At 37.6% G+C, this 48,190-nt stretch carries 33 protein-coding genes and 1 pseudogene; 30 read left to right on the forward strand and 4 right to left on the reverse strand.

Annotated features, from left to right (window positions below):
* Nucleotides 1-304: 304 nt before the first annotated feature.
* From PE36_RS16905 to PE36_RS16920, 4 genes are all read left to right on the forward strand, one after another.
* Nucleotides 305-847, forward strand: a complete 543-nt coding sequence (locus PE36_RS16905) for a hypothetical protein (RefSeq protein WP_006033277.1) — start codon at nucleotides 305-307, stop codon at nucleotides 845-847.
* 38 nt (nucleotides 848-885) lie between these two features.
* Complete coding sequence (locus tag PE36_RS16910) at nucleotides 886-1,416, forward strand: hypothetical protein (protein WP_006033278.1); 531 nt, start codon at nucleotides 886-888, stop codon at nucleotides 1,414-1,416.
* A gap of 120 nt (nucleotides 1,417-1,536) precedes the next feature.
* Nucleotides 1,537-2,034, forward strand: coding sequence for a hypothetical protein (locus PE36_RS16915; protein WP_006033279.1), 498 nt, complete (start codon nucleotides 1,537-1,539; stop codon nucleotides 2,032-2,034).
* 627 nt (nucleotides 2,035-2,661) lie between these two features.
* Entirely contained in the window at nucleotides 2,662-3,495 is an 834-nt protein-coding gene (locus PE36_RS16920; protein WP_006033280.1) for a hypothetical protein, read from the forward strand.
* Nucleotides 3,496-3,939: 444 nt separating this feature from the next.
* Here PE36_RS16920 and PE36_RS16925 read toward each other — a convergent pair whose 3' ends face one another.
* Complete coding sequence (locus PE36_RS16925; RefSeq protein WP_006033281.1) at nucleotides 3,940-4,161, reverse strand: hypothetical protein; 222 nt, start codon at nucleotides 4,159-4,161, stop codon at nucleotides 3,940-3,942.
* A gap of 79 nt (nucleotides 4,162-4,240) precedes the next feature.
* Here PE36_RS16925 and PE36_RS16930 point away from each other — a divergent pair, with 79 nt between their 5' ends.
* The gene (locus PE36_RS16930) at nucleotides 4,241-5,188 is read left to right on the forward strand and encodes a tetratricopeptide repeat protein (RefSeq protein WP_006033282.1); all 948 of its coding nucleotides are present in this window, start codon (nucleotides 4,241-4,243) and stop codon (nucleotides 5,186-5,188) included.
* Between the two features lie 337 nt (nucleotides 5,189-5,525).
* On the opposite strand, the gene PE36_RS16935 is transcribed toward PE36_RS16930, so the two are convergent.
* Both PE36_RS16935 and PE36_RS16940 read right to left on the reverse strand, forming a co-directional pair.
* On the reverse strand, nucleotides 5,526-6,311 hold the full coding sequence (locus PE36_RS16935) for a hypothetical protein (protein WP_157517805.1): 786 nt from the start codon (nucleotides 6,309-6,311) through the stop codon (nucleotides 5,526-5,528).
* Nucleotides 6,312-6,734: 423 nt separating this feature from the next.
* The gene (locus PE36_RS16940) at nucleotides 6,735-7,322 is read right to left on the reverse strand and encodes a hypothetical protein (RefSeq protein WP_006033284.1); all 588 of its coding nucleotides are present in this window, start codon (nucleotides 7,320-7,322) and stop codon (nucleotides 6,735-6,737) included.
* Between the two features lie 649 nt (nucleotides 7,323-7,971).
* On the opposite strand from PE36_RS16940, the gene PE36_RS16945 reads away from it, so the two are divergent.
* From PE36_RS16945 to PE36_RS16980, 7 genes are all read left to right on the forward strand, one after another.
* Nucleotides 7,972-9,207 carry a TniQ family protein gene (locus tag PE36_RS16945; protein WP_006033285.1) on the forward strand — a complete coding sequence of 412 codons (1,236 nt, stop codon included), beginning with the start codon at nucleotides 7,972-7,974 and terminating at the stop codon, nucleotides 9,205-9,207.
* An 8-nt stretch (nucleotides 9,208-9,215) separates the two neighbouring features.
* Nucleotides 9,216-11,312, forward strand: coding sequence for a type I-F CRISPR-associated protein Csy2 (locus PE36_RS16950; RefSeq protein ID WP_043994687.1), 2,097 nt, complete (start codon nucleotides 9,216-9,218; stop codon nucleotides 11,310-11,312).
* 1 nt (nucleotide 11,313) lies between these two features.
* Nucleotides 11,314-12,342, forward strand: coding sequence for a type I-F CRISPR-associated protein Csy3 (gene csy3, locus PE36_RS16955; protein WP_157517806.1), 1,029 nt, complete (start codon nucleotides 11,314-11,316; stop codon nucleotides 12,340-12,342).
* A gap of 2 nt (nucleotides 12,343-12,344) precedes the next feature.
* The gene (gene cas6f / locus PE36_RS16960) at nucleotides 12,345-12,968 is read left to right on the forward strand and encodes a type I-F CRISPR-associated endoribonuclease Cas6/Csy4 (protein ID WP_052298105.1); all 624 of its coding nucleotides are present in this window, start codon (nucleotides 12,345-12,347) and stop codon (nucleotides 12,966-12,968) included.
* A 1,248-nt stretch (nucleotides 12,969-14,216) separates the two neighbouring features.
* Nucleotides 14,217-16,568, forward strand: coding sequence for a DEAD/DEAH box helicase family protein (locus tag PE36_RS16970; RefSeq protein WP_006033290.1), 2,352 nt, complete (start codon nucleotides 14,217-14,219; stop codon nucleotides 16,566-16,568).
* 446 nt (nucleotides 16,569-17,014) lie between these two features.
* Nucleotides 17,015-18,007: a hypothetical protein gene (locus PE36_RS16975; RefSeq protein WP_006033291.1), complete on the forward strand. Its 993-nt coding sequence runs from the start codon at nucleotides 17,015-17,017 to the stop codon at nucleotides 18,005-18,007.
* Nucleotides 18,008-18,524: 517 nt separating this feature from the next.
* A complete protein-coding gene (locus PE36_RS16980; RefSeq protein WP_043994688.1) occupies nucleotides 18,525-19,376 on the forward strand; it encodes a DUF2971 domain-containing protein in 852 nt (283 codons plus the stop codon).
* A 598-nt stretch (nucleotides 19,377-19,974) separates the two neighbouring features.
* Here PE36_RS16980 and PE36_RS16985 read toward each other — a convergent pair.
* Entirely contained in the window at nucleotides 19,975-21,048 is a 1,074-nt protein-coding gene (locus tag PE36_RS16985; protein ID WP_198138629.1) for a hypothetical protein, read from the reverse strand.
* Between the two features lie 1,046 nt (nucleotides 21,049-22,094).
* Here PE36_RS16985 and PE36_RS16990 point away from each other — a divergent pair.
* The 18 genes and pseudogenes from PE36_RS16990 to PE36_RS17080 all read left to right on the forward strand — a co-directional run.
* Nucleotides 22,095-22,829: a hypothetical protein gene (locus PE36_RS16990; RefSeq protein WP_006033294.1), complete on the forward strand. Its 735-nt coding sequence runs from the start codon at nucleotides 22,095-22,097 to the stop codon at nucleotides 22,827-22,829.
* A gap of 142 nt (nucleotides 22,830-22,971) precedes the next feature.
* Entirely contained in the window at nucleotides 22,972-23,889 is a 918-nt protein-coding gene (locus tag PE36_RS16995) for a lipase family protein (RefSeq protein WP_006033295.1), read from the forward strand.
* A gap of 109 nt (nucleotides 23,890-23,998) precedes the next feature.
* On the forward strand, nucleotides 23,999-24,649 hold the full coding sequence (locus tag PE36_RS17000; protein WP_006033296.1) for a hypothetical protein: 651 nt from the start codon (nucleotides 23,999-24,001) through the stop codon (nucleotides 24,647-24,649).
* A 519-nt stretch (nucleotides 24,650-25,168) separates the two neighbouring features.
* Entirely contained in the window at nucleotides 25,169-26,791 is a 1,623-nt protein-coding gene (locus tag PE36_RS17005; protein WP_043994689.1) for an outer membrane beta-barrel protein, read from the forward strand.
* Between the two features lie 707 nt (nucleotides 26,792-27,498).
* Entirely contained in the window at nucleotides 27,499-28,125 is a 627-nt protein-coding gene (locus PE36_RS17010) for a hypothetical protein (RefSeq protein ID WP_006033298.1), read from the forward strand.
* 108 nt (nucleotides 28,126-28,233) lie between these two features.
* Nucleotides 28,234-29,058 carry a hypothetical protein gene (locus tag PE36_RS17015; protein WP_157517808.1) on the forward strand — a complete coding sequence of 275 codons (825 nt, stop codon included), beginning with the start codon at nucleotides 28,234-28,236 and terminating at the stop codon, nucleotides 29,056-29,058.
* 47 nt (nucleotides 29,059-29,105) lie between these two features.
* Nucleotides 29,106-29,651 (forward strand): GIY-YIG nuclease family protein, encoded by a 546-nt coding sequence (locus tag PE36_RS17020; RefSeq protein ID WP_043994691.1) that lies wholly within the window; start codon nucleotides 29,106-29,108, stop codon nucleotides 29,649-29,651.
* A gap of 599 nt (nucleotides 29,652-30,250) precedes the next feature.
* Nucleotides 30,251-30,967: a hypothetical protein gene (locus PE36_RS17025; RefSeq protein ID WP_006033301.1), complete on the forward strand. Its 717-nt coding sequence runs from the start codon at nucleotides 30,251-30,253 to the stop codon at nucleotides 30,965-30,967.
* Between the two features lie 605 nt (nucleotides 30,968-31,572).
* Nucleotides 31,573-32,130 (forward strand): hypothetical protein, encoded by a 558-nt coding sequence (locus PE36_RS17030; RefSeq protein ID WP_006033302.1) that lies wholly within the window; start codon nucleotides 31,573-31,575, stop codon nucleotides 32,128-32,130.
* A 71-nt stretch (nucleotides 32,131-32,201) separates the two neighbouring features.
* The gene (locus tag PE36_RS17035; RefSeq protein WP_006033303.1) at nucleotides 32,202-33,191 is read left to right on the forward strand and encodes a DUF4238 domain-containing protein; all 990 of its coding nucleotides are present in this window, start codon (nucleotides 32,202-32,204) and stop codon (nucleotides 33,189-33,191) included.
* Between the two features lie 301 nt (nucleotides 33,192-33,492).
* Nucleotides 33,493-34,521, forward strand: coding sequence for a type I-F CRISPR-associated protein Cas7f/Csy3 (locus tag PE36_RS17040; protein ID WP_255348865.1), 1,029 nt, complete (start codon nucleotides 33,493-33,495; stop codon nucleotides 34,519-34,521).
* Nucleotides 34,522-35,136 (forward strand): type I-F CRISPR-associated endoribonuclease Cas6/Csy4, encoded by a 615-nt coding sequence (gene cas6f, locus PE36_RS17045; protein WP_006033305.1) that lies wholly within the window; start codon nucleotides 34,522-34,524, stop codon nucleotides 35,134-35,136.
* Nucleotides 35,137-36,028: 892 nt separating this feature from the next.
* Nucleotides 36,029-36,841 carry a tetratricopeptide repeat protein gene (locus PE36_RS17055; RefSeq protein WP_043994692.1) on the forward strand — a complete coding sequence of 271 codons (813 nt, stop codon included), beginning with the start codon at nucleotides 36,029-36,031 and terminating at the stop codon, nucleotides 36,839-36,841.
* 11 nt (nucleotides 36,842-36,852) lie between these two features.
* Nucleotides 36,853-41,700 (forward strand): calcium-binding protein, encoded by a 4,848-nt coding sequence (locus PE36_RS17065; RefSeq protein WP_006033308.1) that lies wholly within the window; start codon nucleotides 36,853-36,855, stop codon nucleotides 41,698-41,700.
* A 90-nt stretch (nucleotides 41,701-41,790) separates the two neighbouring features.
* A complete protein-coding gene (locus PE36_RS17070; RefSeq protein WP_006033309.1) occupies nucleotides 41,791-43,887 on the forward strand; it encodes a type I secretion system permease/ATPase in 2,097 nt (698 codons plus the stop codon).
* Nucleotides 43,884-45,263, forward strand: coding sequence for an HlyD family type I secretion periplasmic adaptor subunit (locus PE36_RS17075; RefSeq protein WP_006033310.1), 1,380 nt, complete (start codon nucleotides 43,884-43,886; stop codon nucleotides 45,261-45,263). Before PE36_RS17070 ends, PE36_RS17075 begins: the two co-directional genes overlap by 4 nt.
* Nucleotides 45,260-45,997, forward strand: coding sequence for a cysteine peptidase family C39 domain-containing protein (locus PE36_RS24620; RefSeq protein ID WP_006033311.1), 738 nt, complete (start codon nucleotides 45,260-45,262; stop codon nucleotides 45,995-45,997). The genes PE36_RS17075 and PE36_RS24620 overlap by 4 nt, the downstream gene beginning before the upstream one ends.
* A 56-nt stretch (nucleotides 45,998-46,053) precedes the next feature.
* A pseudogene (locus PE36_RS17080) lies at nucleotides 46,054-47,451 on the forward strand (type I secretion system permease/ATPase); the annotation flags it as partial.
* Between the last annotated feature and the right edge of the window lie 739 nt (nucleotides 47,452-48,190).

A 48,190-nucleotide genomic window follows, 5' to 3' on the forward strand; every position in this document is an offset into this window, starting at 1 on the left:
ATTATTTGCTTTTCCTGAAATTCAATCACGCTTTGTCGATCTTGGACGCACACTTTCTCTTGTGGTAAGTATAATTGTTCTTTAAACTCAGCAAGATAAGAGTTTCGGTACGGAAATAACCGGAACACAAACTCGATATAACAGGCGCGCACGCTTTCTCAAATTGGTTTATTTACACATTTGAAATAAAGTATTATTATTCAATGCCTTAATTACATTTAGACACACTAGTCTAATGAGGTAAACGAGCGCGCCTATTATACAAACCTTATGTGTCAGTTCAATTCTAAATGTAGAGGCAAGTGTGCTAAAAAAAATCGAGATAAACATTGATTTATTGATGGGAAAGTACGAACAACTGGATATTTTTTTCCGCTCTGCAATAGAAGAACTATTTGCTGAACAGAACGATATTAGTGTATCGGAACTGATTAAGGATGATGGTGATAATGACTTGACATTGATTGACTGTTTAAAGGATAAAGTCGGGGTGTATTTGTTTATCGGTGTAGATAATGAAATTAAGTATATTGGTAAAGGGGGAACATCTCGTCAAAATAAGAAAGGTACTAAAGGCTTACGTTATCGTATTTCGCAAGAATTATGTGAATATAAAAAAAATCCTCAAAACACATTATCAAAAAATATCATAGATATTGATTCCATTTTATTAAACAAAACGGTTACGAGTAACGAGAGTATTGAATCGATCAAGAAAATGAAATTAAGAGTCTTTTGTGCCGGTGAGCGAGTGAAAAATGATGAAGTAAATATTAGTTTAATTGAAAAGGTTGAGTCTTTAGAAATGATATTAATTTCACTTTTACCTTCTAAATATAATAAATAGACACATAAAAAGCTGTTATGAGGTAAAGGGGGAGTATCTTGCCTGAGAATATTGAAGTGTCAGCAATTGGGGTAAGTGATTGGATTGCATTGGTTTCTGTTTCTATTGCATTATTAGCGTTTGCATTAACCATTTGGCAAGGTTTTTTAACTCGGAAACATAATCGTCTTTCAGTTAAACCTTTTTTAGATTTTTCGTGGGTAAATAAGCCCGGTGAAGGTCTTCGATGTGAAGTCCTAAATTTGGGAACTGGACCAGCCTTTCTGAATGAAATTAAGTTTTTTGTTGGTGATGATGTCTTCCGTATTACTCATCGTGAAGATTATAAAGCTATGTTTGAAACGCTAAATCTAAATGAAGTTATTAGAAAAATTGAGGTGTTCCATGTTAACCCTAATTCTGCATTTTCTGTCGGTCACTTAGAGAGCTTACTTGTCTTTTGTGACGCCACTGAATCAGAAGATAATCATAAATTAATAGCAAGTAAATTAGATCGTTTTTTTGTACAAGTAGAATATAAATGTATTTATGGTATCAGCTATCAATCTCAGAAGGCTAGTTTGCTGTAAAGCCTCATAACAAGGCATTGAAAACGGAACTAAAACAGTTGGCTATGTTTCGTACCTCAACAAGTTTGGCCAACAATTTTAGTCCGCTTAATGCGGCGTATGCATCAATAGGGATCGTTCATGAGCCAGTTTGAAACCATTACAGTTCTTATTTCCCTTGCCGTATTAGTTGTTAGTGTGTGGCATTTCAAGAGAATATCTGACTTAGATAGGAAGGAAGAATATAAGAGTAAAGGTTCTCTATTTCACGATGCATATTCGGAAACAATGTCATTGATTGAGAAGACTGAAAATAGAACAAATTTCGTTAACGAAAAAAGGCTATCTCTATCCTCAATAAAATCACCTTATGTGAGTTCCTTTGGATGCTCTCAAGGGCACAGTGCAATTCTGGTAGAAATCAGGAAAACTAACCCAATTAAAGAAAAGTTAGTAAATCTTTGCTCTGAACTCGAAGGGATAACTAAAAAAGAAGACAAGGAAGCCTTTGATCGCTGCATGGAAATCAAGGTAGAAGTAAAAAACATAAGTTTGGAGCTTAATAAAATTCTAAGCAAAGCTGAGTTTACTATCAATGATATGCATAGTATGGCTCATGCACAAAAAGAACATGCATAACAAGGCAAAGCAGCATCAGTCGCGCTGCTCCTTGGACAGACTTGTCGTCGCTGTTTGCGGCGTTAATCTCAATTTTAGTATAGTTTCTGTAATGCGAGCTATACCATTTAAAGTTTCAACTCTAAGCCATTCCTGTCCAGCTCTGGCTTAGTGCTATAACGCTAAGCCATATAACGCTAAGCCATGTGAATCACGCTAAGCCAAATTTGCCCCAAAGTGTGTTAGAGCAGTTACTCACTCACAGTATGTTCATGTCGATTTTCCATACATTTTCTCATGTGAGGAATGGGAGTTATTTGTCATATCACAGCTGATCACGCGAACCCTATTACGAACGCAATTAGGATCCCGTCTAAACTAGGTTAGGTATAATGCTAAGGCGCTTTCGCCCCCATCGCGCCTCAGCATCATTAATCTAAAACTGCACCAAACACCATCAGTTTTACAATCACTCTAACTCTGCCCCATTCCATTTATTGGCTATCGGGGTTCGCCAATATTCGCCAGTGTATGAGTGTTAGTGAGACTTAACACTTCATAAGTTTAAGCATTTTGTTTGTGTTAAAAAGAGTTCATAATGCACCTAAGCCGATAGATTGTATGGATATTGATTATATTGGGTAAAGTATGGCTAAGTCTAAGAAACGAAAATTTAAAAACAATAAACAACCTGTTTCACCATCGCGTGAATTACAAATATTAATCGATGAACAAAAAACACTCCAAAAATTAGCAGAAAATATAGAAATGGGGAATTGTTCACATATACAACCTGCAATCTTTTCAAAGTTAAGAGCTCTTGTGTGCACTGGTTCTTGGACTATGAATCCATTGTTACAGAGGGTATTGAGCAGCCAAGGGGTTAAACCTAAGTTTTTTACAAGCATCCGCTCTAATTCTGTGGAAACTCTAGATAAAGTTATTCTTTCTAAGCTATGGATATCTAAACAAACTGATAGCTGTCAGCATGAGGTTGATTTGGATGATTATCTTCAGCAGTCCATATATTACAATCAGTACGAAGATCGTTTCTTAACTAGAAATGACTTAATTCGTCTTATTGCTGATACTGAAGGCTCTCATTTTGATGTTGAAGAAGATCTTTATGCCGCATCATTATCTAATAATAAAGTAACACTTGGAGAGTTAGTTCTTTCTTATAAAGAATTATTCATGTGGGATATGTATATGCTTATTGATTGGCACATAAATTTGATATTTTTAAATATTCGATTTAATGAAGAAGTGAAAAAACATGGGCTCATTCCTAGACTGATTTCAGCTATGCAATCAGAAGTTGAAAAAGTGAATAGTCATTACGATCCTCTGTTGAGAAGTACGTTGTTATCATTTTCAATGCAAGGTGTAAGATTATGTTCCAGTTGTAAGGAAGGAGAATATGTAAAACTTGATGACTATACATTCAAGTGTCAATTCTGTGACCACTTGTACGAACTTTAAGTTTTAAACTATATTAATTTAACTGCATTAAGGTGGTTAAATCATCATACATTAAAGCTAGTACTCTAAGGCATAATGTGCCCAAACGTGGCTTAGAGCAGTTACTCACTCATAATACGTTCATGTCGATTTACCATACATGTTCTCATGTGAGGGATTGGAGTGATTTGTCATATTACAACTGCACACGCGATTCCCCAGAACATTGCAAAATTATTTATCCGAAATGCTAGGTTTAAATCGGTTTTAAAGGGTCAAAACAAACATTAGAGAGGATATTTTGTCTAAGTGGTGAAATGACTGTTAAGGCAAGTTTAAAATGTCACATCGGTTATTTATTTAGAAATGTCACATTGTTGATATCTTTAATCCCAAGATCAAAAAAACCTCCAACGAGGAGGCTAAATTTACTATATCGCGATAATTAAGCATAAGACTCGTCAATCAAATAGAGTTAATTCCGTGGTCATCATACACATTAGAGGACTTAGTCTCATTCCAAGCTTTCTCTAAGTCAGTAACACAATAAGTACCATCATCAAAAAGAGATACTCCCTCGAGCTGTCTTATAAAACGATCGGTTCTCTTATTATAATACGAAGTACCTGAAAGTTTTTTGTTCTGAATTTCTATAAAATCAGCAATGAGCATATTATTATCCCGCATATAACCCCCTTAAAACTAAAATAATATATATCACGTGGCTATGTAATATGGTATTTTTTTTGTTTGCTTGGGCTTACTGATGTTAAAAAAGATTATTGAAAAACAAGAATTTTCATCCCAACTGTTATTTGAGGTTTGCTCTAAGCAATTAGAGAGCACTCCAGACTGTCACTATACACACTACTTACTAGGTCGTCATTTTCAAGATTTGGAGGAATGGCGAGGTGCCATTAAACATTTTAAGCAATCTTTATTACTAGACCATTCAGAACTAGGGGTATGGCAAGGATTACATAACTCATTAATTTCGTATGGCGGTGTTGCTAAAGGGCTCGAAGAATTTTCAAGCTTTATTAATCGAGAGTTGTACAGCAAACTTGATATAGAAGAGCTTGATGGTGATATGCTCCTTTTCCGTGTTGTGGAAACTAAGCATGTCGAAAGTTTTACAGTCGAAGAACAAGGTAGATTTAGTCCGACTAAAAATTATAGAAAACCCAAAGAAGATGGACCTTGGTGTGATTTACATGAAAATAGACCTCACCAAGCAGTAAAAGTTGAGAATGTAAAACTGTCAGGCTTAGATCTAAAGCTAATGGAACTATCGATTGGAGGTTTGTACCACGTTCTATGTTTTACGCGCGTTAGTAAAGCTAACGTCGAGAGTTTTAGGAAGTTATATAACATCAATAAATTCCAAGAAGATAGCTCCAAAGAATATAGTGTAATTGTTATTAATGACTCAAAGGAATTCCTTCGTCGTGTTGTAGGGCTTCACCCTCGTATGGAGTTTGGAGGCGTTTGGTATTTACCAACTGATGTAGTTGAACGTTCTAACGGAGTTTTATTCCCGTTTATTAAAGGCAAAAAGTATGCAAAAGAGTTCGAGTTTCGGCTTGCAACACAACATGTTAAAAGTCTTACATTAGGTGAATCGGTATATTTAAATATGGGTCGGCTGGACGATATCTCTGAAGTAGTTAAGCCTTCAGAGATACTTGAGTATGTTGAAAATCGATTTAAGTAGCGTAAAGTTGTTGGCAAGCGCATAACGCATGTTATGTAAGATCAGAATCTAGTTATGGTTCACTACGTTAAATCTAGCGAACTAACTCCCACCAAAAATCATTTCAGGCTCGTAGCTGCAATACTTGATTTAGTTATCCACCGTTTTTGTGAGTAACCGGTGCACAAAAAATATGCTCGATATATTCTGTTTTAATAGCAACATTTCGTTCTGCGCATAATAGAGATGTGATTATGTTAAACATTTACCTGTCTGCGATACTGGAACAGGCAGGCAGGCAGGCAGGCAGGCCACAACGTGGTATTTACACATAATCCGCATTATGCGAAGTAACACGCTATTTATTTTTAATCGCACTGCCGATTTGACCAAATGATACATTTACATAGCTCAAACTAGTATTCATTGGAATTATCACGCCGTTTATTTTATTATTTCTAGTATCAATGTGAGAGATAATATTATCACCTATGATAGTCGATTCAGAACCATCAAAAGCTCCTCTGATAGTTGTTATAAACTCTGTGTCAAATGTACGAACAGCTAATACTTTTAACTTCCAATCTTTAAAATGGCGATGGAAATCAAACTCTTCCCCATATTCTTTGAAGTATATAGTATACATTACAGCAATTTCGTTAAACAATAAATCAGCCTCTGTATCATCGACATCTGGATTGTGTTTAATATAATTATTTATTGTGAATGAGTTATTATCGTTGAAACAAGCTTCATGTAGATCCACTGTATTTTGAGCTGATTTTCGACAATTACTTATTATTTTAGAGTTGACCAAATTTATCTTTTTGGAGAATTCCATTAGCCTTTCTAAGTCTTCTTTACGTTGATGATATTCAAAATCTACGCTACCACTTCCAATCGCTTTTACTTTTTCTAAATCTAATATTTCATCTAGCCGTTCCATTTGAACGTCAAATTTAGCCAAAGCTAATTTTTTTTCAATTTCTTCTAACTTGTCTAGCTTTTCTAATTTAGCATCAATGGTCCCATATGTTCTAAATTTCCATTTCCAATAAAATGAATAAATAGTAAGTATTGCTATGGCAACAACCATAACCTCGGGCATTAATATAAAATTAATTATCAACATTAAATATTCCAATTTATCGTCCTTTCAAATATAGGTATTTGTATCAAGAGCACACTATCTTTAATAGTGTACTCTTGTCTAATATTTAGAATTTATACAGTTTTTCATGTTTTTATACAGGAATATCAAAAGCCTGTATTTACCCATCAAATTTAATTTGGTTTATTTATAACATGTTTTTCGAATGACATTTCTAACGGTGACAAACCTGACATCTCTATCGGGGACCTACAATAGCACTGCGCATAACGCATGTTATGTAAGATAACATCTGATGATTGTTCGCCAAGAAAAATCATCATTTGCTATTTCGGGGTTGCAGCACCCTCTGCCCCTAGCGGGGAAAGGGAAAAACAATCAATACATTAACTGACAGAAAAAGAAAAGTGATGGCGACAAGATGGCGACACACATTCTTATTTATAGTTGTAACTATTAACGAACAAAGCGGGTAAGTAAGCAATCGATTGTATCTTGAGGCAAGTTCAAACCAGCCAAATTAAAAGTTGCTGCTGTCATTTCTTTAAAAGAAGGTTCTATATTTCGTAGCTTTTTAATAGCATCAGTATCAATACTAATTAACTCTCGCACTTTTTGTGCAGCATCAATGTAGGACAGCCTGCCAGTTAAGTTAGTCGTATTGAATTCACGTTGTACAAAATCTTCGGAATAAACCGTAGCTAAACCCTCCTCAATAACTGGAGCTCCGTTTTGCCCATCAGGAGCAAGCAAATGAATAGCTTCATGTGCAAGTTGATAGCAAGCTATCGTATCATCATTAAGAGCATTCAGATTTAATTGAATAATTACATTCTTGCAATTTCTTGGAAACCAATTTTGAGGACCATTTGATGAGAATTCAACACCAATAAATGTGTATTCTTTATCTCTTTGTCCATATAACGATTCAATTTCTATAAGCATTCTTCCCAAACGTGTCGCGAGAGTCAAAGAATAGCTACAACTATTTTCATCTGCACACGGCAAAGGTTGAGCAATATAATGTGTTTGTAAGATCATCATTTATTCCATACGTTATAGTATTTTAATAGTAGGGCGACTAGTGCCTTCCAATTTATTCACCCTAGCCAATTATGACTAATCAAATGATAAAATAAGATTAAACACCAAGTGCCGCTAATTATTAACAAGTAAAGATATTCGACTGATTTTATTACTATTTTCATTCACAGCAAGAAGAATAGATCGCAGTCTGACGATTTATCACAAAATTGAGAATAATCAAAGATTCAGGTTAAAAAAACGGCGACAGAATGGCGGCTGTGTTTCGGGATAATAGGTAGGTAATTAGTTAAGAATGTACAAAATAAAAATAACAACTGTATATAACAAAAGCACCTAACCGCGTTTCAACTCCCCCCGACCCAATTGCGCATAACGCATGTTATGCACAATTGGGTGAGGGTGTCAGCTAGATTCCTTCACTACCCCTACAAAATCTAATGTGTATTACTATCGGCTAGAACAATAACTCTATCAAGGTTTTGTCCAGCTACTGCTTAGGGCAATAACGCTAAGTCGTTTTTCTCCAAAGTGTGTTAGGTCCAGAAGGCTCGATCTAGAAAATAAACGTCGAAGTATGAATATTAGGGTTGCCAAATAATTATCACCGACTAGATTACTAAGTATTACTTAGTTTTGTTGGGGGTTTATGAAATTACTTGAACCGATTACACCATATAATGATGAATCATTAGAAAGTTACCTGTTACGGATAGCTGAAGAAAACGGTTATCAAGGCTTTCGTGAGCTTGGGCATATACTTTGGTGTGTATTATACGAGAACGATAATGAAGCCGCAGGTGCATTTCCAAAGTCGCTAGATCAACTTAATATTTATCATACGAACACAAATTCAAGTTTTAGAGTGAGGGCAATACAGTTTATTGAAGAACTCACTGTAACAGGACGCCTTCCTTTACTGAATTTATCAATAATGAACAATGATACAACCTTTTTAAAAGGGCTAAAATCGGTCAGTTATCAAGGGGTATTAATCCCGCGATGCTTTATAAAGCATGATGGTATTCCAATATGCTCCGATTGCTTAAGAGAAAGCCCTTATATCCGCCAGTACTGGCAATTAGTCCCATACTTAGCCTGTCATATTCATCAATGCGAAATGCTCTCCAAGTGCCCTGAGTGCGATGAAGTTATTAATTACCAGCTTACCGAAAGTATTACGTATTGTTGCTGCGGTTATGACTTACGAACTTATCGTGCATTGAAATCTGATCCGATAAACGTTGAATTGTCTAAACTTGTAACTAATGCAAAGGCTGATAAAAATAATGACTCGATACTTTATCAAGTCGACTTGTCGCATAGATACGGAGCACTACTTTGGTTTTACCTACAGCATAATGACGATACTAGCAATTTACAATCAAGCTACGTCTCGTTCGGGCGGGCTATTTCATACTTTTCAGACTGGCCAAATGATTTGTATTCCACATTTGAAGCTATGGTAAATAAAGCTGAAATAACTCAGGTTGTTGCATTTAATAAAATGCCATTTTCAGATGTGTTCGGTTCTCTATTGCTAGATGCGAGCAAACTGCCGTCTAGGAATGTTACACATAATTTTATCTTGCGTGATATCACCAGTTATCTTATTAATTTAGTTAGAACGCATGCTAAATCTAAGCATCCCAACATCGCAGATACCTTGTTAACAATACTTGAAGTAGCTGCACTGCTATCGACATCACATGAGCAAATCTACCGCCTATATGAAACGGGGCATTTAATCATTGCTGTGAGATTAAAACAGTTTCATCGATTATCAGTAAATATTCCGGCATTTCATTTACGCCATGTGATTGAATTACGAAACTCACGTATCCCAATAAGCTCAGATTACTCAACATACTTGCCAGCATGGTGATTCAACTGATGACCTTTAAAGAGTTACTTAAAATAGAAGACCGGGATGAACGACAAAGGTCAATAAAACGTGCGTTTGCAAGTTATTCTGAGTATATAGAAATATATGACTCTGAGCTTAAAGCGTTAATTGTGTTATTGAATTTGACGTACGTAGCAAAAGAGAACGTGTATCTATTAAGCCGAGTTTCAGCTAGACATATATTGCAAAAATACAACAAGGCACATACTAAAACATTATTGAATCTTAGAACTGATGAAGTATCTTGGTTACATACTCATAATTTGAAATATCCAAATTCGCAGGTATCAAAGCAAAATGTATATGCACCTCAGATAGATAAAGTAAGTTCAGCGTTAAACAGTGCTAATTTACCACTTATGACTGGTTGGTCCCACAATGGCCCTGATGTAAATAAAGCGAAACTCTTTTGTTCAAATTTTTTATACCAAGGCCGCATAACAAATTTGGCATTTGAATTAAGAGATCATCCCGAAAATTGGCAAGTATTTTTTATTGAATTAGGCTTAACTAAAACACGATTTCTTGATATGTGTAATCAAGTTGAACAAATATTCAGTGATAAAGCGTTACCGACTAATGTTGATATCCATAGTAAGCAAGTTCGCTTTCCATATAAAGAATCATATTGCTCAATCACGCCTGTTGTATCACACGCAGTGCAATATCAAATTCAACAATATACAAATATAAAAAGTATAAGAACCAAAGACGTGATGCATTCAAAATCATATAACGTGGGCAGTTTAGCTTCATCACTTGGAGGGCATGTTAGTGCTTTATTTTATCCACCACCTGTTTGGCGTAAACCGGTTAAATTTTTACAAACCATAAAGAATAGTAATTATGGCTATTTTAATATTAATGCTTTAGCTGATAAGGACTTTATTAAATCACTTGATATTGTGATGAAACGTACAGGCACAACAAATAAACTGCGACGTAAGTTAAAGGTAGGGGCTTTACGTAAGATCAGGGAATGCTTAGTTAATTGGATTTTACCAATCATGGATATCAGAGATGGTTTAGATGAGTTAAGTCTGGAATATATTGAGCCGGGGTCAATTTTTGATGCTCTTGTCAATTTACCTATCGATGAGCTTAACTCTTTGATAACCCCGTTAAGCAATGAATTGAATACTCAATTGCAGCTATCAAGAAAACTATCTGCTTATTCTTTCCATCCTGCACTACTTGAGCCACTACGTTCCCAGTTAAAGTGGATGTTATCTTATTTAGCAAGTGATCAACATGATGTTCAAGATAGCTGTGATTATTGTTACATTTATTTGAACTCAATTAGAGTTGAAAGTGCTCAAGCATTATCTTGTCCTTATCTTATCGGCACACCATCGTTAACCGCTCTTGGTGGCTTCTCACATAAACTTCAACGTAATTTACAAGAAAGATTATCAGCCGACGTCGAAGTTGAATGTAGTGCATGGTTTATCCGTCAATATGAATTATCTAAGTACAAACCATCACCACAGATTAACCGTTTTGATAGGAAGAAAGAGGTGTTAATACGTGATGGTATTATCGATGATTACTTGTGTAACATGACGATGGATATCGTTATTAAGCTAAATATGAAAAAAGATAAGTTTAAAGATATCCATGGACCTAATTTTATCAATAAGTTAAAAGGCATAATACCAAAGCGCTTTGCTGGCGGCTCTATATACCAGCCCTTTTACGACACTAAAATTAATTGGCTACAAGTATATTCAAGTGAATCAGCATTGTTTTCCGTTTTATCTCGATTACCTAAATCTGGTTGTTGGGTTGCACCTTCATCGGAACCATTAACATCTTTTAACGATATGTTTGAAAAGATAAAAATAAATTCAAAATTGAAACCTGTATTGATTGGATATCAGGCCGTGGAGGAACCTTCCTCAAGACTATATTCGCTAGAAAAATATCACTGCTACGCTGAATCTTTAATCGGTGTCGCACAGTTTTTAAATCCAATTACAGTTAGGTTGAATGGACAAAAGCGTTTATTTGAAGACATATTTTGGCAGCATTATTTTGAAAGTAAAACTATGCTAATGGTTAAATATCAACGAAAGGATGATTAAAGTGATTCCATATAGTCAGTTAAGCTATTCTCGAACGTTATCACCTAGCCAAGGTGTTTTTTATTATGAATCAGAAGATAATGAATTCAATGCTTTAATTATTGAGAGTCATAAGACAACACCGAGTAAGTCAGGGTTTGGCGATGCTTATAATACCGATGGTTCAATTAAAAATATTACACCACAAAGTCTTGTTTATGCCAATATTCATGAACTTGAAATGTGCTATGTTCCAATAGGTGTTAAGGAAGTCAAATGCCGATTTTCTCTTGGGATTGAAGCTAATTCACTTTCACCAACTGTTTGTGATAATCCCCAAATATTAACCTTATTGGAAGAACTTGCCGAAGAATATAAAGCAAGAGGTGGTTATTTAGAGCTCGCAACTCGTATCTGCAAGAACATATTTGAAGGTAATTGGCTATGGCGAAATCAAAATGCTGGTCCAACGTCTATTTCGTTTATCACTGAAAATGGTAGCCAATTCATAATTGGAAATACGCGAGATTTAGCAAATAAATTACCTGAGGAGTGGCCTGATGAAGATCAAGGCATGTTAGAAGGAATTGCTAAAGAGCTTGCTAATGCTATGTCAGATAAGAGTATATTTTGGTCCGCGGAAATAACTGCAACGTTAAAAGCAAGATCGACACTGGATATACATCCTAGCCAATTATTTACAGACCAAAAATCAAGCCGTACACTCTTGAAAACTCAATTACCAAACGGTGATAAAACAACGAGTTTTAGCGGATTTAAAATTGGAGCTGCATTACAGTCAATTGATAACTGGTGGTCTGAAAATGCTGATTATTACATTCGAGTTAATGAGTATGGTGCGGATAGAAAGCGTATCATTTCATTAAGAAATCCTACAAATAAAAATGATTTTTATACTTACCTGAATCAAAAACTGGAAACGTATAAATCTGACTTAGAAGACAAATCGAAACCAATCAAACCAGAGATACACTATTTTATGTCTGTTTTGCTTAAAGGTGGGCTATTTCAACCAACTAAGGAGCACTAATCGTGAATCAGCGTTATTATTTTTCAATTAGATACAATCATCAACATATGGATGTTTTCCTATTATCTGGCCGTTGTGCTAAGGCATTGCATAATTTTGAATTCAAAAAACGAAAGCATAATATTGGTATTGCTTTACCTTGTTGGTCTGAAAATAGCGTAGGGGATATGATTGCTTTCGTATCTGAAGATAAAAATCAATTATTAAAATTTCATCAAGATAGTTATTTCCAAATGATGGCAAGTGATGAAATATTTATCATTAGCGATATCACTGCTGTGAATTCAGAGTTACCTGAAGTTCAATTTTGTCGTAATAATACTATCTCTAAAATGTTTATAAAAGATACTCAGAAACGGCTTAGACGAACTCAAAAAAGAGCTGAAGCGCGTGGTGACGCATTTAAACCTGCCTTACATGAAAATAGTAAAAAAAGAGTATTTGAAAACTTTCATAGTTTACCTATTGATAGTTATGGCACGGAGGAAGATTTCATGTTGCATATTCAGAAGCACAATGATGTAGCTTTAAGTGATTGCTATACGTCTTATGGTTTTGCAACGAATAATGATAACCGAGGAACAGTACCTGATATGTCGATTTTATTTAATCAAATGACCAAGTAATTCAACGTGTATTTTAAATGATTAACTATCAATCTGTTACGGTAAGGCTGTTTTTCATTGGTTATTTTTTAATACGAGTATTAATTAGTTGTCTTATAAGGTAATTGTTTACTATATTTATAGTGAACAGCCAGATAGGCAGCTAAGTAAAGCTTCCATAATCTTCGTATGGCCTTCTTCGCATGAACAGCCGGATAGGCAGCTAAGTAAATTTCCGTTATTCTAATAGCACGATCAATTTTGTGAACAGCCGGATAGGCAGCTAAGTAAATTTCAAGCAGGATGAGAGGCTTGGCGTCGGCGTGAACAGCCGGATAGGCAGCTAAGTAAACCACCTACAGTTAGAGCCAAAAACAGTCGGTGTGAACAGCCGGATAGGCAGCTAAGTAAAGCACAAAATCAAACAGGTTAACCCCATTATCGTGAACAGCCGGATAGGCAGCTAAGTAAATCAAAGGCGGTATTTTATTATGAAACCGAAGATGACCGCCGAGCAGGCAGTTGAGTTCAGGACTGGCAGTGAGCAATCACATCAGATTACGTGTAACAGCCGAAAAGGCAGAGTAATTAAAGTGTTATCCTTTTGGATTTTTAGGGCATAAAGTGAACTTTATGTTTTAAGTAAATGTGAAATCCTTCAAGGGTACATTTTAAGTATAAATCAGGTGGCTATAAAAAGCACTTTTACGCGGTTTGAATAGTGTAGCTGCTTACCATCAATATGGCATGTATCGAATATAAACATATAGATGGTGAGCAACACTGAGCATAGGATGCTGGATATGTTAAATGTCCTATTCGTTATAAATCTGTTAGCTACGGGATTAGATCTCAAGCGTGTTTGGTCTTCTTTACTCACTTCACAAGTTACCTCATCGTTCTGTCCAATTTCAATATGTTCAGAGTTTAGATAATTGCAGCTATTTACACGCTATTAAACATAAATACTATAATGCGCAGCGCCAAAAACCAACTCGATTAAAATGCCCCGCTAACAGCCTATTTCTCACAGACTAACCCTTCTAATAAGCCAAATATAGGTAAGATGATTTTGCACCATTTTGGTGAAGTTAGGTTTCAGGCTAAATGTAACGTGAATATCCATTTTTATATGAAATACGATTAAGTTAATAAGGTATTACCTAAATTGCTAGCGCTTAGGTTTTTTTATAGCTAAAGCCAAGCGGGCGACTACAGACTTTATTTATTATCTTAGACTTAGGTTATGATTTTATTGAGGTACTTCATTTGTCAGTTATCACGGTTCAAGCTCATCTGTTGACTGAGTTAAAAGCTATAGATACTCGTCTTCAACAAATTGAAGTTGAAAAACAGAAACTTTTAGCCAATAGAACAATATTACTAACGCAACAGAATCAGTCATCACCCCATAGCTCAATAACTACTGAACAAAAGGTTGAAATATTTTCAGGCCTATTTAAAGGGCGAAATGATATTTATGCCACAAGATGGGAAAACGCAAAGGGTAGAAATGGTTACGGTTTAGCTTGTGATAACGAATGGAAGAGTGGGGTATGCGCAAAGCCCAAAGTTAAATGTGGTGAATGCCCAAATCAACAATTTAAACCGCTCACTAAGCAAACCATTTATGACCATCTTTCAGGTAAAATAGTCGTCGGGCTTTACCCACTCTGTAAAGATAGTAGCTCCCATCTGCTTGCTATCGATTTTGATAAATCGGATTGGCGAGAATCGATTCAAGCTATATCCAAAGCATGTTCGGTTCATGATATTCCGCACGCAATTGAAATTTCACGCTCAGGCAATGGCGCGCATTTATGGGTGTTTTTTTCTGAGTCTATATCAGCCAAAATTATCCGGCAGCTTGGTTTTTTCATATTGGATAAAGCCATGGACATTCAACCCTCACTTTCTTTTGAGTCTTACGACCGATTGTTTCCCAACCAAGATACGATGCCTAATGGCGGATTCGGCAATCTGATTGCGCTCCCTCTACAACTGAAATCAAGAAATAACGGTTTTAGCTTATTTGTGGATGAACAATTAATGCCATATCCCGACCAATGGAACTTCTTGGCGAATATAAAACGTTTCTCACTAAATCAAGTACTCAAACTTATTGGTTCTTACCAACCAGCAACTACAAAAGAAGCATTTGAACTCACAGACCCGTGGGATACAACAAGTAAACCAAACCCCAATAGTGTAATACCTCAATGTCCTGCGGCCATAGAGTTAACATTAGCGAACCATATTTATATACCAATTGAGTCATTGCCAAGTGCTTTGCTGACCAATTTAAAACGTATTGCTAGCTTTTCCAATCCCATATTTTTTAAAACCCAGGCGATGCGCTTTTCTACGCATGGGATCCCACGGTATATTAGCTGTGCACATATTGAAAATGGCTATTTATCCCTTCCAAGAGGTTGCCTTGATGATGTAGTCTCACTTTTAACGAATCAAAAAATTAGCGTCACTTTCTGTGAAAAAAGAACCAATGGAAAACCGTTAAATCAAATCAAATTCCTTGGTATATTGAGAGCTGAACAGCAGAATGCTGTCGATGTTATGGCTGCACATGATACGGGTATTTTGCACGCGCCAACTGCTTTTGGAAAAACAGTTGCTGCTATAGGCTTAATCGCCAAGCGAAAAGTGAATACACTTATCTTAACTCACAGCAGACAATTGTTAGACCAGTGGAAAGAGCGGATCCTGTCATTTACTTCAGGTATTGATGTTGGTGTGTATGGTGGTGGGAAGAAAAATCCGACAGGGCAGGTAGACATCGCAACTTATCAAAGTCTCATTGATAAACGCGACAACTCAATATCAGAATTAACCCGAGAATATGGCCAAGTTATTATTGATGAATGCCACCATATTTCAGCACCTAGATATGAGATGGTGATCAATGAAATAAACGCTAAATATGTGCATGGACTAACAGCTACACCAGATCGACAAGACGGACATCAAAAAATAATGTTCATGATAGCTGGCCCTGTAAGGCATAAAGTAATTTCAGACCATGGCAAAAACTTTACTCAGACGGTCCATATAAAACAAGTAGACAGTCTGCCACCGCCAGAGCTTACTGACACAGATAAAAAACCGCATATCGCTTCTGTCTATCAATGGATCATGGGAAATGATGAAAGAAACCAACAAATTATTAGTGACGTAATCGACGCGGTTAATACTGGTCGTAATCCGCTCTTATTGACGGAAAGAAGGGAGCATGCCCAGATATTATTTAATACATTGGAAGCCAATAAACTGAGTGCTGTTATTCTTCGAGGTGCTATGAGGGTACAAGAGCGGGATGATGCGAATGAAAAATTAAAACACGCTCAAGTGATAGTTGCGACAGGTAAGTACATTGGTGAAGGTTTTGATCTGCCTCGCCTAGATACATTATTTCTCACAATGCCGATATCTTGGAAGGGCTCACTTACACAATATGCTGGGCGTATACATCGACAATCGGAAGGTAAATTTGACACCATCATCTATGACTATGTTGATACTGAGCTACCAATGTTAAAACGGATGTTCAATAAAAGAAGCAAAAGCTATAAAATTATGGGATATGAGATTTTTATTTCTAAATAACTAGCATTCACGCTAGTCACTTATATTCAGGATATTAACAACAGGTCTGATACCGGGGGGCATCGTTGCAATGATGGTTTAGTACAATAGCACTAAGCCGTTTTTGCCCCCATTCTGGCTTAGAGTCCTTACTCTGTCATAATATGTGCATATTGATTTGCCATACATTTTCTCATGTGAGGGATTGGAGCGATTTGTCATATCACAACTGCACCCGCTATTTGGCCCCTGTAGCGAATTGTATCCCATATTACAAAAGCATTAGAAACAAGCTTTTCAATCAAAATAACGTGAAAGTTAGATTCACCATAATAGTACAAAATGATCCATCCAGAATTACGGGTTAAAATTGGTTTTTAAATGGTATGATGTTGTTAACTAAAGAGCTTCTATAACAGCTCGCCATTAATTTTAACTATTGATATAGATGATAAGGAATTCACATAATGATGAATCTAAAGAAGTTAAGTGTTGTATTGACCTTGGGGGCTACAGTGGCTCTTTCTGGTTGTGCAGGGCCTCGCTCTGTGATGTCGATTACTCAAGATAAGATGGACTCGTTTGAGGATTACGACTTATCTATGGGAAAAGAAAATAACCACAGTGTTGCAATGCAATATATGCATTTAATCAGCAAAAAAAGAGTACACAAAGCTAATGACTTAGACGCGAACATGGACGGTTACACGAATGTCAGCGTGCGTACAACGCAGGCAGTGGCTGCCGTAGGTGTATTGGCTTCATCACTTAATCCTTTTCAAGCAATAGGCACTATTTTTGGTCAGCAAAGTAACTTGTCTAAGTTGCATTATATATATAAGCAAAATTTTATTTTTACGATAAGTGCAGTTGCAACGTTATCAGATGCGGGAATACAAAAATCCTTAGATGAAAATCTAAACGTCATGACGGCTATTATCAGTGATGCCTACAAAAAAGATGGTTCTGAAGTTATTGTAATGAAGAGAGGTATTAATTATGTTGTAATACCAACCAATAATGAGGGGAATATCGAACATTGTTTTTACCCTGAAGCAATAAATGACATTGCTTTAGTTAACCCTAAAGGAACTGAACGAGGGCGTGGTAATGATAATCGTGTCCACGGTTGCTACTCTAAAGTTTCTAAATATGGGCTCCCGTATGCTTCAACTGGGGACAATGGCTTTGGATTGCCGCGTGGTAATTTCATGATTCAGTTAGCATACATCCCTGCCGCGTTTCCAATAGATAAGCTTTCATCACCGCAATCTGGAGTCTATTTATATCAAACTTCACCGCGTTTTTTGAAAGATAAAAATTTACAGAATTATATCAAAAATAATAAACTGGATGATATCGCCCCATATATTGTGGAACGATCAGCTTTTGTGAAAGTGCCAGTAATGACTGACTTGAATAGTGGCAAAAAACTTCAATTTGGAACGATTGATAATTAAATTGCAGATAAGCTAAATAATCAGTGCTTAAATGGTTTAGTTAAAGTTATTCGTGAGTTCATTAATCAAATATAGGGTTGTTTATCTGCAATCATTAATCATGGATGAATGGCCGAGACCACTGCGGATGACGCATTGTTGTGGTTAATGGGGGGTGAGGGCATCAGTTGGAATCCGTCACTTTTCCTATAAAATATAATGAGTATTACTAGCGGCTAGAATAATAGCACTAAGCCAGTTTTGTCCATGAATGAGCAGCTAGTCAGCCTAACTCGAAACTGCCCCTTTATGTGCTAGAAAAAACTCATTTACTATCTATTAATGTGCGCTTTCCCTATCAAATTTAATCCGATTCAATTAATTGATAAATTATACTTCACTTAGCAGTCTATTCTATCAACATCCTTACTAAGAAATTGATTATAAATTGAAATGATAAATCAAAGGAGGCATGATGAGAGGATTGAAAGCGGCAGATAGCCGTCTAAGTAGCATGAAATTTATTCTGGAGAGTTGAGTGTCTGAAATTATATATCACTATACCGATATTGGTGCATGTCAGAGTATGCTGACTTACAACAAGTTTTGGTTGAGCGCACATTCATTCCTAAATGATGAAAAAGAATACTATGAAGGTTTAAACATCCTTGAGGAAAAATTAAACTCTTACATTGGTAGTGTTGGAACATATTCTCAAGAAACGACACAAGAACTGCTATCGCACATCAAGGATGTAATGATCTATTCAACATCTTTTTCTCGTGAAGGTGATTTGCTATCTCAATGGCGTAGTTACTGCCCTAAAGAGGGCGGCGTTGCTATTGGTTTTGATAAAGCAATTTTAGAGCAACATCTTTGCGGTAGAAGAGAAGGAGTTAACTTTAGATACCTCCAAGACTGTTGCTATGATACGAAACATACAGATTGGGTTGCGGATACTATAGCCGAAGGGACTGTCAAGAATTTTGATAGAATGGGGTTATCAGCACACGCTCATTTCTCTCAAGAAAATACGTTCTTGGAAATGCTTACATTCTTAGCTCGAACCAAAAATTCTGCGTTTTCAGAAGAGGCAGAGGTACGCCTGTTTTCATATGGGCATCGAGACTTAGACGTAATAAATACTCAAGAGATTAATAAATATCCTTCAATAAAACTTGTGAATCCAGAAGAAGTTTCGTTTAGACCAAAGCACAACTTTCTAATACCGTTTCTCGCTATTGATTTCCCTCTAGAGGCAATAAAGGAAATCAAAGTCGGACCATCCAATTACCAAAGAGAAGCAATTGAAGGTTTACGAATGTTTTTAAAATCCAAGGGGATAGACATTTTAGTTTCTAGCTCCGATATTCCATATCGAGTGATTTAAATTTAACAAACGCTTAAGGCTTCAAGATACCTTTTTAATCTGGTAGAAACGGTTTAGAGCTATATATCTAACTCGTTTTTGTCCAGTTCTAAGCTCTGTACCTGTTCCATTCTATGTGTTCCATTCTATGTCGCTAAGCAGATTTTGTGATATTTTCAGTTAGCGCAATGAATCATTCGCAACCTGTTCATGGTGCTTGCCCTGCCAAAAGTTATACGAATATTCGTAAGATGATGTGGCGAAAGGCTCTATGGTATCTCAATGGGTTACTATCAAAGATTAAACTGGTAGCATAGGTAAGCGATATGTGCGACTGAGTGTACCCGTTTGGTTCTTAGATATGCTCAAAGTTATAGAGTCCATAAGTGCAAATTAGCCCTACTGGGTATTGCCCGATCATGATTTGACCACCGTCATATGGGTATACCTAATAGGTACAGTTGATATAAGTAGGGGATTCATGAGCTAAGCTCATAATGTTAACAGGAGTACTTTTGTACCCCTAGGCGCTTGACTCAAAACGGTAGGTTCATAAATGAATTGTTTTGAGCCAGTAGCAGCGCATCAGACAAGCGTGTTCCCAAAATAAACATCACACTTACTGAGCATGCTCCTTGATGCAGATAATTATTTGCTGTGCTTGCTTCTGCGCATCTTCTGAATATTCTTCTCCTTTAATGATATCTCTTAACTGCCTATTAACTTGGTTTAGATAATCCTTAACCCTGCTCTTATCATCAATTCCCTTTAGTAGAGCTTTATCCCCACGCGGGGAAAGTGACATACGGAAGAATAAAACAAAGGGATGTCCACTAGGAAGTAGACTGACAAGACAATCTAGTTCGAAAAGAATAGCTACAATGTTGTAGTGACCGTGAATAATATTGTTATATTTAGGCACATCTTCTCTACTGAAATAACTAAATAGCTCAAATCCTAAATTCATAGGTGTATAGATGCCCATACTTTCACGTGGTGATTCTATACCACAAAACTCACTTAATGACTCAAAAATGTCTGCTGAGTGACTTCTCATAACCATTGGATCAATGACGTTTGCAAACACTTCGTCGTCATGAATTAAATCCCCAGTTCTTGGCGCTCTTATACACTTTAACCATAGACACCCTGCGGTATTGAGAATCGTGAGTTCCACCTGATGAATAGGTGTTGGATTTGGTTGCTCTTTAAAACGGTATCCATCACCGTATTTAATTACCCTCCCACCGTGATAATCCCTTAAGATAGTGTCTATTTTATCAATATGTTTCCACGCTGAATTTAATGGGTGCGCTTCTGTCAGGTCGGATTGATTTAGCCTGTATTTGTAATCTAAAAAGTCATTACAGAGAGAGTTACACGGGAATAATGACAAATACAATTTAATCCGATCTCCGAAAACATAAAAGTCTTTATGCTTATCTTCTAGAGTATCAAGTAACTGTTCAAACTGCGCTTTATGGTCTCTATAACGAGCAAAGTCTAAAGACTCTTCCTGCTTCTTCCAGACTCTTTCCTGATGTATTACATTCTGTTTGTGCTGACGGTTTAGCATTATGAGAGAGCCTATCGTACCAATAGCTGCACCAAAAGTACTTACCGCAGCCAACCAAGTTCCAGCATCGCCTATCTCTAAGCTCCCCGCAAGCAACGAGTCCAGTATATAACCCAAGAGAATACCTCCAAATAGTATTCCAAATAGAGCTCCAACTACACTTGTTACAAAACATGTCACTATGTGTCTCACTCGCGCCTAATCCATTGTTATTTTAAGTAAAACAATATATTACATGAGACAGGTTAAGTTATCTCTATATATTCAAACGCATAAAGATTAATGAATGGTAAAAGCCAATGGATCTGGACTAAGGGCAATATTCTTAACAAGCGTGCTCCCTCTCGAAGGAGTCCCCTGAAAATGCACTCATAAATTTCTACGATGATCTACTTATGAAATTCAGTTCTGAACAAGCCAAAATGTCGAATTGGACAATAACAGAACGTATACGTAAATTAAAACCCAAACCACGTTATTGTGAAAGTTGTATAACAAGTTAATTTTAATCTACCCATACATTCTATAATGCGAATTGCATTTTTAAAGCATATGCACTAAGCCATTCCTGTCCATCAATGGCTTAGGGTGATCGCTCTAAGCCGAAATTGCCCCATTATCTATTTAGAGTAGTTACTTACTCAAAATATATTCATATCGGTTTGCCATACATTTGTTGATGTATTATTACTGTAGTGAAGTGAAAAAGAACTTAGTGTTGGCTAGCTAAAACAACATGTCCGTTGTTCGATAGATACGTGAGGACGTTTTCCTTAAGTCAAACTGAATTTGCATACGGGCATAATTAAATCGAATCGTTTTTTGCTAAAAATGGGCTACTTATATTGCCAAACAGTCTCAGTTTCACTTTTTGTAAAAGCTTATAGATTGAAATATAAAGCTTCTGTTCTTTATCAAATCTACTTATAGAGGTCCCTATAAATAAAAGTCTCAATTTCGTGGAATAAAGTGGTCAAGTTATGATTAAATAAAATTATGTAATGCATTGATTTATAAGTTAGTTTAAGATGGCATTTGAATTTTTACAATCGTCGGGAAAAAGACTTATGAAGACGTCTGTATAATGCACCGTTATGCATATCTTTGACGGATATAAAAAACCTATAAATATTATTATTAAATTATAAGTTGCCCTATATATTATGAAAAAAGAAAAGTTAAATCTCACAATTATTATTGTGGTATGTGTAACGTCGTTTGTTGCGTTGGGAGCTTGCTTAATAAATAAATTCGCACCGAAAGAAAAGACAGCTGCAGGTTTCGCTCCTCTTTCTGCCCAATATGCTAAAGCATGTTCAAATGATGGGTTATGTTTAGAAAAAGTGGTTTTACTTCAAGGGCAGTTTGTCTTGGAATCAGAGAATGTGTTAAAAGCATTTGTTGCAGAGAACTCAGTTAATGGTGACATAGAGTATTTTTGCTTTGATTCACCAGGGGGCGATAATGATTTTGGTAAATTTCTTGGCAATTACATTTCTAAAAATAAGCTTTCAACCTGTGTTGCAGATAAGTATTTTTCTTTAGATACAGGGAAAGAAATAGAGACAATACAATCAGAAACTCAGTGTGTTTCGATGTGTCCATATACTTATATGGCGGGGAATGAAAGAGTGATGCTTGGTAAAACAGCTTCTTTTCTGTACCACTCGTCATCAGATAAATTTTCTGCTTGTGGTGTATGTCTCTGGAGTAGTAAAAATGAATCAGAGGCTGAGGAGTTTAATAAGTTACTCAATACATATATTGAAAATGGTAGTCTACCTGTCAATGAAATAGAAGTAATGATAACTAAAACATTTAAAATCCCCCCAGAAACCACCAAAAGAATGAGCATTGAACAATTAAAACATTACAACGTAGTAACTGAATTTAAATAATTAAATTGTACGTTTTAAATGCATGGTAAGGCGCTTAAACGCAACTAAAACAGCTGGTTAGGTTTCGATTCGCTCAACATTACAACTAACAAATTTTGTCCGCTTAAGCGGCGTTAGTTGTTTCAAAATTCCGGAATCATAGATGAAAATAGAAGAAAGTTTACTGCATGTTTGTGGGTATGTGAGTAGCGAGGATTGGGAAAGTGCAAATTGGACTACAGAAAAAGCTTTTGTATGCTCAGTAATGTCAAATCTAGCATATACCCAGATTTCGCAGAGTGAATTAGCAGACCATGATAACGTGAAGATGTTACCGTCCAGTACGTACCATGAACTATTAAGTTCGAAGAGTACTGAATTTAGAAAATATTTCAACCTGTTAGACACTGATGAACGATTGGTTATCGAGAGACCTGGCGTTGTAGTCGTTGGTACTAAAATAAATGATGTCGTTTTCATCTCAATGCGCGGCACTCGTTTACTAAGTATAAAAGACTGGCGTATCAATTTAAATGCTAGAAAAGTATCTCCGTTTCCAGCTAAAAGAATCAAAATACATAAAGGGTTTTACTTTGAAGTTCAGTCATTTTATGAAGAGCTCATGGGTGAATTAATTAAACGAAAGTGGCATGAGTCTCCCGTATATTTTGTCGGCCATTCTCTTGGTGGTGCCCTATCCGCAATTACATACGCTATGTGCGATCATTATGGGTTATATTTTAGCAAACAAAGAAGATTTTTATTGGGATATAGTGCCTGCTATACGTTTGGCATGCCTCGATGGGGAAATAGTGATGCAATGGCTATTCTTGAATCTCCCAAACATTTTTTCGTTGAAAATGATCTAGTTCCAAAGATACCACTAGAATCTTTGGGGTATAGCAATTGCACAAATAACATTTCAATTGATTCAACCACATTCAGTTATGTCAAATATAAAGGGGTAGTAAGCTATTTTACCGACTATCTCAATCTTATTGTCGGCAATAAGTTTAAAGACCATAGTATTGAGACATATGTGGAGCGATTGTTTCAGAAACTATGTAGCTCAAACAACTAGCAAGCACTTTAAACGGAACAAAAACAGTTGGCTAAGTTTCACTTCAACGTTTAGCCAACAATTTTTGTTCCGTTTAAGTGGGGTTGGTAACCACTGATAAGGAGTCATAGTGAGCTCATGTAGCCGATGTGGTAACCCTGTAGAGTTTCGTTATGTCAATGGAAGATGCATTCCCTTACATCTATATGGTGGATGTATTGGCGAAGGCAACTCAGCAGCCAATGATTACTCTGGCTATAACGTCAGCCACGAGAGTAAGTGTTTTTGCACCAACTGCCCAGACTGTGGAGAAGAGGTCTTTTTCATACGACATAATGGCGGAAGTGTATGGATTGACCCTCCGCTGGGGCCGCCTTGGTATAAGCACGGTTGTTTTGACAAACCGGCAGAGGGTACCCCGAAGAGTAGTCTGGCTACGACTTATAATCTTTCTCTACAAGCCAAAATAAAGGGAAAGCCAAACTTATTTATCGGCGTAGTTAAATCTACCAACGTGCACTGGTCTAAAGATTACACTGATATTGTTATAGAGACAGGGAAGAATGGATCAAAAGAGATTCGTATAAAAAACAATGCTGGATTTCTTCTCGGTAAACTGTGTATTTATGATACTTCTGAAAATGAGATGTGGCCTGTCGAAGAGCCATCTTACAAATTTACTGCTTACAATAATGGCCTTGTGAAGTGCCCCGAATGCAGAGTAATATTAAACCCAAAAAATATGACTAAGCATTTACGTAAGCAGCATGGTCACAGCTAACAAGGCCAGCCAGAGGGACACAAAAACCGCCGCTTCGCTCTGGTTTTCTTGCCATACTGGCGGCGTTAATCTCAATTTCATTATACTTTATGTACTGCGAACCATAACCTTTGAAGCTTAAGCTTAAGCTCTAAGCCGTTTCTGCCCCTTTTCTGCTTAGAGTCCTTACTCTGTCATAATATGTGCATATCGATTTGCCATATATTTTCTCATGTGAGGGATTGGAATTATTTGTCATATCACAACTGCACACGCGCCTTTGCCCCTTGACCACAACACTGTAGTGACTTGTCGTCTCATATGACAAAAACAACAGAAACAGAAACAAGCATTAGAGAGGATATTTTGTCTAAGTTGTGAAATAACTGCGTATTATCACCTCTATGTTCAATAGACCGCACATGGACTATTTCACCTTGAAATGCCCCCCCCCCCCCCCAATTCGGGGGATTGTAAATACACAGTGCCAATGACAAAATGTTCACTTTATTTTGTCATTATTAAATTTTGGATAATTTCGTGATTAACAATATCGGTTCGTATTTTTTTGTTTTAACTAAAGCTCGAAATATAATGTTATTTATATTATTACAAATCATAACAACTAATGCTTGGGCGTTTGAGGTATTAAATAACGGAAAGCTTCGCTTCGGTACTGGAGCTGAAGATTCGGTCAATACACTGGGTAACTTACAGCAACCCTTTTATTATGATGAAAACTTGGGTATTTGGCAGCAATTAACTATTGATACTAACCCTTTAGATAATGCTGTAGGTTTAAGTGGTGATGGTACTAGCGAGTGGAATATAAACGGTATTGTTGAGGTAAATTCCGTCTTAACGGGTCAAAATATTGATACCTCTGGTTTTGTCATTAGCGCAGGTAGTGATGGGTACGGTGTCATTATTTCTTCTGGAACAATTACGATTAATGGGAGTGATTTAGGAGTTAAGAATACATATGAATTATTAGAAGGCAGTGCTCATATCAAAATTATCACTGAAATTACGAATAATAGCGCGAGTATCGCAACTAATTTACGTGTGTGGGTGGGAACCCAAGATGATTATGTTGGAACGGATGATAATCCAACTAAGCTAAGAGGGAATTTGGTTGATGGAATTTTTACAGCTTTAGCGACGCAAACTGAAAAAGCGACGGCATTAAAAATAACATCAGCGAATACTGGTGTGCTATTGTTAACGACTTCAACTAAAGCGACGACATCAATAGCAGACTGTTGTGAATTTTCGAATGTTACTGAGCAAGACCCTGCTGCTGCTGTTATCACAATAACAGACGATAACTCTTATGGTTTTTATGTTCGTATGGATGATCTAGCTAACGGTGAAAGTGAAGCGTTTGAATGGTATTACGCAGCTGGATCATTATCTGAATTAGATGGAATCGTCACCTCTGTATCAGACGCAGTAGACTCGTCGAATATAGATGGTGGATACACCATCGACAACAAAGCCAGCGGAGGTAGTTTTAATCTATTTGGCTTGATACTACTTTCTCTACTCACGTTATTTCGAATTAATTATGCACAAGCGAAAGAAAGCTCTTTTTATATCGACTTAGGTATCGGGAGCGCTCTATCGGCCAATAGCAATAGTTATTTACAGCAAAAAGTAGAAGCTATCTCATCAAGTGCTACGATTACTGACCGTGATAAAAATACCTTTGCCTATCGGGCACAATTAGGATATCAAGCCAATAAATGGGTTGCATTAGAAGTTGGATATACAAATTTAGGCGAGCAAACATTAACAATAACAGATACGGCTTTACCGGTTGACGTTGATTCCGTTGTTGAGAAAATGGCTAATGTACAACTGAATTCAGCGAGTGGAGCAACATTTGGAGGTAAGCTTAGTTACCCTATTAGTAACTGGATTTCCATATATACTCGCATTGGTGGTTTTATTTGGCACGGTGATTACGACTCTAATTCTTCTGTCAATGAAACTTTATACTCAAGTATAAAAGTGAGCGATCATGGTACTGACTTGTATTATGGACTGGGAGTGCAACTACCGCTTTATGAAAATTTTTCATTCGCCTTAGATTGGCAACGATACGAACTAACTAAATATAAAACAGATTTAATAACAGGAGCTATCATTTACAAATTTTAAAAAACTAGAGGTAATAGGAACAATTTTAACTCTTATACTTTTGTCCGCTATAGAGTAAGAAGATTTAATGTTTATTTCTTTTATTATCGGTTCAAAAAATTTATCCTAATGACTTACCTGAAGTCGGAAGATGATTTTGCCATAGATAAAGATATTATAACCTAACTGCGTATAACGCATATTATGTTTCGTGGGAGTGAATGGAATCACGCCCCCTACAAAATCTAATGTGTATTATCTCGGTTAGTACAATAGCTCTAAGCCACTTTTGTCCATCAATGGCTTAGAGCAGTTACTCATACTCAATATCCTCACATTAATTTGCCATATATTTTGTTATAGATAATTCTGCTGATTAATCACAACTACTGTGAGTACATTTAGGCATGACTTGGATTTACAAAGATAGCAAAAATATATTATTTAACATGCCAAAACATCTAGTTTATCAATTGTTTATAACTACTAAGTAATTGATATTTAATCGTTATCTTTGTATTGGCAATGTTTACATGGGTCTCTATAAATACTGTTCTTGTTTTTATCCGTGTTTTATTTGATTTTGAATTACTATTCATCAATATCTATTTGTAATTTATAGTAAATTTGATATTGTTGATAATTATTAAATTGAAATGGAATTCGCCTTATACAGAATTCGGTATAGTAAACTATTATGTTTTTAAATTTAGTCCCAAGGAACGGAAATGAAAGTCGATTTAAAGTGGTGTGATTTAAAAAAAATTGGTGACACTAAGTTTGTAAATTCAATGTATATGTGGACCTTCGCTGTGCCATTGTTAGTAAAAGCTTTTGAATATGTCGAAGATGAAAAACTTATATTTCAAATTTTTCAGCAACAACTTCCAATAAGTACTTCATTGCCTTTTTCATGGAGCATGTTTTATTTCAGCGCTTTGTTCTTGGCCTTAGGTAATTTAATCTATTTGCTTAAATGTCCCAAAATAATTAAAGAACATCCCACTTATCAAAGTTATGTTAATGAAGGTAAAAAACTGAAACAGTTAGGTCCATATTGTGATGATATTTCATTCAATTGGGGGAAGTTAGCTGAAGAAATAGAACATAAAAATGAAAAAATAAAACTGGCAAAAAGGAGTATAAAAACAATTGGCTCTGTAGTAAATGAACCTGAAATCGATGTAGAAGATCCTATACACTATTTTTGGCCAATGCATGAATTTGGTGATGTAAAATTTCCATTTTATAGACGTACATGCACAACACTTTTTATTGTTGGATTCACTTTATTTGGAATTGTTGCACTTCAAAATTTATGGGCTGTTGTTTCATTTTTAATAGCCAAAACATAACAAGTTGCTTAAACGGAACTAAAACAGTTGGTCATCGCTTCGCTATTTTAACCAACAATTTTAGCCCGCTTAGCAAGGCGTATACGCTTTTAGAGTATGGAGACTTCATTGGCCAGATTAACCCCAAAACTTGAAACGATAAGAGCACTATTTGCACGCTCTGGAAATCAATGCGCATTTCCTGGTTGTGTCCATTCTCTGGTGAATGATAAGCAAAAGTTTATTGGTCAAGTTTGTCATATTGAAGCGGCAATGCCTGATGGAGAAAGGTTCAACCCGCAACAAACCGATGAAGATCGCCGCTCTTATAAAAACTTACTTATTTTATGTTACCAACATCATATAGAGACTGATGAAGTTGAAGAATTCCCTGTTGAATTGATGATTAATATAAAACAGGAACATGAGGCTAATTTTCTTAAATCAGACTTCAAAATAGATGAAGCTGCATTACATAAATTAATGCGTGATGTTGAAACGTACTGGGATAAAATTGAAGTATTGAATACAGTTGAACATACTATGGAAGATTTAGCCTTTAGGGTTACAACTAAAGGTGGTTATATTCAGCTCTTTGATGATGCACGAGAAACCGTTGTCAGAATTGAAGAATTATTAGAAAGACTCAGTAAAAGTAACGATAAACTCCAAGATGAATTTATTAATTTTATAGAAGCTCATGGTGTAGATAGTACTATTTTCAAAGAACTCCCTTATTCAATCAGCCCTTTTAATATAAGGAACTGGGAGGACTTTTCTCTTAGCAGGCCAAATTGTTTGATACAAATAAGAATTGATTTGTTAACCGTCGAAATTAAATACTTAGAGGAATTTCTTAAAACAAATAGCCAAGATCAGCAGGCAATTGAATATTTAGACAATGCAAAAAAACAGTTAGCTGACATGGCTCAAAATGCTGTCATGTATGATTGAATAAGCGTATAACAAACGGCTGCATCGGACAAAGAAGGAGATAACACGTGCCAATCGTAAGAGACAACCGAGATGAACTATTTTTATTTGTTTTCTCTCCTGAAGGTATAAGCATTTCCAATCAGAATACACGTTTAATGGCAACACGTGCTGAAGTTGAAAAACTCAAATCAGTCTGTGAGCAGTACCTGCAAGAACTAACGGACGGTGACATAGCAGAATCCCACCAACAACAAAAAGAAGCATGGCGTCTAGAATGTGAGGAGCAAGAAGAGGAAATTAGGCAACTTAGATCCACTCTTACTGAACCAAAAAAGGGAAATGTTTATGTTATGCTCAATGCAAAAAACGGGCATTACAAAATTGGCTTTACAACTAAAGGGCCAAAATTCAGAGAACAAACATTGCAGTCACAAGAGCCTGAAGTACAATTGATAAAAGCATGGATAGGTACAGACCAAGATGAAATAGAGCTTCATGAAATATTCAGAGCAAAAAGAATTAGAGGTGAGTGGTTCAGCTTACGGAAAAATGATCTAACAAAGATTGAAAACTACTTCAAATCTAATGCCCTAGAGACAAAAAATGCTTAACATCACCATTCGTATTACTTGAAGATGGGGTTAGGTCATTATCTAGAATTCCTGCATCAAGCTACAATGTTTTGTTTGGTCAACATTCAGTTCGATATGGTAGTTTGAGAGGGAGGCCTTCACTTACCCTACAAAATCTAATGTATATGGCTATCGACTAGATTAATAGCACTAAGCTATTCCTGTCCATCAATGGCTTAGGCTGATCGCTCTAAGCCGTGTGCTCTAAGCCGAAACTGCCCCAAAGTGTATATGGAGCAGTAATTCAAATCACAATATGATCATCTCGGTTTGCCATATATTTTATCATGCGTTGAGATGTATCTGTATTATACAATTAAGAAGACAATCTTTAATGGATATGATGTAAAACATTTAGGACATAACTTGCTAAAGATAGTATCAAGCCAATGATTAATTTGATTTTTTTACTTCCATAAGTTATCTTATACATCGGCTTTATGGGAGCCCGCTCACCTCAACTGGCGAATTCTTTCGAGAACCACATACCGCTCAATGTAATTAATCTTATTACTGTTACGAGAATAGAAAAAATTAGAGGTGGATTTTATCGTATTTTCGAATAAGGAAATAAGACAATGCCTGATATCACCACTAAAACATTTCTTTCTAACGTTAAGAAATCCGCTAAAGCCATCAAAAAAAACGACAATATCTGCCATGCACAAGCTCTAGACCGAGCTGCAAGAACACATGGGTTTGACTCGTATCACGCACTGAAATCTCGTATTGACAATATCAACAATGAGTCCAATATCGTAAATTCCAATTTGGGTTCAGACGGTGTGAACGATCAGTATGCCAAAGCACAGGGCAACAGAGGAAAGCAGCTTAACCCAAATCAAAAAAGCTCACTATTAGTTGTATTCAATGATGATCTAATGCTTTATAGATGTAACTCTGAAAATGGTGAACTAATAACTGTCAGGGGAAATTTTCAAACGGAATACCTTGATAAGGGTTTTGCAGAGGATATTGGTGCAAGACAAGTGAGCCTCAACGAACTGAAGCATCGTTCTCTACAAGCTCCTGGTGGAAAACTTGGTGAAGACTTCCTACATAATTGGGGTTACACCTGTATTGAGTTCCTAAGAAACAAAGATAATCCATGGTCTATCGAAGATGCTAATCAACTGGTAATAGAAAGAGTTAAATCAAAAATTGGCCAAGAATATCGTGAGTTTTTCTATCTTGATGGTGAGAAAGTAGATAACCATATTGGGGATGAAATGTCTCGATATCTGGACTTGATGGATGCTGAACCTGAATATCATCCAGCGATTGACGGCTATTAAAATCAATTGATTTATATCGTTTATTTTTAGTCTTTTATAGGATTCAAGGTAAGTTAAGGAGGCGGAGTCAATGGCTCTGTTTCTACGTTTGACTAAATGCGAATCACTGTAATAGAAGGCGCTTTGTGCCACAAGCGCCTCAGCATCATCAATCCAAAACTACACCAATCACTATCGGCTTTATAATTGCTCCAACTCGATTCTGCCCCTAAATGGCTTAGAGTAGTTAATCACATACAATATATTCATATCGGTTTGCCATACATTTATTATGCATATTGAAAACTGTTCGACGAGATGATTTTATACCGTGTTATTGATATTTTGGTGAACGCAGTCTCGGTTTGTCAAAAAACAGTCAGGTTTATCTTGTGACTGAAAAATAATATCAATATACTCAGATACATAGATAGTTTTGCATGTAACTTACAAGACTAAATCAATAATTTGCAGGACGACTCGTTCTCCCAGAAATTTATAATCAATTAATTTTAAGTATAGCTTTATTTTTCAATTGATTAGTTACCTTTTGTAGTGATGAATGAATTTGGCAAATCGAGACGTCCTACTATACAAATGTTATACATCATCTCGAGGATCGAATTATGGATGATTTAGAAGTTTTCAGTAAAAAGTTGTCAAATGTTGCTTTCGAAATAACTCTTTATTCACAGCTCTACGGTACAAATGAAAGTGTTACAAAGTTAAACAATTTCAACCCACTAGTTTTTGGCGTTTTTCAAAAGAATATGTATGTGAGTATTTGTTTAGAACTTGCAAAGCTTTTAGATAAAGCTGGTGAAAAAAGTAATAAAAATCTGTCGATAGACAGATTGGTTATTCATATGAATCTATCTGATGATAATGAAATAAAGAAGTTAATATACACAGCCATAGCTCTATATAAATCATCTATTAAAAAATTCAGAAATGAAGTAATTGCCCACAATGACTATGGAATGGCAATGAAGCGTAAAATCCTTCCTTCCAATGGAAACATAGATGATCTAGAAGAATTATGTAATTTGATCTACGGAGTATATAGCGCGATTCGCTTTAAAACGGGCAAAGATTCCGTTCAAGTATCTCGTAGAGTTAGCACTGTGTTACCAAGAGAATTGGATGGCTACTCATTTCTCCGTAAACTGGAAGAAAATGTATAACAAGAAAATGAATGCGACGCTGAAGAGCGCGCCCATTATTTAAGCGTTAGTTTTACAATTGGCTTAGTTGGATGAAAAACAGAAAAATAAAGAAAAATCAGCATTATGTACCAAAGTCTCACTTGAAGCGCTTCACTATTGATGGAGAGAAATCTTTGATTTGGGCATTTGATAAGATTAAAGGTGAGTATGAACGCCTAACCTCATCCATCAACAAAATCTGTGCTGAAGATTATTACTATTATCAGATAGATCCTAACGGAGACGTAGATCATACACTGTTAGAGGATGTTCTTTCCGAAATTGAAATGGTTGGAAATAACCTAATTGATAAAATACTGGGTTCAAGATCTTTGCATTATGTCCCAATAAATGGAGCTCAAAAAGGTGAACTAGCATTTTACATAGCACTTCTTATGTTCCGTGGACCAAGCTTTAGAGATGGAATCGCTGAAATATATGGACAAATTGCTAGGCAGACTCTTAATAAAGTTTGGGATAACGCGAAGGTTCCTAAACCTCTACAGGAGTTGGTTGAAAAAGAAGGCCTATCGAATGTTATTGATTTACAAATAAACTCGACGGTTAGCTTGGAGCATATGGCAAAATCAGCTCAAGCGGCTGCTTTAGAGTTTCTTAAAAAGGAGTGGGTGTTAATTAATGCACCAGAAGGTTCAAATTTCGTAACTGGCGATGTTCCTGTTGTTTTTTCCCCATATCACCAAAGTGTAGGAGATGTCGGTCCTGCTCATCCATTAGCAGAAATTCTATATCCAATATCAAAAGATACTGCTTTGATACTTACACCTTCAAATGATCCAAAAGAGTACATACTCGTGGGTGAGTATAATGATGCACTACTACATGAAATCAATACAAAAATTAGCGGTGCAGCCACTAAGTATGTATATAGTTCTGAAAAATTTAATTGGCTCGTATCCTCATCGAGAACTCTGGGAAACGGTCAGCGTTTAGTTTCAAATGTCGCATCTCAAGGTATTAGTATTGTTAAGAACCCTTGGAAACGTAAAACTAACAAGCAAAAGCAGGTAGACGCATAAATGCGCCACTGTTTTTCGCGTTAATCTCAATTTCATCATACTTTATATAATGTGAAGCGTTCTCTTTGAAGCATAAGCACTAAGCCGTTTATGTCCAATTTCGTGTTTGGAGGTATGCATTTACCTTTTGGGCCACTACAGTTGTCGTAAATTATAACAGCCTAAAGTTAGTAAGTTTACTACATGAAATGAAGCATAAGCTGTCTACAAATTTTATTGTGACAATTTATGCTTCATTTTAGTGACAGCTTATGGATGTAGATAATTTATATGTTATTGAATAGGGGGACTATGGAGAGGTATTCTTTGGACAACTTATGCTTCAAACTACAGTCAGCAATCGGGTTACACGGATGGTTATAATAAAGATTTCACAATTAAAAAATTGGATGAACATGCATTGGCTCAGGCAAGTATTCATCGTGTTGAATCTTGCTTCGTACCGATATCAATTCAAGAAGTTTATTGCCGCTTTTCATTACGAGTTAATGCGCATTCATTATCTCCCGAGGTATGTAATTCAGATATAAATCGACAAGAATTATCACAGCTAGCTGAGCTTTATAAAGATAAAGGTGGCTATAAAGTCTTAGCCCTAAAAATAGCCATTAATATCCTGCGTTGTAATTGGTTGTGGCGTAATAAGAATACGTGTCCTACATCGCTTAGAATTAGAACAACTAACGATAACATATATCATATTTTAGATTGCCTGGATTTATTAACGTTAAAAGTGAGTGATTGGGAAAGTGATGCTCAGGTAGTCTTAGATCAATTCAGTGATGAGATAGCTCATGCTTTATCACATGATGGTAAGTATTGGTCGGCTGATATTAAAGCTAAGCTATTACCAACATTTTCCCACGAGATTTTTCCAAGTCAGAAATTCATTGAGAATAAGGGTAATAGTAAAGAGCAGGGGAAGAAAAGCCGAATATTAGCGACGACGTTAACACCTAGTGGATATGAGACTGTCTGTATGACTGGGTATAAAGTTGGGGCAGCGCTTCAGTTTATTGATACTTGGTGGGATGATAATGCCGATTATGCAGTGAGGGTTAATGAGTATGGCATTGATCAAAAAAAGGTTATTCCATTACGCACACCTGCCAAGGGAAATGACTTTTACACCTACTTTAATCATCAGGTACCTAACTTCATTGAAGAGTTTATGCAAGTAGGTGACGCAGATACAATACCACCTTCAATTCATTATTTCATGTCAGTATTAGTGAGGGGGGGGATGTTTCAAACTAAGAGCGAGAAGGTTGAGAAGAAAAAACTAAGTGCTTCGAAAACTAAAAAAGTATCAGCCAAGGAGGCAAAGTAAATGCTTAATCGATTCTATTTCTATATCAAATTCATTCCACAGCATACTGACAACGCTTTTCTTATTGGGCGATGTATCAAGGTCTCACACGCCTTTTTTGCAAAGCATAGCATTACAGGTGTCGGTGTCTCATTTCCTTGTTGGAGTGAGCAAGATATAGGTAATGCTTTAGCATTCGTGAGTACAGATATGGAAGCGCTTGAACAACTAAAAGCACAACCGCTATTTAGTGTAATGGCGGACGAACTGATATTTGAAATCAGTGATGTACTGAGTATCCCTGATAAACTAGAAGAAGAACGTTTCACACTGAATTATGCAATACGTAAGTCCTTTGCAGGTGATAAGAAACGACGACTGAAACGAGCGAAAAAACGGGCTGAAGCAAGGGGTGAAACTTATAAGCCTGTCTTGCATATTAATACAGAGAAAAGAGTATTTAATCACTACCATACGATACCGATGAACAGTAAAGAAAAGCCTGATGGCTTCACTCTCCATGTTCAAAAGAATCCCTGTGTTGAACAGTATGCTGCAGACTTTTTGGATTATGGTTTCGCAACGAATGAACAGCATCGAGGAACAGTACCCAAACTGTCGTCATTGATGAAATAACCAATGAAATTGACGTATAAATATTTTAACGAAAAATCAGTCACTTAACAGTTCTTAATTTTAGAATGGGTAAACGTCACATTTATTGGTATTTATTGGTATTTATTGGTAATTGTTTGTATTGCTTAGTGATTGTGTCATATATTTATAGTGACCAGCCGAATAGGCTGCTGAGAAAAGAAAAACCGATCGCGTGGCTATCTACTAATCGTGACCAGCCGAATAGGCTGCTGAGAAAAGGACTGGATGTCAGCATCCACATCAAGCAACAAGCACAGCCGAAAAGGCTGAATGAAATAAACAAAGTCCCTGTGAGAGCTGGGACTTTTTTGTATCTAATTTTTGCTGAACTCAGTTTGATAGGGTTAAACCTGGCTAATACGATACTTATCGCATTAGTTGATAAAATAGGTGCTTCAGGCTGATTTTAGCTGAAATACTGATTCCCCAATATGGTGCAAAATCATCTCTCCGTTTTAGCTCATAATCCCCTAATTAATATGTATAAATACGCATTTATAGCGTTGTTTTACTTGAGTGCGTGTTGGCTTCTGCGTGTTAGATACAGTATGTTAAATAAATCGTTAATTGGTGAGTTTTAGATTTTTATACTCTAAATTCCTAGCTCAATACTCAAACTTCCCCTATCACTACAATCGACTTCTTCGAAAGCAAAGCATCAACTTAATAGTCCTTAACGTTTATGTTTAGTAAGTAAGACTAAATATGTTGAAGGCAATGTATATAAATACTTATAAAGATATATAAATTATTGACACTTACTTTACTTTGCTTTACTTTACTTTTCTTTTCTTTTCTTGTTTTTCAGTGGCTTATGCGTTTTTACGTATAAACTGGGAAGTAATTCGGAATTATATTTAGTAAGGCTAATATGACTCGTTTACGCTTATCGATCTTCATTACATTGTGTCGCGAATGGCTCACTGTAATTTATCCACACTATTTTAGTTTTAAATTACCTATTTTATTTTTTTTGATTTATCCAATTTCTTGCCTATCTCAACCCACTATTGCCTGCCCTCAAGAGTTGCCTAACCATATAAAAACGAAAAGTTTAATAAAAAATATATTGACATTAATCCCGATGCCTGAGGTTGTAATTAAAGCGGAAGGTGATGCAACTTATCAATTTATTTTAGCTGAGGCATATGAACATGGCGTAGAAGTAAAACAAGACTTTAGCAGAGCCTATTATTGGAATATTAAAGCTGGCAATAGCGGTATTGCAGCAGCACAGCATCAATTAGGTCTATATAACCTCTTCTGTACTGAAGACCTTAATAAATCAATAGAATGGTTTCTAGCAGCAATAGATAACGGAGACAATCCAGAAAGTATTTTTTATCTCGCATATATTGCAGTTCATTTTGCTGACGAAGAAAGCATAAGAATTGAAGGTGTAAATAAAATAAAATCAATGGCAGTTCAAGGGTTTCCGTTGGCTATGCTGGAATTTGCCAACCTACTTAAACAAGGACAGTATCTAAGTCAAGATAACAAAGCTGCATTTTTATTATACCAAGATGTTGTTAATCGTGGTTATAAACCTGGATTGTTTGAACTTTCATTATGCTATTTAGATGGCATTGGTGTGGTTAAAAATAGAAAGATGTATTTAGATATATTGATGAAATCAGCAAATGCTGGAGATAAAAGAGCCAAGAGACAACTGAAATATAACTAGAAGGATTTAGAATGAAGTTTACGATAAAGAATGCTGAAACAGTATGGGGATATAAGAACACAGTTGAAGGTCTTAGTGCTGTGGATAAATCAGCTAGAGCTGTCGAAAAAGCAGCCGAACTAGCGGTAAATAATCCGACAGGTGAAAATTGGAATAAACTGACCGATGCGATGAGAGAGAATGGTCGTCAGATAGCTGCATCTGCTGGGGGGAGTTTATTGTCACCGATTTTCAGTAAAGTATTAGGAGATGCTGTTAACAAGTATGGTGATCGTCTTCAGAATAATGCCGGGGGCGACCAGTCACTTGCTGATATAATGAATCAATATTATAAAGCTATAGGTAAAGATTTTTCTAATGAAATAAGAGATATTCTTGGGCAAAGAGCATACGATGCACTTTTGGACGATGCGAATAAAAAAGGCGGAGGCACAGGAGGCACGGGAGGCACAGGAGGCACAGGAGGCACGGGAGGCACAGGAGGCACAGGAGGCACGGGAGGCACAGGAGGCACAGGAGGCACAGGAGGCGCAGGAGGCGCAGGAGGCACCGGAGGCACCGGAGGCACCGGAGGCACCGGAGGCACCGGAGGAAAATTTTTGCCTCGCCCACCAAAACGCCCAACTCCGCCTAGAAGAGATCCATTAGCATTTGATTTAGATGGCAATGGAGTAACAACGTTAGGAATTGACTCTGGTGCTCATTTTGATCTTGATAATAATGGCTTTGCAGAAAAAACTGCTTGGATAAGTCCAGATGATGCTTTTCTAGCGTTAGATCGGAATGCAGATGGTATCGTTGGCGGTGGTGGAGAGCTCTTTGGAACAGAGACCACACTTGCCAATGGAAAGCTCGCAGCCGATGGTTATCAAGCACTTGCTGAGCTTGATAGCAATCATGACGGTGTAATCAATGCTGATGACAATATGTTTAATGAATTACGTTTATGGCAAGATTCGAATAGTGATGGTATCAGTAACGCAGACGAATTAAAAACACTTGCTGATTTAGGCATCAAAGAAATTTCATTAAAAACAGGCTCAGGTAGTGGTACGGATAAAAACAACGTAGACCACCGTAAATCGGGGTACTTTGTTCGTGAGGATGGCTCTACAGGTATAACTGAAACCTTATGGCTTGATACAGATAAGCGTTATACCGTTCCTGTCGATATTCATACGAGTAAGGATCTGAATCTACCGGATGATATTCAGGCTCTTCCAGATGCTATCGGTTTTGGTAATACATATTCATTACGTCAGGCAATGCTTAATGATAAAAGCGGTAATCTTAAAAAATTAGTTACTCAGTTTGCTAATGAAACAGACCCATCGACTCGTAAAGCACTTGTTTCAGAAATACTTATAACTTGGACTGGTCAGCAAGATATTGCGATAGATTCTCGTGGGCCATCAATAAATGCACAACACCTAGGAGCATTAGAGAAGCTTTGGGGCCAGGATGCATTGCAACAAAATCCGAATGGTGCATATGCTTCATTGCTAAACGAATTGTATCAAAACGTAGAAAAAACTGTTAACGCACAATTAATGGCAGGTTCTCACCTTAAAGAGTATTTTGGTTTGATTACGATTGATAAATCCGATGATCAAGGAATACCCACGCTAAATTTTGAAAAAGTAATTATCAGAATTGTTGCTGAGATAGAGCTCGGTGTTAGTTTGAGAGCTGATTTGTGGGGAGAGTTCTCTAGAATGATAGAGGGCTATGACCCGTATGAACAGAATTATACAAAGCAGTTAAATGAACAACTCAGACCTATACTCTCTTCTTTTATGGGGTTAGATGATCACTCTGTTTTGGATGCCGTACAAAGTTTCATATTGGCTTCAAGTGGTAATGATAATTTGTCAGGTTCTAATGCTGCTGATCTTATTTTAGGGCTTGGTGGTGACGACCTTTTACACGGCGATGACGGTAATGATAGTTTGCAGGGTGGCGAAGGCGATGACCTGCTGACGGTGAGCGGGCGAGGCAATAATACCCTAGATGGTGGTGTGGGTGATGATACGCTGAAAGTTAATCGTAGCGCGGATTATTATTATCAACGCGATGTGGCTCGTAATGCGACGAATACACTGCAAGGCGGTAAAGGTAATGACCGTTTAGAAGGCAGTGCGGGTGCAGAAACATACCGCTTCAATCGCGGCGATGGTCAGGATGCTATTAATGACTTCGATCACAATGCTAGGAGCAGCAGTGGTTGGGGTAAGGTAGATAGGATTGTGCTTGGTGATGGTATAACGAAAGATGAGTTAAGCCTTCGTCGTGATGGTAACCACATGGTGATTTTGATTGGCGGTCCGGATTCTGGCGATAGCATTACCATAGAGAATGCGTATACGGATGGGCGTTATCGCATAGAAGCAGTCGTGTTGGCGGACGGCAGTACGTTTGCGCCGCAAGATATCCCGCTGTATGTTTCGATAGGTGACAACATCATTCAAGGTGGTGAATTTGCCGAGGTAATAGCCACTGGTGAAGGTAACGATATCATTCATGCAGAAGGCGGTGACGACATTCTCGATGGCGGCACAGGTAACGACGAGATCAATGCTGGCAGCGGCAATGATGTTATTGATGGCGGTGAAGGTAACGATGAAGTCAATGCTGGTAGTGGTGATGATGTCATTGATGGTGGCTTAGGCGATGACCTTTTACACGGCGATGACGGTAATGATAGTTTGCAGGGTGGCGAAGGCGATGACCTGCTGACGGTGAGCGGGCGAGGCAATAATACCCTAGATGGTGGTGTGGGTGATGATACGCTGAAAGTTAATCGTAGCGCGGATTATTATTATCAACGCGATGTGGCTCGTAATGCGACGAATACACTGCAAGGCGGTAAAGGTAATGACCGTTTAGAAGGCAGTGCGGGTGCAGAAACATACCGCTTCAATCGCGGCGATGGTCAGGATGCTATTAATGACTTCGATCACAATGCTAGGAGCAGCAGTGGTTGGGGTAAGGTAGATAGGATTGTGCTTGGTGATGGTATAACGAAAGATGAGTTAAGCCTTCGTCGTGATGGTAACCACATGGTGATTTTGATTGGCGGTCCGGATTCTGGCGATAGCATTACCATAGAAAATGCGTATGCGGATGGACGTTATCGCATAGAAGCAGTCGTGTTGGCGGACGGCAGTACGTTTGCGCCGCAAGATATCCCGCTGTATGTTTCGATAGGTGACAACATCATTCAAGGTGGTGAATTTGCCGAGGTAATAGCCACTGGTGAAGGTAACGATATCATTCATGCAGAAGGCGGTGACGACATTCTCGATGGCGGCACAGGTAACGACGAGATCAATGCTGGCAGCGGCAATGATGTTATTGATGGCGGTGAAGGTAACGATGAAGTCAATGCTGGTAGTGGTGATGATGTCATTGATGGTGGCTTAGGCGATGACCTTTTACACGGCGATGACGGTAATGATAGTTTGCAGGGAGGCGAAGGCGATGACCTGCTGACGGTGAGCGGGCGAGGCAATAATACCCTAGATGGTGGTGTGGGTGATGATACGCTGAAAGTTAATCGTAGCGCGGATTATTATTATCAACGCGATGTGGCTCGTAATGCGACGAATACACTGCAAGGCGGTAAAGGTAATGACCGTTTAGAAGGCAGTGCGGGTGCAGAAACATACCGCTTCAATCGCGGCGATGGTCAGGATGCTATTAATGACTTCGATCACAATGCTAGGAGCAGCAGTGGTTGGGGTAAGGTAGATAGGATTGTGCTTGGTGATGGTATAACGAAAGATGAGTTAAGCCTTCGTCGTGATGGTAACCACATGGTGATTTTGATTGGCGGTCCGGATTCTGGCGATAGCATTACCATAGAGAATGCGTATACGGATGGGCGTTATCGCATAGAAGCAGTCGTGTTGGCGGACGGCAGTACGTTTGCGCCGCAAGATATCCCGCTGTATGTTTCGATAGGTGACAACATCATTCAAGGTGGTGAATTTGCCGAGGTAATAGCCACTGGTGAAGGTAACGATATCATTCATGCAGAAGGCGGTGACGACATTCTCGATGGCGGCACAGGTAACGACGAGATCAATGCTGGCAGCGGCAATGATGTTATTGATGGCGGTGAAGGTAACGATGAAGTCAATGCTGGTAGTGGTGATGATGTCATTGATGGTGGCTTAGGCGATGACCTTTTACACGGCGATGACGGTAATGATAGTTTGCAGGGAGGCGAAGGCGATGACCTGCTGACGGTGAGCGGGCGAGGCAATAATATCCTAGATGGTGGTGTGGGTGATGATACGCTGAAAGTTAATCGTAGCGCGGATTATTATTATCAACGCGATGTGGCTCGTAATGCGACGAATACACTGCAAGGCGGTAAAGGTAATGACCGTTTAGAAGGCAGTGCGGGTGCAGAAACATACCGCTTCAATCGCGGCGATGGTCAGGATGCTATTAATGACTTCGATCACAATGCTAGGAGCAGCAGTGGTTGGGGTAAGGTAGATAGGATTGTGCTTGGTGATGGTATAACGAAAGATGAGTTAAGCCTTCGTCGTGATGGTAACCACATGGTGATTTTGATTGGCGGTCCGGATTCTGGCGATAGCATTACCATAGAAAATGCGTATGCGGATGGACGTTATCGTATTGAAGAAATTGTTCTGGCGGATGGTAGTACGTTTGCGCCTGACACGCTTCCAGAATATCAACCACCTGCTGTTGAACCTGATGGCGTGGCGCTTATTCAAGCTATGAGTGCTTTTGCGCCACAAGAATCTGTTATGGGTGGCATTGATTCTCCTATAATAAGACAAAATGATGCCTTCATCATGGTCGGAGATCCCTTAGTTAAGTAGTACTTTTATTATATGGCCGCAACCAGAAATAGTTGCGGCCTTTTTTCTTGTGTACTCTTATTATTCTCCATCAAGGTTATTTTATTTTCTATGACAACTCAAGAACACTCGGCTATAGCCTGTATCCATTTACTTTTGAAAGTATTAGGTGAAAACATCACAGTAAAGGCTAAACAGGAATATGAAACACGCGATTTTAAACGTGTTCGTTCCGATATTAAAAAAGAATTTGGCGTGACCATAAAAGTCAAAAAGTTAAAAAAGGAGAAAATGAACACTTCAGAATTACCCTGTATATTCAAGACTTGTGATGGTCAATATTATATCTTAGCTAACTCAAAAGTGGACCAACATCTAATCCAATCTCCTCTTAGCCAGACTCCTGAAATATGGTCTGATGATAAGTTATGTAATTTATGGGCTGGAGAGGTGATCTTATTGTCGAAAAAGTCCATGAAATTTGATATTAGCTGGTTCATTCCTGCATTTTTAGAGCATAAAAAAATACTATCAGAAATTCTATTATTTTCCTTTATCTTACAAATATTGGCCTTGATTTCCCCTCTGTTTTTTCAAGTCGTGATGGATAAGGTGTTAGTTCATCAGGCATGGACAACCTTAGATGTATTGGTTTTTGGGCTGGTTGTAACTGGAATTTTTGAAGTTTTGTTACGAGGGCTGAGGGAATATTTATATGCCCATACCGCGAATCGGATTGATATCCATCTTGGCATTAAATTAGTGCAGCACTTATTTGGATTACCTTTGCTGTATTTTAAAAATAGGCAAGTGGGTACAATCGTGATGAGAGTTAGAGAGTTAGATACCATTAGAGAGTTTTTAACAGGTAGCATGTTTACTCTATTGGTCGATGCTCTTTTTATGGGGGTGTTTATATTTGTAATGCATTTACTCTCACCGACATTAACACTTATCTTCGTCGCCTCGATACCTTGCTATATTGTATTGGCGATCTGGTTAACCCCGCGCATGCAACAACGCGTAGAAGTTCAATACACACATGCTGCCGCAAATACTTCATTTTTAACCGAGACGATTTCAGGTGCAGAAACGATAAAAAGTCTCGCCGTTGAACCTCGATTACAACAACGCTGGGATAAGCAAACTACCGACATGGTGGCGTCAGGCTATCAAACTCAACTTCTATCTAACAAGTCTAATCATTTTGTTCAGCTTTTTCAAAAAGTAACAAGTGTCTGTATTTTATGGGTTGGTGCAACCCATGTTCTGGATCTCAAAATGACGATCGGCCAACTTATCGCATTCAACATGATGGCCAACCATATTGCGCAGCCACTTTCTCGGTTGGTTGAACTTTGGGGACAATTTATCCAAGCACGAGTTGGTATCGAAAAGCTAGGTGAAATGCTTAATCTTCCTTTTGAGCAGTCGAGTGGAAGCCAGACGCCGATCCTTAATGGTGATATTGTTTTCCGCGATGTCACCTTTCGTTATCAACCTGATGAACCTCCAATCATTAACGCGTTTAATTTGGTCATACCTGCGGGACAAACATTAGGCGTTGTTGGCTCTTCTGGCTCGGGTAAGAGTACGTTAGCTCGGTTGTTGTTAAGACTCTACCTCCCTGAACGAGGCCTGATTAGTGTAGGGCAATATGGTTTGAATGATGTTGATGTTACTTGTTTACGTCAGCAAATAGGTGTAGTGCAGCAAGAAAACTTTCTGTTTAACAAGACCGTTAGGGAGAATATTGCTCAATCGCTCCCAAGTGCATCCTTAGATGAGGTTGTTGAAGCGGCGAAACTGTCCGGAGCGCATGAATTTATTTTAAAGCTTCCGATGGGCTATGACACTGTTATTGCTGAAGGTGGTTCATCGTTATCGGGTGGGCAGCGTCAACGTTTAGCTATTGCTCGAACCCTATTGAGCGATCCCAAAATTCTTATTTTAGACGAAGCAACCAGTGCACTTGATGATGAATCTCAGACTTATATACAAGCTAATATGGCAAAGGTAGCGAAAGGACGAACTGTTATTACCATCGCTCATCGTTTATCTACAGTGCGGCAATGTGATCAACTGATTGTATTAAATGAAGGTGAAATTGTTGAAAAAGGTTCACACGAAGAGTTACTGCGTATCGGTCACTATTACAAGCAACTTTGGCTATTACAGCAAGAATTAAAACAAGAGAAGTCGCAATGAGCAATATTCAAGATAAGGCAATAACTACGGAAAGTACGGCTAATATTTTTACACCGAAAGGAAAACAAGCTGACCAATTTGATTTTTCCCCAGCGCACCTTACATTATCGGAGAAACCACCATCTTCTTTTGCCCGTATTACAGCGATGAGTCTGAGTATTGGCGTGTTATTAACATTGTTATGGGCCTGTTTTGGAGAGTTGGATATTAATGCAACAACAACAGGAAAGCTTATTGTATCGAGTCGAACTCAGACCGTTCAGGCTTACGAGCAAGGTCGAGTTGTTAAGGTAAATGTACGTGATGGGCAAGTCGTTAAAGCGGGAGATTCATTAATAGAGCTCGATACAGTGGGGCTCGATCAAGAGATGCAGATGTATGATGCAGAATATCAGTATCAATTAAGGGAGCAAATACGTTTTCGAGCTTTACTTACTGACGACCCAATGGCGTCAGTACAGTTTCCTGATAATATGTCAGCGTCACAAAGAGAGCTAGTTCGTATTCATATTAATAGTATTTTGGCTGAATATCGTTTCTACATTCGCAATATTAAAAATGAAATGGATGTGAATAAAACTAACCAAGAGGTTATTGAAATAGATATTGCTGAGTTTGGGAAAATGATTGCTAATATTAACCAAAGAGTAGAAGCCAGAGAAACGTTATATAAGTCGAATATGATAGGTAATGTAGAATTGTTGGAACAAAAAAAGGAGTTGCTCACAGCAGTTAGGGAAAAGACATTGCGTCATGCAGAATTGAAGGTGTTAGGGAGTCAGTACCACTCGCTCGAAGAGCAGTTAATGATGTATGAAGCACAGCGACGCAGAGAGTGGCACGATAAACTAAGTGAAGTAAGGGTTAATTTAGCAAGTACAGAACAAAAGCTTAAACAATCACAAGAACGGCATCGGTTGGAAACGATTTATGCCCCACTTGATGGAACCGTTCAGCAGTTAGCTGTACATACTATTGGTGGTGTTGTGCAACCTGCTCAAGTGCTACTTTTGATAGTCCCTCATGATGGTATTCAATTGGCAGAGATAAAAGTTAAAAATAAAGATGCAGGTTTTATTACCCCAGGTCAACCGGTTACTGTGAAAGTGGATTCTTATCCTTATACTCGCTACGGCACCATTGATGCTGTAGTAAAGCATATTTCCCAAGACTCGATGGAAGATGAACAGTTAGGTATGGTATTTCTTGCGTATATTGAACTGAAAGAAAATCATATTGTCGTTGACGGAAAACCCGTCAGATTATCATCTGGTATGTCTGTGGTGGCTGAAATTAAAACAGGTAAACGTCTTGTTATTGATTATATTCTTAGCCCAATTCGGGAATACAAAGCGGAGGCTATGCGAGAGAAATGATGCATTCATCAAACGTCGCTGTCGAACGTGAGTTATCGGACGAGCATGAAGTAAATCAACCGCTACAACAGGCTGTGGTGGATTCTGAAAAAACTAATAATTATGCGTTAGCTGCACTTACTCATGCTGCGAAACAATTTAATCAAACCAGTAGTGAAGCATTACTAAAACACCAATTAGGTATTGATAGTTATCAACTGAATGCGTTGCAAATCAGGCAGGCGGCTAAATTATTAAGTCTTCGGGCGCTGCACCGCTTAGGGCCTGGTGGTGAGCTCGAACACGTACCATTACCTGCCTTGGTTGAAATTGGTAGTCAATGGTATGTATTGGAATCAGTAAATGAAAACACATGGACGTTATTCGATCCTAATTTATTAGAGAGTACTACGCAGAATAGACGACCTTATACAGAGTTGAATAAAATGCCGTTTATTTTTTTGGCTGAGTCAGTATTGATGCCAAAAGAGGTTAAGTTTGGACTTCGTTGGTTTGCTCCGTCTGTTCTTAAGCATAAGCGTCAGCTTCGAGATGTCTTTCTGATTGCAATAATGCTTCAGGTTATTGCGCTGGTTACACCTATGCTATTTTCCAGTCTTATTGATAAAGTATTGGTCAGTCGTGGTCTATCTAGCCTCCATGTGTTAGCACTTGCGATGTTTGGCTTAGCCTTTGCGGAACCCTTCTATGGCTACCTTCGAAGTTGTGCCTATGGGCACTTGTCGAGTAAGTAAATGCAGAGCTTTCGTCAAGGCTATATCAGCATCTTACATCTTTACCATTACAATATTTTCAAAAAAGGCAGACTGGACAAATCATTGCCAGAGTTAAAGAGATGGCTCAGATAAGGCAATTTTTAACTGGCTCAGCAATAATGTTGCTTTTGGATCTGATTTTTATAGTGGTATTTCTGGCCGTGATGTTTTACTACGCGATAACACTTACATGGATTGTGATTGGTTCGTTAGTTATCTACTTTGTATTTTGGCTATTGGTGGGACCTATTATTCGAGCCAGAGTTGTCACGCAATATGAAGCAGATGCTGATGCAACTAGCTTTTTAACCGAAGCGGTAACTGGTATTGAAACCATTAAAACAACGGCAACAGAACAACAGTTTGTAAGGCATTGGCAGCGTATACTCGCATCTCAAATTATGCGTTCTTTTAGTGCTGCTAAAGTTGGACTTATTGCTGGCCAGGGGATTGGTTTGGTGCAGAAATTGACCTCGGCTGTTCTTTTATGGTGGGGCGTCCATGCGGTGTTAAATGGTGAACTCAGTACTGGCGGCTTGGTTGCTTTTAATATGTTATCTGGTCATGTTACCCAACCCATTCTAAGACTTGCACAAGTTTGGCAGGATTTCCAACATACCTTGATAGCACTTAAGCGTGTTGGGGACATTCTTGATGAGCCGTCAGAACATGGCGCTGAAGGTTTGGCATCCGTTCCTACGCTGGAAGGAAGTATTGAATTTAGGCATGTCCGTTTTCGTTATTCGCCAGATACCCCCGAAGTATTAGCCGATTTGAGTTTTAAGGCTGAAGCCGGTCAGTTTATCGGTATCACGGGGCCGTCGGGTTCAGGAAAGAGTACAATAACGCGTTTATTGCAAAGACTCTATACGCCACAGCATGGGCAGGTATTAGTGGATGGTATGGATTTAGCAATTGCTGACCCTGTTACTTTAAGGCAAAACATGAGTGTAGTACTACAAGAAAATGTACTTTTTTCAGGAACAATCAAAGATAATATTAAACTGTCTAAGCCCGACGCGAGTGAAAGGGAAGTTCTGGAAGCGGCAAAGCTTGCGGGTGCTTACGACTTTATTCAGAAAAGACCGAAAGGGTTTGATAGTCAAGTGGGTGAAAAAGGGGCTGGACTTTCAGGCGGGCAGAGGCAACGTATTGCTTTAGCAAGAGCGCTGATCGTGAACCCGCGTATTTTGATCTTAGATGAAGCAACTTCGGCATTAGATTATAATTCAGAAGCGTCTATCATGGCTAATTTTGATAAAATTCGTGAAGGAAGAACCGTGATTAGTGTCGCGCATCGTCTTAATACGATAAAAAAAGCAGACAAAATATTGGTTATTGAGGATGGTAATGTTAAAGAGATTGGGAGTCATTCAGAACTATTGGCACAAGCAAGTACTTATGCAAATTTGTGGGCTTTGCAAACTCAATGATAAAATTTGTAAACTATTCAAGATAGGGAATAGTTTTAAAAGACTATATTGAATGGCACGCAGTTATTCGTTTACACCTTTTTAATAATCCCAGGCCACCAGAACTTAAAGGTTTTAAAAAAGCCTTTAAGTTCTAACTATGCTGTCTGATTGAGAATGTATATGAAGAGAACTTTGTTGGAAGTTTACAACACCTTTAGAGTCGGTGTATTTAAATAACTCATATTTATGCCAACCTTGGGTTCATTTCTATGCCAAAACGAGTTCATTTTAGTTTCTAAGTGCATGTAACCCAAAGAGGCCTTATGCCAACCTTGAGTTCATTGGACACTTTTCGCGTTTCTGACGTTCTACTTTTCAAATCAATCTCTTATAGACCAATCTTCGTTTTATTTTATTCTCTCTTAGTTATAGTTCTGTATTACCTATTAAGCAAATGTCGTAAAGCTTTTACTGGATGATTTCTTACCAAGATACTTGTTAGCCTAACAAGGTTTTGCCCCAAAGTGGCTTAGAGCAATTACTCTCTCACAATATGTTCATGTCGATTTGCCATACATTTTATCATGCAAAATTTACCAACTAAGTTAATCCTACTTATGTGTAATGAAAAAGACTAGATAGGCTGATTTTATACAGTGTTATTGGTATTACGGTGAACGCAGTCTCAATTTGTCAAAAGGCAGTCAAAAAACCAACCACAAGAGTCAGCATGAAACTTAGTATTATTTGTAAACGC

The organism is Moritella sp. PE36 (genome assembly GCF_000170855.1).
Lineage (GTDB): Bacteria > Pseudomonadota > Gammaproteobacteria > Enterobacterales > Moritellaceae > Moritella.

What these genes read in the sequence shown, in the direction of transcription:
- PE36_RS17025 (WP_006033301.1), top strand. Translation starts at nt 30,251, where the DNA reads ATGCCTGATATCACCACTAAAACATTTCTTTCTAACGTTAAGAAATCC.
- PE36_RS17075 (WP_006033310.1), top strand. Translation starts at nt 43,884, where the DNA reads ATGAGCAATATTCAAGATAAGGCAATAACTACGGAAAGTACGGCTAAT.
- PE36_RS17035 (WP_006033303.1), top strand. Translation starts at nt 32,202, where the DNA reads ATGAAAAACAGAAAAATAAAGAAAAATCAGCATTATGTACCAAAGTCT.
- PE36_RS16940 (WP_006033284.1), bottom strand. Translation starts at nt 7,322, where the DNA reads ATGATGATCTTACAAACACATTATATTGCTCAACCTTTGCCGTGTGCA.
- PE36_RS16925 (WP_006033281.1), bottom strand. Translation starts at nt 4,161, where the DNA reads ATGCGGGATAATAATATGCTCATTGCTGATTTTATAGAAATTCAGAAC.
- PE36_RS16920 (WP_006033280.1), top strand. Translation starts at nt 2,662, where the DNA reads ATGGCTAAGTCTAAGAAACGAAAATTTAAAAACAATAAACAACCTGTT.
- PE36_RS17065 (WP_006033308.1), top strand. Translation starts at nt 36,853, where the DNA reads ATGAAGTTTACGATAAAGAATGCTGAAACAGTATGGGGATATAAGAAC.
- PE36_RS17030 (WP_006033302.1), top strand. Translation starts at nt 31,573, where the DNA reads ATGGATGATTTAGAAGTTTTCAGTAAAAAGTTGTCAAATGTTGCTTTC.
- PE36_RS16930 (WP_006033282.1), top strand. Translation starts at nt 4,241, where the DNA reads ATGTTAAAAAAGATTATTGAAAAACAAGAATTTTCATCCCAACTGTTA.
- PE36_RS17070 (WP_006033309.1), top strand. Translation starts at nt 41,791, where the DNA reads ATGACAACTCAAGAACACTCGGCTATAGCCTGTATCCATTTACTTTTG.
- PE36_RS17055 (WP_043994692.1), top strand. Translation starts at nt 36,029, where the DNA reads ATGACTCGTTTACGCTTATCGATCTTCATTACATTGTGTCGCGAATGG.
- PE36_RS16995 (WP_006033295.1), top strand. Translation starts at nt 22,972, where the DNA reads ATGAAAATAGAAGAAAGTTTACTGCATGTTTGTGGGTATGTGAGTAGC.
- PE36_RS16975 (WP_006033291.1), top strand. Translation starts at nt 17,015, where the DNA reads ATGATGAATCTAAAGAAGTTAAGTGTTGTATTGACCTTGGGGGCTACA.
- PE36_RS16915 (WP_006033279.1), top strand. Translation starts at nt 1,537, where the DNA reads ATGAGCCAGTTTGAAACCATTACAGTTCTTATTTCCCTTGCCGTATTA.
- cas6f (WP_006033305.1), top strand. Translation starts at nt 34,522, where the DNA reads ATGCTTAATCGATTCTATTTCTATATCAAATTCATTCCACAGCATACT.
- PE36_RS17010 (WP_006033298.1), top strand. Translation starts at nt 27,499, where the DNA reads ATGAAAGTCGATTTAAAGTGGTGTGATTTAAAAAAAATTGGTGACACT.
- PE36_RS16950 (WP_043994687.1), top strand. Translation starts at nt 9,216, where the DNA reads ATGACCTTTAAAGAGTTACTTAAAATAGAAGACCGGGATGAACGACAA.
- PE36_RS16945 (WP_006033285.1), top strand. Translation starts at nt 7,972, where the DNA reads ATGAAATTACTTGAACCGATTACACCATATAATGATGAATCATTAGAA.
- PE36_RS24620 (WP_006033311.1), top strand. Translation starts at nt 45,260, where the DNA reads ATGATGCATTCATCAAACGTCGCTGTCGAACGTGAGTTATCGGACGAG.
- PE36_RS16990 (WP_006033294.1), top strand. Translation starts at nt 22,095, where the DNA reads ATGAAAAAAGAAAAGTTAAATCTCACAATTATTATTGTGGTATGTGTA.